Annotated in this window: 48 protein-coding genes and 1 other RNA gene (2 of these 49 only partly in view); 30 read left to right on the forward strand and 19 right to left on the reverse strand. The window is 37.8% G+C overall.

The window, feature by feature from the left end:
- The 3 genes from hisB to ALPR1_RS12775 form a co-directional block, all read left to right on the forward strand.
- Positions 1-637, forward strand: partial view of a bifunctional histidinol-phosphatase/imidazoleglycerol-phosphate dehydratase HisB gene (gene hisB / locus ALPR1_RS12765; RefSeq protein WP_008201234.1) — the 3' portion only. It extends 461 nt beyond the left edge of the window; only the last 637 of its 1,098 coding nucleotides appear in the window; its start codon lies beyond the left edge, outside the window; its stop codon occupies positions 635-637.
- A 96-nt stretch (positions 638-733) separates the two neighbouring features.
- The gene (locus ALPR1_RS12770; protein ID WP_008201235.1) at positions 734-1,528 is read left to right on the forward strand and encodes a tetratricopeptide repeat protein; all 795 of its coding nucleotides are present in this window, start codon (positions 734-736) and stop codon (positions 1,526-1,528) included.
- Between the two features lie 338 nt (positions 1,529-1,866).
- Positions 1,867-2,619 (forward strand): polyprenol monophosphomannose synthase, encoded by a 753-nt coding sequence (locus ALPR1_RS12775; RefSeq protein ID WP_008201236.1) that lies wholly within the window; start codon positions 1,867-1,869, stop codon positions 2,617-2,619.
- On the opposite strand, the gene ALPR1_RS12780 is transcribed toward ALPR1_RS12775, so the two are convergent.
- The gene (locus tag ALPR1_RS12780; RefSeq protein ID WP_008201237.1) at positions 2,597-3,814 is read right to left on the reverse strand and encodes an ABC transporter permease; all 1,218 of its coding nucleotides are present in this window, start codon (positions 3,812-3,814) and stop codon (positions 2,597-2,599) included. The two genes, ALPR1_RS12775 and ALPR1_RS12780, sit on opposite strands and share 23 nt — an antisense overlap.
- Before the next feature lie 99 nt (positions 3,815-3,913).
- On the opposite strand from ALPR1_RS12780, the gene ALPR1_RS12785 reads away from it, so the two are divergent.
- The 7 genes from ALPR1_RS12785 (at position 3,914) to ALPR1_RS12815 (ending at position 11,051) form a co-directional block, all read left to right on the forward strand.
- Complete coding sequence (locus ALPR1_RS12785; protein WP_237701539.1) at positions 3,914-5,044, forward strand: exo-beta-N-acetylmuramidase NamZ family protein; 1,131 nt, start codon at positions 3,914-3,916, stop codon at positions 5,042-5,044.
- A 43-nt stretch (positions 5,045-5,087) separates the two neighbouring features.
- Positions 5,088-6,017 carry a methionyl-tRNA formyltransferase gene (gene fmt, locus ALPR1_RS12790; RefSeq protein WP_008201240.1) on the forward strand — a complete coding sequence of 310 codons (930 nt, stop codon included), beginning with the start codon at positions 5,088-5,090 and terminating at the stop codon, positions 6,015-6,017.
- 78 nt (positions 6,018-6,095) lie between these two features.
- Positions 6,096-7,031, forward strand: a complete 936-nt coding sequence (locus ALPR1_RS12795; protein ID WP_008201242.1) for a DUF4412 domain-containing protein — start codon at positions 6,096-6,098, stop codon at positions 7,029-7,031.
- Positions 7,032-7,102: 71 nt separating this feature from the next.
- Positions 7,103-7,603 (forward strand): dihydrofolate reductase, encoded by a 501-nt coding sequence (locus tag ALPR1_RS12800; RefSeq protein WP_008201244.1) that lies wholly within the window; start codon positions 7,103-7,105, stop codon positions 7,601-7,603.
- Between the two features lie 3 nt (positions 7,604-7,606).
- Positions 7,607-8,392 (forward strand): SDR family oxidoreductase, encoded by a 786-nt coding sequence (locus tag ALPR1_RS12805; RefSeq protein ID WP_008201246.1) that lies wholly within the window; start codon positions 7,607-7,609, stop codon positions 8,390-8,392.
- 15 nt (positions 8,393-8,407) lie between these two features.
- On the forward strand, positions 8,408-9,658 hold the full coding sequence (locus ALPR1_RS12810) for a competence/damage-inducible protein A (RefSeq protein ID WP_008201248.1): 1,251 nt from the start codon (positions 8,408-8,410) through the stop codon (positions 9,656-9,658).
- A gap of 94 nt (positions 9,659-9,752) precedes the next feature.
- On the forward strand, positions 9,753-11,051 hold the full coding sequence (locus ALPR1_RS12815; RefSeq protein WP_008201250.1) for a dihydrolipoamide acetyltransferase family protein: 1,299 nt from the start codon (positions 9,753-9,755) through the stop codon (positions 11,049-11,051).
- 33 nt (positions 11,052-11,084) lie between these two features.
- On the opposite strand, the gene ALPR1_RS12820 is transcribed toward ALPR1_RS12815, so the two are convergent.
- From ALPR1_RS12820 to ALPR1_RS12840, 5 genes are read right to left on the reverse strand one after another with little or no spacing between them, the layout of a single operon-like run.
- Entirely contained in the window at positions 11,085-13,937 is a 2,853-nt protein-coding gene (locus tag ALPR1_RS12820; RefSeq protein WP_040302812.1) for a PAS domain-containing sensor histidine kinase, read from the reverse strand.
- On the reverse strand, positions 13,927-14,943 hold the full coding sequence (locus ALPR1_RS12825) for a PDC sensor domain-containing protein (protein ID WP_008201255.1): 1,017 nt from the start codon (positions 14,941-14,943) through the stop codon (positions 13,927-13,929). The genes ALPR1_RS12820 and ALPR1_RS12825 overlap by 11 nt, the downstream gene beginning before the upstream one ends.
- A 25-nt stretch (positions 14,944-14,968) precedes the next feature.
- Complete coding sequence (locus tag ALPR1_RS12830) at positions 14,969-15,208, reverse strand: hypothetical protein (protein WP_008201256.1); 240 nt, start codon at positions 15,206-15,208, stop codon at positions 14,969-14,971.
- Entirely contained in the window at positions 15,205-15,621 is a 417-nt protein-coding gene (locus tag ALPR1_RS12835; RefSeq protein ID WP_008201257.1) for an OsmC family protein, read from the reverse strand. The genes ALPR1_RS12830 and ALPR1_RS12835 overlap by 4 nt, the downstream gene beginning before the upstream one ends.
- Before the next feature lie 36 nt (positions 15,622-15,657).
- Positions 15,658-19,035 (reverse strand): methylmalonyl-CoA mutase family protein, encoded by a 3,378-nt coding sequence (locus ALPR1_RS12840; RefSeq protein WP_008201258.1) that lies wholly within the window; start codon positions 19,033-19,035, stop codon positions 15,658-15,660.
- A 239-nt stretch (positions 19,036-19,274) separates the two neighbouring features.
- On the opposite strand from ALPR1_RS12840, the gene ALPR1_RS12845 reads away from it, so the two are divergent.
- The 3 genes from ALPR1_RS12845 to ALPR1_RS12855 all read left to right on the forward strand — a co-directional run bounded on the left by ALPR1_RS12845 (position 19,275) and on the right by ALPR1_RS12855 (position 22,856).
- Positions 19,275-20,570 carry an acetyl-CoA hydrolase/transferase family protein gene (locus ALPR1_RS12845; protein WP_008201259.1) on the forward strand — a complete coding sequence of 432 codons (1,296 nt, stop codon included), beginning with the start codon at positions 19,275-19,277 and terminating at the stop codon, positions 20,568-20,570.
- Positions 20,571-20,633: 63 nt separating this feature from the next.
- Positions 20,634-21,980, forward strand: a complete 1,347-nt coding sequence (locus tag ALPR1_RS12850; RefSeq protein WP_083796165.1) for a sugar porter family MFS transporter — start codon at positions 20,634-20,636, stop codon at positions 21,978-21,980.
- Between the two features lie 3 nt (positions 21,981-21,983).
- A complete protein-coding gene (locus ALPR1_RS12855; protein WP_008201261.1) occupies positions 21,984-22,856 on the forward strand; it encodes a carbohydrate kinase family protein in 873 nt (290 codons plus the stop codon).
- A gap of 162 nt (positions 22,857-23,018) precedes the next feature.
- Here ALPR1_RS12855 and ALPR1_RS12860 read toward each other — a convergent pair whose 3' ends face one another.
- The 5 genes from ALPR1_RS12860 to rsmA all read right to left on the reverse strand — a co-directional run bounded on the left by ALPR1_RS12860 (position 23,019) and on the right by rsmA (position 27,168).
- A complete protein-coding gene (locus tag ALPR1_RS12860) occupies positions 23,019-23,411 on the reverse strand; it encodes an HIT family protein (protein ID WP_008201262.1) in 393 nt (130 codons plus the stop codon).
- A gap of 42 nt (positions 23,412-23,453) precedes the next feature.
- On the reverse strand, positions 23,454-23,927 hold the full coding sequence (gene greA / locus ALPR1_RS12865; RefSeq protein WP_008201263.1) for a transcription elongation factor GreA: 474 nt from the start codon (positions 23,925-23,927) through the stop codon (positions 23,454-23,456).
- 162 nt (positions 23,928-24,089) lie between these two features.
- Entirely contained in the window at positions 24,090-25,019 is a 930-nt protein-coding gene (locus ALPR1_RS12870; RefSeq protein ID WP_008201264.1) for a 2-hydroxyacid dehydrogenase, read from the reverse strand.
- A 9-nt stretch (positions 25,020-25,028) separates the two neighbouring features.
- Positions 25,029-26,396, reverse strand: a complete 1,368-nt coding sequence (mgtE, locus tag ALPR1_RS12875) for a magnesium transporter (protein ID WP_008201266.1) — start codon at positions 26,394-26,396, stop codon at positions 25,029-25,031.
- Complete coding sequence (gene rsmA, locus ALPR1_RS12880) at positions 26,383-27,168, reverse strand: 16S rRNA (adenine(1518)-N(6)/adenine(1519)-N(6))-dimethyltransferase RsmA (RefSeq protein ID WP_008201268.1); 786 nt, start codon at positions 27,166-27,168, stop codon at positions 26,383-26,385. The genes mgtE and rsmA overlap by 14 nt, the downstream gene beginning before the upstream one ends.
- 118 nt (positions 27,169-27,286) lie before the next feature.
- On the opposite strand from rsmA, the gene pdxA reads away from it, so the two are divergent.
- The 7 genes from pdxA to accC all read left to right on the forward strand — a co-directional run bounded on the left by pdxA (position 27,287) and on the right by accC (position 32,945).
- Positions 27,287-28,303, forward strand: coding sequence for a 4-hydroxythreonine-4-phosphate dehydrogenase PdxA (pdxA, locus tag ALPR1_RS12885; protein WP_008201270.1), 1,017 nt, complete (start codon positions 27,287-27,289; stop codon positions 28,301-28,303).
- A gap of 114 nt (positions 28,304-28,417) precedes the next feature.
- The gene (locus ALPR1_RS12890; RefSeq protein WP_008201272.1) at positions 28,418-28,984 is read left to right on the forward strand and encodes a YceD family protein; all 567 of its coding nucleotides are present in this window, start codon (positions 28,418-28,420) and stop codon (positions 28,982-28,984) included.
- Between the two features lie 18 nt (positions 28,985-29,002).
- A complete protein-coding gene (rpmF, locus tag ALPR1_RS12895) occupies positions 29,003-29,194 on the forward strand; it encodes a 50S ribosomal protein L32 (RefSeq protein WP_008201274.1) in 192 nt (63 codons plus the stop codon).
- 230 nt (positions 29,195-29,424) lie between these two features.
- A complete protein-coding gene (locus ALPR1_RS12900; RefSeq protein WP_008201276.1) occupies positions 29,425-30,423 on the forward strand; it encodes a beta-ketoacyl-ACP synthase III in 999 nt (332 codons plus the stop codon).
- Between the two features lie 24 nt (positions 30,424-30,447).
- The gene (gene efp, locus ALPR1_RS12905) at positions 30,448-31,011 is read left to right on the forward strand and encodes an elongation factor P (protein ID WP_008201278.1); all 564 of its coding nucleotides are present in this window, start codon (positions 30,448-30,450) and stop codon (positions 31,009-31,011) included.
- Positions 31,012-31,102: 91 nt separating this feature from the next.
- The gene (accB, locus tag ALPR1_RS12910) at positions 31,103-31,573 is read left to right on the forward strand and encodes an acetyl-CoA carboxylase biotin carboxyl carrier protein (protein WP_008201279.1); all 471 of its coding nucleotides are present in this window, start codon (positions 31,103-31,105) and stop codon (positions 31,571-31,573) included.
- A 22-nt stretch (positions 31,574-31,595) separates the two neighbouring features.
- Positions 31,596-32,945 carry an acetyl-CoA carboxylase biotin carboxylase subunit gene (gene accC / locus ALPR1_RS12915; RefSeq protein WP_008201281.1) on the forward strand — a complete coding sequence of 450 codons (1,350 nt, stop codon included), beginning with the start codon at positions 31,596-31,598 and terminating at the stop codon, positions 32,943-32,945.
- 805 nt (positions 32,946-33,750) lie between these two features.
- Here the strand turns inward: accC and ALPR1_RS12925 are convergent.
- Positions 33,751-34,272: a hypothetical protein gene (locus ALPR1_RS12925; protein ID WP_008201285.1), complete on the reverse strand. Its 522-nt coding sequence runs from the start codon at positions 34,270-34,272 to the stop codon at positions 33,751-33,753.
- A 341-nt stretch (positions 34,273-34,613) separates the two neighbouring features.
- On the opposite strand from ALPR1_RS12925, the gene ALPR1_RS12930 reads away from it, so the two are divergent.
- Genes ALPR1_RS12930 through ALPR1_RS12940 form a run of 3 tightly spaced genes read left to right on the forward strand, consistent with a single transcriptional unit; the run spans position 34,614 to position 40,513 of the window.
- Positions 34,614-36,926 carry a PSD1 and planctomycete cytochrome C domain-containing protein gene (locus ALPR1_RS12930; RefSeq protein WP_008201287.1) on the forward strand — a complete coding sequence of 771 codons (2,313 nt, stop codon included), beginning with the start codon at positions 34,614-34,616 and terminating at the stop codon, positions 36,924-36,926.
- Between the two features lies 1 nt (position 36,927).
- A complete protein-coding gene (locus ALPR1_RS12935; RefSeq protein WP_008201289.1) occupies positions 36,928-38,382 on the forward strand; it encodes a DUF1501 domain-containing protein in 1,455 nt (484 codons plus the stop codon).
- Positions 38,383-38,389: 7 nt separating this feature from the next.
- Positions 38,390-40,513: a c-type cytochrome domain-containing protein gene (locus tag ALPR1_RS12940; RefSeq protein ID WP_008201290.1), complete on the forward strand. Its 2,124-nt coding sequence runs from the start codon at positions 38,390-38,392 to the stop codon at positions 40,511-40,513.
- 77 nt (positions 40,514-40,590) lie between these two features.
- On the opposite strand, the gene ALPR1_RS12945 is transcribed toward ALPR1_RS12940, so the two are convergent.
- Positions 40,591-41,865, reverse strand: a complete 1,275-nt coding sequence (locus ALPR1_RS12945) for a S8 family serine peptidase (RefSeq protein ID WP_008201291.1) — start codon at positions 41,863-41,865, stop codon at positions 40,591-40,593.
- 288 nt (positions 41,866-42,153) lie between these two features.
- Here ALPR1_RS12945 and ALPR1_RS12950 point away from each other — a divergent pair, with 288 nt between their 5' ends.
- Entirely contained in the window at positions 42,154-44,352 is a 2,199-nt protein-coding gene (locus ALPR1_RS12950; protein WP_008201293.1) for a tetratricopeptide repeat protein, read from the forward strand.
- Between the two features lie 110 nt (positions 44,353-44,462).
- Here ALPR1_RS12950 and ALPR1_RS12955 read toward each other — a convergent pair whose 3' ends face one another.
- Both ALPR1_RS12955 and ALPR1_RS12960 read right to left on the reverse strand, forming a co-directional pair.
- A complete protein-coding gene (locus ALPR1_RS12955; protein WP_040302816.1) occupies positions 44,463-45,848 on the reverse strand; it encodes a S8 family peptidase in 1,386 nt (461 codons plus the stop codon).
- Between the two features lie 142 nt (positions 45,849-45,990).
- The gene (locus ALPR1_RS12960) at positions 45,991-46,869 is read right to left on the reverse strand and encodes a PPK2 family polyphosphate kinase (RefSeq protein ID WP_008201297.1); all 879 of its coding nucleotides are present in this window, start codon (positions 46,867-46,869) and stop codon (positions 45,991-45,993) included.
- A 123-nt stretch (positions 46,870-46,992) separates the two neighbouring features.
- Here ALPR1_RS12960 and ALPR1_RS12965 point away from each other — a divergent pair, with 123 nt between their 5' ends.
- From ALPR1_RS12965 to ALPR1_RS12975, 3 genes are all read left to right on the forward strand, one after another.
- The gene (locus ALPR1_RS12965) at positions 46,993-48,138 is read left to right on the forward strand and encodes an acyltransferase family protein (RefSeq protein WP_008201299.1); all 1,146 of its coding nucleotides are present in this window, start codon (positions 46,993-46,995) and stop codon (positions 48,136-48,138) included.
- Positions 48,139-48,613: 475 nt separating this feature from the next.
- Positions 48,614-49,171 (forward strand): DUF5655 domain-containing protein, encoded by a 558-nt coding sequence (locus ALPR1_RS12970; RefSeq protein ID WP_008201302.1) that lies wholly within the window; start codon positions 48,614-48,616, stop codon positions 49,169-49,171.
- Between the two features lie 97 nt (positions 49,172-49,268).
- Positions 49,269-51,554, forward strand: coding sequence for a S9 family peptidase (locus ALPR1_RS12975; protein ID WP_008201304.1), 2,286 nt, complete (start codon positions 49,269-49,271; stop codon positions 51,552-51,554).
- Between the two features lie 57 nt (positions 51,555-51,611).
- On the opposite strand, the gene ALPR1_RS12980 is transcribed toward ALPR1_RS12975, so the two are convergent.
- Together ALPR1_RS12980 and ALPR1_RS12985 are read right to left on the reverse strand one after the other, a co-directional pair.
- The gene (locus ALPR1_RS12980) at positions 51,612-52,175 is read right to left on the reverse strand and encodes a DUF3109 family protein (RefSeq protein ID WP_008201306.1); all 564 of its coding nucleotides are present in this window, start codon (positions 52,173-52,175) and stop codon (positions 51,612-51,614) included.
- Positions 52,176-52,225: 50 nt separating this feature from the next.
- Positions 52,226-52,699, reverse strand: coding sequence for a DUF4442 domain-containing protein (locus ALPR1_RS12985; protein ID WP_008201308.1), 474 nt, complete (start codon positions 52,697-52,699; stop codon positions 52,226-52,228).
- Positions 52,700-52,915: 216 nt separating this feature from the next.
- On the opposite strand from ALPR1_RS12985, the gene rnpB reads away from it, so the two are divergent.
- Positions 52,916-53,343, forward strand: an RNA gene (rnpB, locus tag ALPR1_RS20470) — RNase P RNA component class A.
- A gap of 17 nt (positions 53,344-53,360) precedes the next feature.
- A complete protein-coding gene (locus ALPR1_RS12990) occupies positions 53,361-54,518 on the forward strand; it encodes a sigma-54-dependent transcriptional regulator (protein WP_008201311.1) in 1,158 nt (385 codons plus the stop codon).
- A gap of 185 nt (positions 54,519-54,703) precedes the next feature.
- On the opposite strand, the gene ALPR1_RS12995 is transcribed toward ALPR1_RS12990, so the two are convergent.
- Positions 54,704-55,699: a LuxE/PaaK family acyltransferase gene (locus ALPR1_RS12995; RefSeq protein WP_008201314.1), complete on the reverse strand. Its 996-nt coding sequence runs from the start codon at positions 55,697-55,699 to the stop codon at positions 54,704-54,706.
- 67 nt (positions 55,700-55,766) lie between these two features.
- Here ALPR1_RS12995 and ALPR1_RS13000 point away from each other — a divergent pair, with 67 nt between their 5' ends.
- Positions 55,767-56,438 (forward strand): hypothetical protein, encoded by a 672-nt coding sequence (locus ALPR1_RS13000; RefSeq protein WP_008201316.1) that lies wholly within the window; start codon positions 55,767-55,769, stop codon positions 56,436-56,438.
- Positions 56,439-56,494: 56 nt separating this feature from the next.
- Here the strand turns inward: ALPR1_RS13000 and ALPR1_RS13005 are convergent, their stop codons facing one another.
- Positions 56,495-57,671, reverse strand: partial view of an alpha-ketoacid dehydrogenase subunit alpha/beta gene (locus ALPR1_RS13005; protein ID WP_008201318.1) — the 3' portion only. The gene runs 1,238 nt beyond the window's last position; 1,177 of the gene's 2,415 nt are visible here — the last part of the coding sequence; its start codon lies off the right edge, out of view; it ends in the stop codon at positions 56,495-56,497.

Raw genomic sequence — 57,671 nt, forward strand, 5'->3', positions numbered from 1 at the left:
GGCTACTTTCTGCAGTACTGATTGGGATGAAATTTTCAATTTCTTAAAGATGCCTCCACGTCAGGCAGAGGTGAAAAGAAAAACCTCTGAGACTGATATATTCATCAAGCTTAATCTGGATGGAAGTGGCAACTGTGATATAAAAACAGGATTACATTTCTTCGACCATATGCTCGAGCAATTAGGAAAGCATGGGAGTACGGACTTGGAAATCAAGGTAAACGGTGATTTACATATTGACGAACATCATACCATTGAGGACACAGCTATTGCATTAGGAGAAGCTTACCTCAAAGCATTGAGTGACAAAAAGGGCATTTATAGGTATGGCTTTTTATTACCAATGGATGATGTTTTGGCTCAAGTAGCTATTGACTTTGGAGGAAGGCCATGGATTGTTTGGGATGCCGAATTCAAAAGAGAAAAAGTTGGTGATATGCCCACAGAAATGTTTTATCACTTCTTTAAATCATTCTCAGACTCTTCCAAGTGCAATTTGAATATTAAGGCTGAAGGCACCAATGAGCACCATAAAATTGAAGCTATCTTTAAAGGATTGGCTCGAGCCATAAAAATGGCAGTTCAAATAGATACCAAAAACATCAATCAATTGCCGAGCACGAAAGGCATGCTATAGGTAGCCAATTTTAACACCTGAAAATTAACACCTTAGGATTAGGAAAAATTCACATAAATAATTTTTCCTAATCCTATTTTTTTGTTTCTTTTAGTTATGAAACGACTTTTACATATATTAACTATTTCGATAGTAGTTTTATTCTCTGCCTGTTCTTCAGATATCCAAAGCATTGAAGCTTTATATGAAAATCAAGAATATGAGGAAGCACTAGATGAACTTAATTCCTACCTGTTTTTCCATGTCACAGACTTAAAGGCTTACCACATGAGAGCCAGGTGTTATGAGGAGCTCGGAGAAATAGGAAAGTCAATCAAAGATTATGAAAGAATCATAGCCCTTGATGAAGATTATGCCCAAGCTTATGCAGGCTTAGGAAAGCTTTATTTTGAGATGAAAGACTATGAAAGAGCTGAAACCTATGTTTTAAGAGCTGCTTCCATGGAGCCAGAGGATTTTGACATCCTTTTTCTTTTGGGGAGGACACGCCTGATGACTGGCAAATATGAATCCGCTGAGAGCTTCCTTAAAAAAGCGAAAGAAATCAACCCTAAGTTTGCTAAGATCTATTATTACGAAGGAATGTCAAGAGCTATGAGAGGGGATGTATTGGGTTGTGCGGCATCATTTAATTCCTACGTTCGATATGAGCCTGACCAAATCGTCGGTCGCTATAACAGAGGCTTCGCTTATATGAAGGCAGGGTATCTTTTATATGCACTGGAAGACTTTGAGGAGGTTCTAAAAAAGAAGCCAAACCATGTAGAAGCCTTAGCCAAAAAAGGATATGTCTTGGCCATGATGGGAAACCCTGAAGGTTGTCAAATTTTACAAGAGGCAGCAAATAAAGGGAGTATTTACGCCCAAGACCAAAGAGAAGTCTGTATCTAGTTTATTTTAAACTTTTCTGCTTCATAGTAATTTGAATTGACTTATTCTCCCCTACTATTTACCCTAGATTATTCTACATTTTTAAGGCTGTAAAACAATCTGATTTTTCCAAGCCATGTAGTAGTTTCATGCCAAGGCTAGAAAAGAATAAAATCCAAGATTCATTATAGGATTTTATGTCTCTCAACAGAATTAGAATCAGATTTCCTCAGGAAATGGTACTCATTATTGCAATCATCATTGAAAAAATTAAATAAAAAAAAGGGCTGGGTAAAATTAATCCATTCGTAGCTTCAAAAACCAACCTTAAACCTTACTTTTGAGCTTTTACCCAAACAATGAAGCACCGCAAACTCGTCATCATCCCTACCTATAACGAAAAGGAAAACATTCAGGATATGATCACCGCTGTGATGGAATTACCTGGTGAATTTTTCCTGATGGTTATTGACGATGGGTCACCGGACGGCACTGCAGAGATTGTCAAAAAAAATCAAGAGGTTTACTCCGAAAGAATTAACCTTCTCCAAAGACCTGGGAAACTTGGCCTCGGCACCGCCTATTTAGAAGGTTTTCAATGGGCCTTAAAAAATGATTTTGATTTCATTTTTGAGATGGACTGCGACTTTTCTCATAACCCTAATGATTTGATCCGTTTGTACGAAGCTTGCGCTAATAGAGAATTTGATATGGCTATAGGCTCTCGCTACATCACGGGTGTTAATGTGGTCAATTGGCCTATTGGGAGGGTTTTAATGTCTTATTTTGCCAGTGTATATGTCAAATTCATTACTGGCCTACCTATCAAAGATGCGACTGCAGGTTTTAAATGCTACCATAGAAGTGTCCTTGAAGGCATTAATTTAAAGGAAGTGAAATTTATAGGTTATGCCTTCCAAATTGAAATGAAATTCACGGCCTGGAAACTTGGGTTTAAGCTGACTGAGGTTCCGATAATTTTTACAGATCGTACCAAAGGTTTATCCAAAATGAGTTCAGGGATATTTAAAGAAGCTGTTTTTGGCGTGATATGGATGAAAATAAAAAGCATTTTCTCTCCATATAAGCTTAATCAAAGCGGATCGATTTAATAGGGTCAACTCTAGAAATCACCATAACTGGAATCAGCAATACCAAGGCTGTTAGAAAAATTATCCCCAGGTTCAAGTAAATGATTATAGGCCAATTCCATTCAATAGGCACATAAGACATGTAATAACTTGCTGGATCCAATGGGATAAGTTTGAATGTGTCCTGCAATACTCCAAATCCCAACCCAATGGCATTACCTATGACCAAACCTCTGGCCAAAATATTCATGCCATTAAAAAAGAAAATACTTCTGATTTGCTTGTTCCTTGTTCCCATGGCTTTGAGTAAACCAATCATTTGAGTTCTCTCCATTATCAGGATAAAAAGGATTGCTCCCATATTGAAAACAGCAACAAACGAAATCAGTCCAACAAAAACATACACATTGGTGTCCAGTAATGTCAGCCAATCAAAAATCTCCAAAAACTTATCTTTACTGGCGACCAACTTCAAGTCAAAATCCATGACTTTTTCCAGCTGAGGGCTGTAGCTGTCAATTTCTTTACTATCCTCAACAAAAACTTCCAGTCCCCCTACTTGATCTTTGGTCCAGCCATTGAGATTTCTAATGGTCTGCAATTCACCAATGACAATTTTCTCATCAAAGTTTTCTAAATAAGTTTCGAAAATACCGACTACCTCTACTCTCCTAAATCTTGGTGGCTCTTGAACAAAATAGAAAGTCAATTTATCACCAACCTTTACCAAAAGCTTATTGGCAATATTCTTACTCAAGAGCACCTCATTACTTGTTCCTTCCTCAGGAACTCTCAGCATTCGACCTTCCTTAATATATTTTTGAAAAGCGAGCGTATCAAAATCATGGGAAATCCCTTTGACCAAAATACCTTCCACTTCATCTTCCCCTTTAATTAAGGCGGCTTTGTGAGCAAAAGACTGTACTTTCTTCACAAATGGTAACTGGCCGTATTCTTGCGCAAATACACTATTGAGTGAAAAAGGGGCTTCTTCAAAAGCATTACTCATGGTAAATCGCTGGACTTGATAATGACCAGTAAAACCATAAACCTTGTCAGAAACGGTCGTTTGAAATCCCCCTAAGACCATGAAAGAAAGAATGGACACAGCTAGGCCCATAGCTAAACTGCCAACAGCTATTTTATGAATAGTTGCTGAAAAACCACCGGCTCTTTTGAAGCTGATTCTTTTAGCAATGAAATAGGAAAGGTTCAAAGGACTGCTTTAATTTGTTCTAATAGATCGCAAAATAGCATGAACCAAATGATTCTCTCATCCTTTACTAAATTTTTGAGCATTCTACTCTTATTTTTCATGACTATCTCTCCTTTGGCTGCCCAAAATACCGAGATTTTAACAGGGGCTGAACAGCCAAATTTGTATTTGGAAAACCTAACCGGAAAAAAGGTAGGGATAGTAGCTAATCAAACTAGCATCATGCCGAGCAAGCAAAACCAGCATGTAGTTGATTTTCTACTTGAAAAAGGAGTTTCCTTAAAAAAGGTTTTTACTCCTGAGCATGGCTTCAGAGGTGACGCAGATGCAGGGGAAAAGGTAGACAATACAGTAGACCAAAAAACAGGCCTTCCAATTATTTCTATCTATGGTACAAACAGAAAGCCTTCGGCAAGTCAGGTGAAGGATTTGGATATTATTATTTTCGATCTTCAGGATGTTGGGACTCGATTCTATACCTATATCAGCACCATGCACAATATCATGGAAGCAGCTGCTGAAAATAATGTTGAGGTTATGATATTTGATAGACCCAACCCAAACGGAGATTATATAGATGGGCCGGTTTTGAAAAGGGGCTTCGAAAGTTTTGTGGGGATGCACCCGATCCCTGTTGTACATGGGTTGACTGTAGGTGAATTAGCCAAAATGATCAATGGAGAAAAATGGTTGAAGGGAGGAATTACTTGTGACTTACAAGTCATTCCAGTTAAAAACTGGACTCATAGCACTTCTTATTTTTTACCGGTTAAACCTTCTCCCAATTTACCAAACGACCTTTCCGTAAGGCTATACCCAAGTACCTGTTTTTTTGAAGGAACCGTTATTTCTTTAGGTAGAGGTACACATTTCCCTTTTCAGGTTTATGGTTATCCTGATAAAAAATTCGGGGATTTCATCTTTACTCCAGTAAGTATCCCTGGAATGGCAAAATCCCCTAGATATCAGGATCAGGCTTGTTATGGAGTTGATTTAAGACAAAAACCCATGAGTAGCCAGATGACGCTTTCTTACCTTCTAGACGCATTTCATAAATCTGGAAAAGGTGCTGATTTTTTTACAAATTATTTTAATACCCTTGCAGGAACAGACGAACTTAAAAAACAGATTCTAGCTGGTAAAACCGAGACTGAAATCAAAGCGAGCTGGGCTGAGGATTTGGCTCAATACAAAAAACTAAGAGCAGCCTATCTGATTTATCAGGATTAAAAACCGATAAAAATTTAGACAAAGCTGGAAACAATTAATTGACATGAACAAGAACTTGAAAATCATATATATGGGTACTCCGGAATTTGCAGTTCCGGCATTGGAAAACCTTGTAAATCATGGTTGGGATGTGATCGCAGTGATTACAGCACCCGACAAACCAAAAGGCAGAGGCCAAAAAATGATTTTTTCTCCAGTAAAGGAGGCAGCACTTAAACACGACATCAAGGTACTTCAACCTACTAATCTTAAATCACCTGATTTTCAGGAGGAGTTAAAAAGTCTAAAAGCTGACTTACAAATTGTGGTAGCCTTCAGAATGCTGCCTGAATCCGTTTGGAGTATGCCTCCTATGGGTACATTTAATTTACACGCTTCATTGCTTCCAAATTATCGTGGTGCAGCGCCGATCAACTGGGCTATCATCAACGGGGAAAAAGAAACCGGAGTCACTACTTTTTTCTTGAAGCATGAGATCGATACAGGAAGTATTATTTACCAGGAAAAAGTCTCCATTTTAGAAGAAGACGATCTAGGATCAGTTTATTCAAAGTTAATGACTAAAGGGTCCGAATTGGTTTTAAAGACTGTCGAATCCATCGCTAAAGATGAAGTGACCCCACTTCCTCAAGATGAAACCAAAGCAATCCATCATGCCCCAAAAATCTTTAAAGAAACAGGCAAAATTGACTGGAACGATTCAGCAGTAAAAATTCACAACCTGGTTAGAGGACTTTCTCCCTACCCTGCAGCATGGTTCATCTTAGATGACAAAATATGCAAGGTATTCAAAACGAAATATTCAACTGATAAAAGCCCACTTTCTCCAGGGCAATATGAAAGTGACGGTAAAACGTATTTGAAGTTCCAGACTGGCGATGGTGTTTTAGAGCTTATTGAAATACAACTGGAGGGCAAAAAAAGAATGGGAATTGAAGACTTTCTACGTGGGTATAAACTTGCTGGAAATTAACTTAAAAGTTTTTTATCTCTTTGATTTTTAGGATATTGAATTATATTAGTAGGTAACACAATTTTCACCAAATCGATTATGAAAGTTTCTATCAAAACAATCCTATTCTCGCTAGTTCTATTTTTTTCAGCTCAATTAGCCGAGGCCCAGTTTATTAATAAAATTAAGAAAGCTGCTAGTCGCGGTGCCGAAAAAGCAATAGAAAAAAAGGTAGAGAAAGAAGCCAATAAAATGGTTCAAAAGCAGTTGGAAAAGCAGCTGGAAGGCCTTTTTGGTGACGATGAAGATTCAAGTAATCCTGTTTCTATAGACATGAGTTCTATCATGAAAGGGTTAGGAGAAGAAGTGAATACCGCAGATCAATATGAATTTTTTGGCAATGTGATTCTGGAGATGACTTCCACCAACAAGAAAGGTAAAGAGATGGATCCTACCAGAATGAAGTCCTTCCTCGCAAAATCATCAGATTATACTGGAATTGAGATCGTGGACCCAAAAAAGCCTGAGTCGGTTATGACCATGATTTATGATATTCCCAATCAAGCTTCTGTATTGTTAATGGATAATGATGGTGAAAAGAACAGTTTTGCCTATAAACTAGATATTAATGAGGTAGCAGCTGAAGCGATGGAAAATGCTGCAGATCCGATGGAGGACGATGAGTTGCTAATTGAAAAAACAGGTAATACCAAAGACATTTTGGGATATGCATGTGAAGAATATCATGTAAAAAGCAAAGATGGAGAAGGTAAATATTGGGTTACCTCCGAACCTATTGGCGGTTATACTTCTTTTTGGGGTTCGAATAGTCCTTTTGTTTCAGGAAGAAATCAAAGTAGCTATGCAGAGTATTTCAAAGACTTTCCTCAAGGAAACTTTATGGAAATGACATTTACCTCTTCTGATGATGGGTCCACAGTAGAAATGAATGTTATTGAGATAAATGACTCAGAACCAGTCACCTTTTTGGTAAGTGATTATCCTAACGTAATGACTCAAGCAAAACAAAAATAAAGCAAGTCCGATTTTTTATTTTTTAGCGACTTAAAGCATATTATCTTCAAGGGAAAGAAGTGTTTTTTGTTATGTGGATATCTCTGATCGCGGCTGTTGCGAAAAACGGTGTTATTGGAAAAGGAAATGATTTGGTTTGGAAAATCCCAACTGACTTCAAACGGTTTAAAGCAATTACTTCCGGAAACTATATTTTGATGGGAAGGAAGACTTTTGAATCATTGGGTAAACCCTTACCAAATAGAACTCACCTAGTCATTAGTAGAAATAAAAATTATAAAGTGCCAGAAGGACATCACCTATTTGAAAATGTAGAAGATGCCTTTATTTATTGTAACAAATTAGGCATTGAAAAACTCTACGTGATTGGAGGGGGCGAAATTTATAAGCAAACCATTTCCATAGCGGACGAATTACTCATTACAGAAGTAGATGCTACGCCGGTTGGAGACACTTACTTTCCTGAAATCGACAAAAACACATGGAAAATCGTTAGCAAAGAGTCTTTTCCATCAGACGAGATAAACCAACACCCATTTTCCTTTATTAATTACGAAAGAATTAATCCCTAAATCATGAAGAAACCAGTCATTTGGATTACTGGAGCATCTTCAGGAATAGGAGCTGCAACAGCTAAAAAATTCTCAAAAGAAGGTTATGCTATAGTTCTTTCCTCTAGAAAAGAGAAGGAGCTAGAAAAGGTCAAAAGTGAATGTCAATATCCTGAAGATTGTGCCATTCTTCCTTTGGACTTAGCTGAAGCTGATTCCCTTCCTTCTAAAACTGAGCAAGCCATTCAGTTTTTTGGACATATTGACGTCATGTTTCATAACGGCGGCATAAGCCAACGTTCCTTAGCAATGGAGACTGAGATTGAGGTGGATCGGAAAATCATGGAAGTCAATTATTTTGGCACCATCATCCTTACCAAAGCACTTCTCTCCCACTTTAAAGAAAGGAAGTCTGGGCATTTTGCTGTGACCAGTTCATTAGTAGGAATAATAGGTTCTCCTTATCGTTCTTCCTATGCTGCTTCCAAACATGCTCTTCATGGCTATTTTGATTCCGTAAGAGCTGAGCACTTTGCGGATAACGTAGCTGTAACCATGATTTGTCCGGGTTTCATCAAAACCAATGTTTCTGTCAATGCAGTTACTGGGGATGGGAAACCCCTAAATCAAATGGATGATGCACAGGCTAATGGTATGAGTGCGGAAAAGTGTGCAGAGAAGATTTTCAAAGGAATAAAAGGGAGAAAAGAAGAAATTTATATAGGTGGAAAGGAAGTAATGGCCATTTACTTAAAAAGATTCGTTCCAGGAATCTTTTCAAAAATACTTCAAAAAGCCAAAGTTAGATAACACACATATACCTGTATGAGCCCAGTAAAAGCTGAAATCATTGCCATTGGAGATGAATTACTCTATGGCCAAATCATTGACACCAATAGCCATTGGATCAGTCAGGAATTAGATTTAAGAGGCGTTAGGGTTGTCAGGAGAACCACTGTAGGAGATAATAGAGAAGACATCTTAAAAGCCTTTGCAGAAGCTGAAAAACGTGCGGATCTGGTCTTGATCACCGGTGGTCTGGGTCCAACACAAGACGATTTGACCAAACCATTGATGGCAGAGTTCTTTGATTGCCCAATTGTAGAAAATCCAGAGGCTGTAGCAGCAGTTACCGAGTTTTTCAAGAAAAGAGGGCGAGAAATCACACCATTGAATATTCTACAAGGTCATCTTCCCGCATGTTGTATCTACGTTCCAAATGTGGTTGGAACAGCTCCAGGAATGTGGTTTGAAGAAAAGAATACTTATTGGATGTCTATGCCGGGAGTACCCCATGAGATGAAAAAGCTCATGAATGATTTTGTACTTCCTAAACTGCCTGAGATTTTCTCCCTACCCGTTATAGTTCACCAAGTGATAAAAACAGTAGGCATAGGTGAAAGTTGGCTTGCAGATCTAATTAGGGATTGGGAAAACGCATTACCAGATCATATCCGCTTGGCTTATTTACCTTCCTTGGGTCATGTCAAATTGAGACTCACTGGTTTTGGTTCCGATACAGAAAAATTGAACCAAGAGATTCAGGATCAGATCAATTTAGTCCTACCCCAAATTGATCAGTATGTCTATGGATATAATGAAGAAACCCTTGAAACTGCGATTGGCAAGCTTTTGAAGAAAAGTAATAAAACCCTAGCTTTGGCTGAAAGCTGTACCGGAGGATATATTTCACATCTTGTGACCAGTGTACCAGGTAGTAGTTCCTATTTCCAGGGGGCCGTCGTACCTTACCACAACCAGTTTAAACAAGAGGTAATAGAAGTAAAAAAAGAGACTCTGGAAAAGCATGGAGCTGTGAGTGAAGAAACGGTCATTGAAATGTCTCAAGGAGTTAAAAAGCTCTTTCAGTCAGATTTCGGACTGGCGAGCAGCGGGATCGCTGGTCCAGATGGAGGAACAGAAACAAAACCTGTTGGTACTATATGGATTGCATGCGCCGGTGATGGGTTTGTAGAAACTAAAAAACTACAACTCACTCAAGACAGGATGCTCAATATCCAATTGACAGCAGTAGCGGTGTTAAACTTATTTAGAATTTGTTTTTCAAAGAATTAGCAAATAAAGTTTTTTATTAAAGACTTGTATTGATAGTTATTAAAATTTAATTTTAAAAGCTGAAAATTAACCCAATATAATTATTTAGACAGTTATGGCAAGTGTAGAAATGCTAATGCCCAAAATGGGCGAAAGTATCATAGAAGGCACCATTCTGGGTTGGCTAAAAAAAGAAGGTGAAACTATAGAGCAGGATGAATCGGTATTAGAAGTAGCCACTGACAAAGTGGATACAGAAGTCCCGGCAACCCATCCTGGAGTATTGAAAAAAATTCTTGCCAAAGAGGGAGATGTTGTTGCTGTAGGAGCCCCTATTGCAATCATCGAAACAGAGAATGAGGTAGAAACACCAAATTCCCCTGTTGCTTCAGAATCCAAAGAAGAAAAAGAAGAATTAATCGCTGCAGCGCCAGCCAATACAGATACTTTAATTTCAACTGAAAAATCGTTTTCCAATGAATCAGTTGAGGATGACAGATTCTACTCACCTCTTGTCCAAAGCATAGCAAAAGAGGAAAATATATCTAAATCTGAGCTTTCGAAAATCCCTGGCACTGGCAAAGATGGAAGAGTCACCAAACAGGATATGCTGGCCTATTTAGATAAGAGAACCGGTAGCACTCAGAAAGAAGAAAGCCCTATCCCCTCTATTTCGGAACCGAAAGCGCAAGTCAGCATTTCGGCATCAGATGAAATCATAGAAATGGATAGAATGCGCAAAATGATTGCGCAAAGAATGGTCGACTCTAAAAAGACTTCAGCTCATGTAACCTCATTTGTAGAGGCTGATATGACAAACATTGTGCTTTGGAGAGAAAAGAATAAGCAGGCTTACCGAGAGAAATTTGGTGAGTCAATCACATATACTCCATTCTTTATTGAGGCCATTGCCAAAGCAATTCGTGATTTTCCGATGATTAACATTTCTATCGATGGAGATAAAATCATCAAGAAAAAAGACATCAATATTGGAATGGCGGTTGCCCTACCTAGTGGAAACCTTATTGTTCCTGTAATTAGGAAAGCTGACCAGTTAAACCTAGTTGGGATTTCTAAGCAGGTAAATGATTTGGCAAACCGCGCCAGAAACAACAAACTAAATGCAGATGATTTAAGCGGTGGTACTTACACCGTTTCCAATGTTGGATCCTTTGGTAATGTAATGGGGACCCCAATCATCATGCAACCACAAGTCGCAATTATGGCGGTAGGAGCGATTGTAAAGAAACCAGCTGTAGTAGAAACTCCTACAGGTGATGTGATCGCAGTTCGACATAAAATGTTCTTATCACACTCCTATGACCACAGGGTGGTAGATGGATCCTTGGGAGGAATGTTTGTGAAAAGAGTAGCCGATTATCTTGAGGAATTTGACTTAAAAACTTCCCTATAAAAATTAAAACCGGAATTTAAATTCCGGTTTTTTTTATGTCTGTTGCTTTTGCTTTTTCTTATAAATCAACTCCAACATTTGCGCTAAAGATACAAGTCGAATGGGCTTGGTCAAATAATCATCCATCCCAGAATCCAAGGCTTTCTTTTGATCCTCATCAAAGACATTTGCTGATAAACCCACAATAAATAACTTTTCCATACCAGGAGTTTCTCGGATTTTCTTGGTTGCTTCCAAGCCATTCATCACGGGCATTTGCACATCCATCAATATCAAATCAAAGTCCCCTTTTATTGCCATTTCTAAGGCATTGAGGCCATTTCTAGCAATTTCAAAATCATACTCCAATTGCTCTAACATAAGTTTCATCAATTGAAGATTCAGGTCATTATCCTCAGCAAGTAAAATTTTAAGAGGATAATCCTTCCCTAATCCAAACCAGTTGAGTCTCTCATCGGAACTTTTCTGTACTTTTTCTTCTTGGGCTTTCAAGTCCTTTTTAAGCAATACAGAAAATGAAAATTCTGATCCTTCCCCTACAGTGCTGTTAATATTCAATTCTCCACCCATGAGTTCGACAATTTTCTTTGCAATTGCCAACCCAAGTCCTGTTCCCTGATAACTTCTTGTACTCGAGCTTTCCACCTGAAAGAAGGGGTCTGTCAGGGAAGGAATGTGTTTCTCGGGAATCCCAATTCCACTGTCTTTCACTTGAATTTTTAAATAATGCAGTTCATTTTCAATCTGCTCCGCATCCATAGAAACGGTAACTTGACCATTTTGAGGAGTGAATTTCAAAGCATTCCCCACTAGGTTCAAAATCACCTGATTAATTCTATCAAAATCTGTCTCAAAAAGGCCATAGGCAGCTTTTCCAATATCCGTTTTCAGGGTGATAGATTTTTCTTGGGCCAAGCCATAGAAAATTTGAATTTGCTTTTCGAGCTCTTCTGCCGGATTTCCTAAGGTTGGATTCAAGTCCATCTTTCCAGCCTCAATTTTAGAGTAGTCCAGAATATCTTTGATGATACTTAAAAGAGAACTTCCGGAATTTTTTATTATTTCCAGGTATTGGCTTTGTTCTTCATCTAAATTAGTATGATCTAAGAGGTCTATGATACCCAACAAACCATTCATTGGAGTTCGGATTTCGTGACTCATATTCGCCAAAAATTCAGACTTCGCTCTGCTGGCTTCATCTGCAGCCTTCATTGCCTCAATCAACCCTTTCTCCCACACTTTTTGATTCGTCACATCCTTCGCAAGTGACATCATCCTATTTTCATCCAGAGGGAAATATCTGATCTCGAAATATTTTGCACCTGAAGGAAGATTTAATCGTCTATCTACGGTTTGAATTTCCCCATATTTTCTAGCTAACTGAAATGCATGGATCGTTTCGTCCCTCTGATCCGGAGGAAGTAAAACAGATATATTTTTTCCTAAACTACTCTTATCCCAACCAGGGATTTGCTCCTTCACATGCGAATCAATAACATTTCCATCATTGTCGTAAATAAAAATAACATCGGGAATATTTTCCATTACCACTCTCAAGCGGTTCTCACTCTGGATCAATTTTTGGCTTGATTCAAATTGGGAGGTGATATCAGTACAAATACCCAGGCCTCCATTAAATTTCCCATTTTTATGAAAAATTAATTTCTCAAATACTTTGACCCTGATTTCTTTTCCGTCAGGTCTGACAAAATCATATTCAAACTCAATATGAGACTTGGAAGAACCTAATACCTCATAAACCTTTTCTCTGATTTTTACTACATCTGCTTGTTGACTATCAGGTGCAAAGGCATCTAAAAAAATGCTTTTAGGTATGCCCAAAATCTCTTCTACCTCATCACTTACTCTGGTTATCTTTCCAGCACTATTATGAAAATAAACAAAGCCTTTCAACTCCTTCAATAGGATATTTTGCTGATCAAACAATTCAGAGATTTCTTTCGAATTGTTTTCTAAAACCTTTTGGGAGGCAAGATTATTCCTCAGGGAAACAATAAAAAAGACAATGGTCCCAAGAAGGAGTAAAATCAAGACAAAAAACAGCAATATGTAGGTGTTATAGATCCCTGATGTAACCTCTTCGGTCTCTATAAAAAACAGTAGGGAAGCATTAACCAAAATATCTCCAAAGTCAAAAGGGTATTGTACTAAAACCCCTTCCATTCCTCCTTGTTGGGATTGCCAACTTAACTCGTAAGTTCCTTTCAACCCATAATTGATATCACTTTGGATTTTTTGTAAATCTTGTTCAGTAAAACTTATGTTTTCCCGTTTTCCATCTGGATTAAGATTAGTTAACTCACCGTCAATGAATAGAAATTTTCCTCCATTTGCATTCAAGTAGTAATCGGCTACAAATTCACTAGTGAATGCTTCTAAGTTTAGTCGAAAAATTATTTGAAAACCATTTTGGCTCTCGAGGCTTAGAGTTCTAAAATTATTTTTCCTACTTTTTATTTCCCCTTCGTAGGGTTTTCGGATAAAATCATTTCGATCTGTCATGGTAAAATAAACAGCCGAGTCCGGAAATTGAACCCATAGAGTATCGATCAATCTAGGGTAGTTATTGACCACCTTACGAGTTGCTGTAGTTAAATCCTGCCTATAGTCTTCTACATCAAGATCTTCGTCAATCAAAAAGTATAATATCCCATTGGCATCATCCTCAAATTTATTCATCTCACCTTCCAATGTCCTGGCTGCAAGTTCGGTTTGCTTACTCAAAAAAACCTTTCTGGAAGCGAGCTGAGCATCCGAAATCGCGAAATAAAAGCTTATTCCCAAAGCTATTACAAGTAAAACCAGAAATATCCCTAGTGCTGTAGTCAATAAAAAACTTAACTTATTTGTTGACTTATTGCTCATCAAGAGATGGGTTAATTTCTATTAGGTACCAATCAGTAAAACTAAAACTTGCAGCAATAGCAGCGGTAAGATTATTTTCATTTCTAAACACAAACTTTTCTTCTCTTTTCATTAAAAATGCCTGAGCCATTTCTCTCACCTGTAAACTTTTACTTCTAAAAAGATTGTAATCTGAAATTCTAAAATTATCGGTTTTAATGGTTTCCCGGTATATATGATTTTTTAGTGGAGGGAGACTCAGTGCTTCAATAGACGAAGAATTTCCTGACACAATATCGCCTTTCCCATTGATTATCAAAAAATTACCATTCTCATTCTCCAAAAATCTTCTCAAAATCTCATCCACTGTTACATCGATACCCAAAACTGCAAAAAGCTTATCCCCATCATATACAGGCATGATCAAAGAAAGAATCCATCCCTTACCAGCTGGATCTACATACACTTCAGGAATCCATACTACACCTTTCGAAGGGTTATTTTCTTCATCTGCTTTATAATAAAAATTATAATTATGTAAGTCGATATCTGAATTCATCAGATTTTGAGCATCATAAGGAGGATAAACCCTTGAGACTTGCATAGCCGAATTTGTGTAAACCTGGGCGATTATACTATGCCTCTTACAAACAGTTCTGAATGCTGAATCCAGCCCATTTGTAAAATAAATTTCCTCAAGAGATTTCTCTGGATCTGGTGATTTTGTAGATAAAATCAACTTGCTCAATAGGCTATTTTCCTCGGGAATATTATTAGAGAAGGATCCAACGATCTGGTATTTATCTTTGTCGGCAGTTAATAAAAGTGAGTCCCTATTTTCCAGAATAGTCTGGTAATACGATTCTAGCAATTTTATCTCCTCGGTTAAAACTGCAAACTCCCCTTCCATATCCACTATAAGCTCTTTTAAGTGCTTATTATCGGGGAGGTCCTCTTCACTTAATTCATTTTTACACGAAAAAAAAAGACTGCTGACAGATAAAAAAATGAATACACGTTTTATCATGAGGAAATGAGGAATAAGTGGGAATTTATAAAATTTCCATTTGCCCACGAAGGCTTTTACCCATTTCTTGAAACCTCAATTTCACTTTTTCAAAAAACTCGCCGTCCCAAAAACTTTCCAAGTCACTCTCTTCCAAAATATCGAGTTCACTGATTTTGAAAGTTTGTTCCATCGGTCCTAGTTCGTATTTCAATATGTATTTGTTATTCCAGGAGAAAACCGAAACTCTGATTTCCTCCTGGATAAACTCTTTTACAACTCTCATTCAGGTTTTTTGACAAGGTAAGAATAAGTGATTTTTGGATTTAGTGAAGAAGCCACAGAACAGTATTTATCTACGGACAAGGCTACAACTTTGCCAAACTCGACTTCATTAGCGTCTGGAGACACCAATGTAAATGACAGGTGAATATCAGTATAAAAAGCTGGCACCCCATCATTTCTAATACCTTCCACATCTACTGTAAAAGAATCCACAGTTTTCCTCTTTTTCTTCATCATCAAAACTGCATCCACAGCCGCACAACTTCCTAGAGCGGATAGCAATAAATCCATAGGAGACTGGGCAGATTTTTCAGGCGCATCGTACATGTCGATTTGCACCACATTTCCTTGTGGGTTGACTGCTTCATACTCATAGTCCGCTTTCATGCGAACAGTCACATTTCTCTTTGACATATTCTATAAATTTAAGTAGTGAAGTAAATTCACTTTTTACATATTCCTTCTGTATTGTCCTCCAACCTCATACAATGCATGTGTAATCTCACCTAATGAGCAATGCTTACTTGCTTCCATCAATTCAGAGAAAATATTACCATTTTCCACTGCTATTTTTTTAAGGTTTTGAAGGTGAGTTGAAACAAGCTCTGGATCAAATTGGTTTAAATTTTTCAAGGTTTGAATTTGGGACTCTTTCTCTTCTTCAGTAGCTCGGATCACTTCTCCTGGAGTTACTGTAGGCGACCCCTCAGAGGACAGGAAAGTGTTTACTCCTATAATCGGATATTCACCCGTATGCTTCAACATTTCGTAATGCATGCTTTCCTCCTGAATCTTCCCTCTCTGGTACATGGTCTCCATGGCTCCTAAGACTCCTCCTCTCTCTGTGATCCTATCAAATTCCAGATAAATTGCCTCCTCTACTAAATCTGTTAGCTCTTCTATGATAAATGCTCCTTGCAAAGGATTTTCATTTTTAGATAGCCCCAACTCCTTATTAATAATTAATTGTATCGCCATTGCTCTTCTTACCGAAGCTTCTGTAGGAGTGGTAATCGCTTCATCATAGGCATTGGTATGCAAGGAATTACAATTATCATAAATCGCATATAATGCTTGCAAGGTGGTACGAATATCATTGAAATCGATCTCCTGTGCATGAAGTGAACGTCCAGAGGTTTGAATATGATACTTCAGCATCTGAGACCTTTCATTGGCGCCATATTTCAACTTCATTGCTTTTGCCCAGATTCTTCTAGCTACCCTACCGATGACGGCATATTCTGGGTCAATTCCATTGGAGAAAAAGAAACTAAGGTTGGGAGCAAATTTATTGATATCCATCCCTCGGCTCACATAATACTCTACATAGGTAAAACCGTTTGATAAAGTCAATGCCAATTGCGTAATCGGGTTTGCCCCGGCTTCGGCGATATGATATCCTGAGATGGAAACAGAATAGAAATTCCTAATTCCATGATCAATAAAGTAATCTTGCACATCTCCCATAAGTCGCAAAGAAAACTCCGTGGAAAAGATACAAGTGTTTTGAGCTTGATCCTCTTTTAAAATATCAGCCTGTACTGTCCCTCTAACTCTGGAAACAGTCTCTGCTTTTATCTTTTCGTATACCTCTTTTGGTAAAACCTGATCACCAGAAACTCCAAGAAGCATCAATCCTAACCCATCATTTCCAGCTGGAATTTTACCGTTATAAACTGGTCTTGGAATGCCTTTACCTTTAAAAATACGCTCAATTTTAGCGTCAACTTCTTTTTCAAGGCCTTGCTCTTTGATATAAACCTCACATTGTTGGTCAATCGCTGCATTCATAAAAAATGCAGTCATGGTAGCCGCTGGGCCATTAATCGTCATGGATACCGAAGTCAAAGGATCCACAAGGTTAAATCCAGAATACAGTTTTTTGGCATCGTCAAGACAACAAACATTCACTCCTGAATTACCGATTTTTCCATAAATATCAGGTCTGTAATCAGGATCTTCACCATACAAAGTAACAGAGTCAAATGCTGTAGAAAGTCGCTTTGCTGGCATATCCTGAGACACATAATGAAAACGCTTGTTAGTGCGCTCAGGACTTCCTTCTCCAGCAAACATCCGGGTAGGATCCTCTCCTTCCCTTTTGAATGGAAAAACACCAGCTGTATAAGGGAATTTACCGGGAACATTTTCTCGAAGTCCCCATTTCAACAAATCTCCCCATGCTTCATATTTAGGTAAAGCTATTTTTGGGATTTTGGTTTCGGACAAAGAGTTATGATAAGTTTTTACTTTGATCTCCTTGTCCCTGACTTTAAAAACATAAAAATCCTCGCTATATCTAGCTACTTCTTCAGGCCATTCCTCAATCCATTTTTTATTCTTTGGATCAAGTTCCAACTCCACTTGTTCGTAAACTCCCGCCAATTCCTTCAACAGCCTATCCTGATCGTTGACTTCTAAGCTTTGAACTGCTTCCATGGACTTTTTAATGCTGTAAAGCTTCTGAGCAATGTCTTTTTGCTCTTCAACCCAAACATCATAGTTCCTATTGGTTTCAGCAATCTCAGACAGATACCGCGTTCTGGAAGGTGGGATGATATATATTTTTTCAGAAGTACCTCCTGTGAGTTCAAAGCTACTCTTCCACTCTTCATGAGTTTCACCAACTTTAGATATTAAAGCCCTGTAGAGATGGTTCATCCCTGGGTCATTAAACTGTGAGGCAATGGTACCATATACCGGAATCTCCTCATCAGGAGTCTCCCACAAAAGGTGATTTCTCTTAAACTGCTTTTTGACATCCCTTAAAGCATCTTGAGCCCCGCGCTTATCAAATTTGTTTAAAGCGATCACATCAGCAAAATCAAGCATGTCGATTTTCTCCAATTGGGATGCTGCACCATATTCTGGCGTCATGACATAAAGAGATAAATCCGAGTGTTCAATAATTTCAGTGTCAGATTGACCAATTCCGGAAGTCTCCAAAATAACCATATCAAACCCTGCTGCTTTCACTGTATCAACTGCATCTTGAACGTATTTTGAAAGGGCAAGATTGGATTGCCGAGTAGCCAATGATCGCATAAATACTCTTGGATGATGAATGGAATTCATTCGAATCCTATCCCCCAACAAGGCACCTCCTGTTTTCCTTTTTGACGGGTCTACAGAAATAATTGCTAAAGACTTATCTTCGAAATCAATTAAAAACCTACGGACAAGCTCATCAACCAATGAGGATTTACCAGCTCCTCCTGTTCCTGTAATTCCAAGAACTGGAATCGTGGATTTTTTACTTTTTTCTCTGACTTCATTCAATAAATCCGTTGACTGATCAGGATAATTTTCAAATGCAGAAATAGCTCTAGCAATAAATCCTTTATTCTCTTTATTTAAAGTGAAGCCTTCTTGAAACTCATCTCCAATAGAATAATCTGCCTGACTTACTAAGTCATTGATCATTCCCTGCAAGCCCATAGAGCGACCATCATCAGGTGAATAGATTCTACTAATACCATAATCATGAAGTTCTTTAATCTCCTCAGTCAAAATGGTACCTCCACCACCTCCAAAAATTTTGATATGACCTGCTCCCTTTTCATGAAGCAAATCATACATGTATTTAAAAAACTCCACATGCCCACCTTGGTAAGAAGTAATGGCAATTGCCTGAACATCTTCTTGAATCGCACAATCAACAATCTCCTGAACCGATCTATTATGTCCCAAATGAATCACCTCACATCCAGTAGATTGAATAATTCTACGCATGATATTGATAGCAGCATCGTGCCCATCAAAAAGTGAGGCGGCTGTAACAATTCTAATATGATTTTTGGGTTTATAAGTCTCCTTTATTTGGGTCATATGAAAGGTTTGTTTTTTTGCGTTGGCTTCAATTATTCCAGAATTACAGGAATAAAATGTTCAATTTTTCCTAACTGCGAATATACGGAAAATCACCTGAGAAGACCTTGGATTAAGCTCATCTAAACAAAATATTCTTTGGTCGCAATTGATCACTTACAGAAGACCAGATGATTTTAATCAGGAAATTTTGCGATCTTAAAGGATACTTTTGTAGCAATCTAAATCAAAATATTTTTATGCCGATTTCCTATACTTCAGCAGAAAATGCAGTTTCCCTGATCAAAAGTCATCAACGGGTTTTTATTCATGGAAGTGCTGCTACTCCAACCCGGCTGCTTCATGCTTTGGCAGCAAAAAAAGATGAACTAAGAAATGTAGAACTAGTCGCAATTACCACTTTGGGAGAAATGCCACTCGTTCAGCCAGATTGCAAAGAATCTTTCTACATGAATTCACTTTTTGTTTCTGAGAATGTCAGAAAAGCGGTCAATTCAGATCATGGAGGCTATGTCCCGATTTTTTTAAGTGAAATCGGCCATTTATTCAGAAATAAAATCCTAGATATAGATGTGGCATTGATCCATGTTTCCGAACCTGACGCACATGGTTTCTGCACGCTCGGCACCTCTGTGGACGTAGCAAAACCTGCGATAGAAACGGCTAGAATTATCATTGCCCAAGTCAATAAAAGAATGCCGAGAACGCATGGCGATGGTCATATTCACATTTCTAAATTTTCAGCCGCCATCCAGGTGGACGATCCTTTGCCAGAAATTGATTACTCAAAAAAAATCACAGATCTTGAAATACAGATTGGTCATCATATCTCATCTATCATCGAAGATAGATCGACTTTGCAGATGGGAATCGGAGCAATTCCAGATGCTGTTCTGAGCTCATTGAAGCATCACAAAGATTTGGGAGTACATACAGAAATGTTTTCTAATGGAATTCTTGATTTAATGAAGTCTGGTGCTGTAACCAATGCTTACAAGAAAAAACATCCGGGTAAAATTGTCTCTTCTTTTGCTGCAGGTACGAGAGAACTTTACGATGCAGTTCACGACAATCCAGAATTTTCATTTCATGAAGCTGCCTATGTGAATGACACTGCCGTCATTCGAAAAAACCCAAAAGTCATCTCAATTAACAGTTGTGTGGAAATGGACCTTACCGGTCAAGTCTGTGCCGATTCTATAGGAAGCTATCACTATTCCGGTGTAGGCGGACAAATGGATTTTATGAGAGGAGCGGCTTTGTCCGTAGGAGGTAAACCCATCATGGCATTGCCTTCCCAAACAAAAAAAGGAGCTTCTAAAATTGTCCCATTTTTAAAAGAAGGTGCTGGTGTTGTGACTACAAGAGCACATATGCAATACGTGGTGACAGAAAATGGAATTGCAAACCTATATGGTAAAAACCTAAGACAAAGAGCCTACGAACTCATGAGAATTGCTCATCCAGATCATCAGGAAGAATTGGAAAAAGCGATTGTAGATAGATTTGGCAGCTATATCTATCCATTTCGATAAAAATCACTTATTGACTGAGATTCAGTTTTTATTTAATTGGCTTCTCTATAGATTAGGGTTTCAATGACCCGAAATACTATGTCTTCAAAAAATTACGCATTCTTTGTGTCTATCACAGCTGCCCTTGGTGGCTTTCTTTTTGGCTTTGACACAGCCGTTATTTCTGGTGCAGAAAGAGCTATCCAGGAGGTTTGGGAACTGTCAGACTGGATGCATGGACTTGCCATTGCCTCTGCCTTATATGGAACAGTAATAGGGGCTCTCTTTGGCGGTATTCCGGCAGACAAATTCGGAAGGAAGAAAAGCCTCTTATGGATTGGTTTATTTTACTTGATTTCTGCTCTGGGATCTGGATTAGCTTGGGATGTAACCTCCTTCACTTTATTTAGATTTTTAGGCGGATTAGGAGTTGGAGCTTCTTCTGTAGTAGCTCCGATGTACATTTCAGAAATTGCTCCAGCCAAAAACAGAGGTCTATTAGTTGCCCTTTACCAATTCAATATTGTATTCGGAATTGTAATTGCCTATATATCCAATTACTTGATTGGCACAGCAGGACTCCTGGAAGACTGGAGATGGATGCTTGCTGCAGAGGGTGTTCCTGCATTGATATATAGCGCCATGATTTTCAGAATTCCCGAAAGTCCAAGATGGCTAATCGGAAAATTTAATGATCAAGTCCAAGCTAGGGAGATTCTTACCCGAACAGACCCTGACGGAGTAGATGAAGCAATAAAATTAGCCATAGAGGAGGAGCAAAAAATAAAACAGAAAGGTAGTTTTTCTGCTTTGTTTAAAAAGCGATTTATGCCGACAACCACCATGGCAATCTTGATTGCCTTTTTCAATCAGGTATCGGGTATTAATGCCATTATTTATTTCGCTCCCCGAGTTTTTGAAATGGCCGGAATATCCACTGAATCGGCCTTGATATCCACCATTGGAATCGGGATCGTCAATTTATTAGCAACCTTCCTGGGACTGTATTTAATAGATAAAATTGGCAGAAAAAAATTGATGTTTATTGGCTCCTTGGGCTACATCGTCTTTTTATCATTAATGGCTTATAATTTCCTAGGCCCGGGAATTTCATCAACTTGGCTTCCTATTTTCGTATTTGGATTTATTACCTCTCATGCAGTGGGACAGGGTTCAGTAATCTGGGTATTTATCTCAGAAATGTTCCCTAACGACCTGCGCGCTTATGGGCAATCAGTAGGTTCATTTACCCACTGGATTTTGGCTGCCATTATTGCCAACGTCTTTCCTTTCTTCGCTAATCAATTTGGCCCGGGTTATATCTTTACATTCTTTGCTTTTATGATGGTTTGTCAGTTGCTATGGGTTATTTTTAAAATGCCAGAGACTAAAGGCAGATCTTTAGAAGAAATACATCAAAACATTCATTAATCTATGAAAAAGAAAGTGGTCATTTTTGGAGAAATGCTTTGGGATTGCTTACCAAGTGGGCCAGTTCCTGGTGGTGCCCCAATGAATGTCGCGTTAAATTTGCATCAGTTGGGCTTAGATTCTCATTTAATTTCGGCTGTGGGAAATGACCTCGATGGGGAAAAATTATTGAGCTTTCTCAAAGAGTTTGAGCTTCCCCTTAGCCTAATCCAAGTTAATGAAGAGCATGAAACCTCTAAAGTACTCGTAGATGACTCAGATCCTGAGAACATGAAATACGATATCGTCTCTCCAGTTGCCTGGGATTACATCCAGTGGAAAGAGGGAATGGAATTAGAAGTCCAGGATACGGATGCTTTTGTTTTTGGCACTTTGGGAGTTAGAAACCCAGAAAGCCTGATGACTTTACTTAAACTATTGCATAAAGATTCTATCCGACTCTTTGATGCTAATTTAAGACCACCTTATTACGACTTTGAAATCATTGAAACACTTTTGGGCTTTACCGATATTTTGAAATTGAATGAAGATGAAGTAGAAATCTTTGCAGATTACTTCAATGTAAAGCCTGATATGATTTCGATTTGCAAGTATTTAGACCAGCATTTTCCTATGGACCTGATCTGCATCACAAAAGGGGCTAAAGGTGCGATGATCTATAAAAAAGGTCAAATCATTGAACACCCAGGCTATTCCGTTAAAGTGCAGGATACGATTGGTGCCGGAGATGCTTTTTTAAGTGGATTTATTAAAATGTATTTGGAAGGAAAGGATTTGGAGGATTCACTTGACTTTGCATGCAAGCTGGGAGCTTTTCTTGCAACCCAAAAAGGAGGAACTCCTAAATACAATATTCAGGATATTGAAAAAATATAATTGAGATTGTTTCAAAAATGCTAATTGTGACATTACAGCCCTATCTGGCGGTAGGCAGGAGATCAAAATCTAGTTTTCTTGGACACATCAGTTCTTCACTCCTTATACTCATCGTGATCGCTCAGACCGATAAATGGTAGTCATTTGAGATAGCCCTTGACTTCAAAAACCTTTTCGGATCTTATCAGCGATTTCAGCCAATTCCTCAGAAGACAATTTCAATTTTGGTCTCGTAAAATTGATATCATCCATGGTTCTTAAAGGAACCAAATGAACATGGACGTGCGGAACTTCAAGCCCAATCACAGCCACTCCTACTCGAGTACACTTAATGGTTTTATCGATAGCTTTAGCAACCTTCTGCGCAAACACATGAAGTCCAGAAAGCACTTCTGGTTTCAGGTCAAAAATGTAATCTACCTCTTCTTTCGGAACCACAAGAACATGCCCCTTGACTAAAGGCATGATATCCAAAAAGGCAATATAATTTTCATCCTCAGCTATAATTTGAGCGGGAATTTCTCGGTTGATAATTTTGGTGAAAATTGAAGCCATTTTTCTTTAAATAAATAATCCCGGGAATACCGGGATTAGGAGTTAATAACTAATTTCTAAAATTTCAAATTGCAGTGCTCCTGCAGGTGCATTGATTTCAGCAACCTCTCCGACTTTCTTACCTACAAGTCCTTTTCCGAATGGAGAACCTAAGGAAATCTTTCCAGCTTTTAAGTCAGCTTCTTCTTCAGAAACCAATGTATAACTAACAGTCATGCCATTCTTGACATTCTTGATTTTTACAGTACTTAGAATACCTACTTTTGAAGTATCCATTTGGGAATTGTCAAATACACGGGCATTTCCAACCACCGCTTCAAGCTTCGCAATTTTTAATTCCAAATGACCCTGAGCATCTTTTGCAGCATCGTATTCTGCATTCTCACTCAAGTCACCTTTATCTCTTGCTTCAGCAATCTGCTTGGCGATATCAGACCGCCCCTTGGTTTTTAATTCCTGAAGCTCATCTTTCAATCTCTTCAGGCCTTCTTCTGTATAATATTGTACTTTTCCCATATTTTTTTCTCAATTAGAAAGGCACCAAAAACAAAGTAACGGTCGCTTTCCGGGACCGTTACTTTACCAGATGTCTTTATTTGATGCTCAAAGATAATAAACCCTTTGATACAAAACAATTGCTTTAAAGGCTCAAAAACGCCAATTTCTGTTTTTCAAGCCCTATTTAAATGCTCTATTTATTTTCTTAACTAGTACCTGATTAATCTTTTCATAGGACTCAAAAGTCCAACCCGCAACATGTGGACTAAGGATAACGTTTTCTCTCCTTGAAAGTTTTTCAAATTCTGCTTTTTGCTCATCTGTGTACTTCTGAAATTTTTCATTTTCCAATACATCCAATACAGCACCTCTTAAAATCCCAGCGTCCAAAGCCTGATTTAAAGCCTTAAAACTGATCACTTCTCCCCTTGCTGTATTGATTAACCAAATGGGTTTAGCAAAACTTTTCAACTCATCTAAAGTCAAAAAATCCCGGGTTTCATCAGTCAAAGGAACATGCACACTCAGAACATCAACTTTTTCTTTCAGTTTGGTCCAACTTACTTCTTTTACTCGCTTATTTCCGAAATCAACCTTGTACTTATCATAAGCATAAATCTTCACTCCAAAACCTTGAAGTCTTTTTGCAAAAGACTTACCCATGTTTCCATAACCCAAAATACCTACAGATTTATCTTTCAACTCGAAACCCCTATTTCCTTCTCTGTCCCACACTCCTGTTCTTACTTCCTGATCAGCTTTAATTACGTGATTAAACAAGGATAAAAGCATTCCCAAAGAATGCTCTGCTACCGCATCACGGTTCCCTTTAGCTGCATGAAATAATTTGATGCCTCTAGCAACCAAAAAGTCTAGATCTATCTGATCCAATCCAGCCCCAGCCCTTGCGATAAACTTAAGCTTGACTGCTTTCTCCAGAAGTTCTTTATCCATGGGAGTTTTGGACCTGATAATTAACCCTTCATACTCAGCAACCTGATCTAAAATCTGTTTTCTCGTAATTTTTGGAGCATAGTTTACTTGATGCCCTTTTCTTTCAAGCAAGGGCACAATGCTTTCATGCATTTTATCGATTATCAGAATATTCATCAATGAATTTTAAATGTGTAATAATGAAATAGCCACCAAGAAATAAACAGCTAGGCCGAGTAAATCATTTGCAGTGGTGATAAATGGACCCGAGGCTAAAGCTGGGTTGATTCCTATTTTATCCAAAATGATCGGCGTAATAGTCCCCATAAAAGATGAGAGAAGAACAACGGAAAAGAGTGCGATAGAAACTACTAGTCCAAAGGACACTTCATTTTTATAAAACAGCACCACTACCGCAAAAACAAATACCGCCAAAATCAACCCATTGATAACGGCTACAGACAGTACTTTGATAAACCTTTTTATGATGGAATCATCAAATGCAGATTTAGTTGCTAATGATTGTACTACCAAAGAAGAAGATTGAATCCCTACATTTCCACCTGTGGCAGTAATTAAGGGAATAAAGAATGCCAATGCAGTTACTTTATTCAATCCCTCTTCAAAAAAACCAATAAAACCTGCTCCAAGCAAACCTCCTATGATCCCAATCAAGAGCCATGGCAACCTTGCTTTCGTCAGTTTGATCACACTATCATATTCATCCACCGTATCCGAAATACCTGTCATAGCTTGAATATCTTCCTCTGCCTCTTCTCGAATTACATCCAAAATATCATCGACAGTAATTCTACCTACTAGCTTATTCTTAACATTCACAACAGGTACGGCTTCCAGGTCATATCTTCGCATTATTTCTGCCACTTCCTCCTGATCCATATGGGTAGGAACGGCCATCACCTCGTCTTCATAGATATCTTCTATTTTAGTGTTTTCAGAAGCCAGGACTATTCTTTTCAAAGAAACCCTCCCCATTAATTGTTGCTTGTTATCTACCACATAAATAGAAAAGATCTTGTCAACATTTTCTGCCTGACGTCTAATCTCATTGATCGTCTGAACGACATTCCAGTTTTTATTGGCTTTGATATATTCCTTCGCCATGATACCACCAGCGGTATCTTCTTCATAGCGAAGTAATTCTAATATTTGCTCTGATTTTTGGCGGTCCGTAAAATAGCCTATGACCTCTTCTCGCTCTCTGAGTGGAAGTAAATTAAGCATATCGGCACCATCATCGGAGTCCATACACTCGATTAGACTTGCTATCTCTGGAACCTCCAATTCTCTAAATACTCGAGTAGCCGTATCCTCATCCAGCTCAATTAGAATATCAGAGGAAAACTGATTTTCTAACAGTCGCAAGACATAGATAGACTCAGACATGGAAAGCTCGTCAAGAATGGCAGCAACGTCAGCAACATTGGCACTCTCTAAGGACTCTTTAATAAAGTCATTATTCTCCTCTTCAATCCCCTGTCTGAGGCTTTCCAGATATTCCTTCGAAAGTTCAAATTGCTTAATGATTTCCACGAGAGATTTCTATTTGTTGAGCTATAAAAACAAAATCAGCGACATCCAATTGCTCGGCTCGCTTATCCATCAAAGGGTGCTCCTTCAGTTGTTCTGGGAGCTGAAAGGACTTAAGAGAGTTTCTTAAAGTCTTTCTGCGGTTACCAAACCCACCTTTGACTACCTGGAAAAACAATTTTTCATTACAGTCCAGGCTTTTGACTTCATTCCTAACTAAACGAATGACGCCAGAGTTCACTTTGGGTGGAGGGTCAAAAACCTCAGGGGGCACAGAAAACAAATATTCTATATCATAAAAGGCTTGTAAAAGCACAGAAAGTATTCCGTAATCCTTATTCCCTTTAGGAGAAGCAATCCTTTTAGCTACTTCCTTTTGAAGCATACAAACAACCTCAGTAACCTTATCTCTTTCTTCTAAAACTTTAAAAAAAATTTGACTTGAAATATTATATGGGAAATTTCCAGCAATGGCATATGGCTCAGAAATATCATTACTCAGATTATATTTCAAATAATCTCCTTCAATAATACGGTCTTTAAGACTTGGATATTTCTTATTCAGGTAGGCAATTGACTCTTTATCAATGTCAATCAGATAAAGTTCCAAAGGGTTTTTAAGTAAATAATCTGTCAGCACACCCATACCAGGGCCGATCTCCAATACTTTCTTTACTCCACCATGCCCTTTGACCGCCAGAGCTATCCGCTCCGCAATACTTAAATCGGTCAAAAAGTGTTGGCCAAGATGTTTTTTGGCTCTTACTTTTTCCATCGGTTAGCTCTGATAAATTTTTATAAATTGCAGCCATAAAAATACGAGAATATTCTAAAAGGAAACAGTTACACTCCTTGCTGAAATTCACGGAATCAATTACAATGGCCAAAACCATATGAATAACAGAAAAAAGAAGCCCATCATTGGGATCAGTATCGGAGACATCAACGGAGTAGGCATTGAGGTGTTGCTCAAAGCTTTATCTGACAACAGAAGTTTCAAATCCTTTACTCCTTTGATTTACGGACATGGGAAAGCCGTTTCTTTTTATAAAAAGACACTGAACGCAGATAATTTTAATTTTGTGCAAATAAGGTCATTGGATGAAGTTCAGCATAAGCGCGTCAATGTCATCAATGTCATGGAAGACTGTCCGGATGTTATCCCAGGGGTAGAAACTCAAGAAGCCGGTAAAATGGCTTTGGAAGCTCTAGCTCAATCTGTTGAGGATCTGAAAGCGGGCAATATTCAAGCTTTAGTCACAGCTCCAGTCAATAAAAACAATATCAATACGGAGGAACTTCCGTTTATAGGACATACCGAATACATTACGCAAGCCGTCAATGCCAAAGACAGTTTAATGTTAATGGTTTCTGATCAGTTGAGAGTTGGATTGGTTACAGGACACATTCCTTTGGCAAAAGTATCCGAGACAGTTACCAAAGAAAGAATAATCCGTAAAGCAAATCTATTATTGGCAAGTCTTGAAAAAGACTTTGGCATTAATAAACCAAAAATCGCTATTCTGGGATTAAACCCTCATGCTGGTGAAGATGGCTTATTGGGTAAAGAAGAAGAAGATATTATAAAGCCGGCTATCAAGGAACTGAAAGATCAAAACAAAATGGTTTTCGGACCTTATCCTTCCGATGGCTTTTTTGGTATGATGCATCAGACTAAATTTGACGGAATACTTGCCATGTATCATGATCAGGGATTAATTCCTTTTAAATCCATCGCTTTCAGCTCCGGAGTTAATTTCACAGCGGGTTTACCGATTATTAGGACATCTCCTGACCATGGAACAGCGTATAATATTGCTGGAAAAAATCTTGCTGATGAGGGCTCTATCCGTGCTGCGATCTTCCTGGCATCGGACATTATTGCTCAGCATGAGCCTGATGAAGAGTAGTTTTGTAAAAAACTTGGTAGGAAAACCGCAATTCACCAAATAATATTTTACAAACTATTTTATCCTATTTAAATAATTCCCTAAATTTGCGGTCTTAAATCGAGAGGAGGAATCGTGAAATTCTGGAAAACCTTTGATATAGAGGTAATTAAGTTCGTTGAAGGAAAACACGAAATTGACTTCGAAATAAGTGATTCGTTTTTTCAACATTTTGAAGACAATCATTTAGTCGAAAAAGGCAACATGACCATAAGGGTCATGATGAAAAAAGGCGCCAATTTGATAGAATTGGATTTCCACATAAAAGGTATTGTTACACTCACCTGCGACAGAAGTCTTGAAGAGTACGATCAACCTTTGGAATTCCATGAGAGCATGCTCTACAAATATGGTTCTGAAGAAAAAGAAATCAATGAAGACGTGATCATGATCACAAGGGATACACCCTCGATCAATGTAGCGCAATTGATATATGAGTTTATTTTACTCAACCTACCTTCAAAAAAAATTCATCCTGATTACCGTAATGAATTGGATGAGGAAGATTATGAAGGGGAAGGAAGTCTTGTTTATATAGATGATCAAGATTTCGAGGATGAAGAGTTAGATGAAGACTCAGTAGAAAGTACTGACATTGATCCCAGATGGGCATCATTGAAAAATTTAAAAAACAAGGAATAATCATAAACCACACATAAAATGGCACATCCAAAACGAAAAATTTCGAAAACCAGAAGAGATAAAAGAAGAACTCACTATAAATTGGAAGCTCCAGGTTTGGCAAAATGCCCTACCACGGGTGAAATGCACCTACCACACAGAGCATTCTGGTTAGACGGTAAATTGTACTACAAAGGACAAGTTATCATCGAGAAAGAAGTTCTTGCTTAAGCAAAAATATTTGATTCTAAAGAAATCCATTCTTAATAAAGAATGGATTTTTTGTTTTATAGGAATTCAATTCCCTGTCTTTCAGTATATTGAATTCTAATGCATGGATTTATTTTGGTGGTCAGGGACAATTGTAATATTTTTGGCCCTACCCAATGAAATTTTACCTACCATTCAACCCATTTTAAGAAGTTAAAATATTTGGGGCTTCTTACTATAACCAAAAAATAATGGACAAAATCAGAGCTATGGTAACAGGCGTTCAGGGATACGTTCCTGAGTACCGATTGACCAATAAAGAACTTGAAACTCTGGTAGATACCAACGACGAGTGGATTTACACAAGAACAGGAATCAAAGAAAGAAGAATCCTTAAAGGAGAAAACCAAGGGACTTCTGTTATGGGCGTGGAAGCTATCAATGGCTTATTGGCCAAAACTGGCACTGACCCTATGGACGTTGATTTAATTATTTGTGCTACGGTAACTCCGGACATGCCCTTCCCTGCAACTGCTAACATCATAGCGGATAAGGTGGGTGCAAAAAACAGCTTTAGTTTCGATATCTCTGCCGCATGTTCAGGCTTTCTTTATGCCCTTCAGATAGGAAGCCAGTTTATTCAGACTGGTCAGCATAAAAAAGTAATTATAGTAGGAGCTGATAAAATGTCTTCTATCGTCAATTATGAGGATAGAACCACCTGTATTCTTTTTGGAGATGGTGCTGGAGCAGTGATGCTTGAGCCTACAACCGAGGAATTTGGGATCATGGATGCTTTATTACATTCTGACGGATCAGGAGCTCCCTACCTAAATATGAAAGCTGGAGGAAGTATGAAACCAGCCACTCACGAAACGGTAGATGCTAGAGAGCATTTCGCTGCACAAGAGGGATCCACTGTGTTTAAGTTTGCTGTAACCAATATGGCAGAAGTCAGTGCGGAGGTAATGGAAAGAAACAAGTTGACCAGTGAAGATGTTGCTTGGTTAGTTCCTCATCAAGCAAACAAGCGAATCATAAGCGCTACAGCAAGCAGAATGGGAATAGGTCATGATAAGGTCATGATGAACATCGAAAAGTACGGTAACACCACAGCTGCTACCTTGCCTTTATGTCTTTGGGACTATGAAAAGCAATTGAAAAAAGGTGATAATTTAATCCTTGCCGCTTTTGGAGGAGGATTTACTTGGGGTTCGATCTACCTGAAGTGGGGATATGATCCAAAATAATTAGATTTATAATAAAATACTCATATGGCAAGCACTGCAGATTTTAAAAATGGCCTTTGTCTAGTGATGAATAACGATATTTATTCTATCGTAGAATTTCAGCACGTGAAACCTGGGAAAGGTCCAGCATTTGTAAGAACCAAATTAAAAGGAATTACCTCAGGAAAAACTCTTGACAAAACCTTCACTGCCGGTGAAAAAGTAGAAACTGCTCGAGTGGAAAAACGTCCACATCAATTTCTATATAAAGATGACTTGGGATACCATTTTATGGATACCAGCACATTTGAGCAGATGTCAATTGAAGAAAAATTGATTGAAAGACCAGATTTGTTAAAAGATGGTCAAATGGCAGACATATTGGTGCATGATGAGACGGAAACACCACTTGCAGTGGAACTACCACCATTTGTGGAACTGATGATCACCTATACAGAACCAGGTATCAAAGGTGACACTGCTACCAACGCACTAAAACCTGCGACAGTAGAAACTGGAGCAACGGTAATGGTTCCTCTATTTGTGGAACAAGATATTATGATCAAAGTAGATACCCGAGATGGGTCCTATTCCGAAAGAGTAAAATAATTAACTTAGCTGAAATCAATTAAAACTGATTCGGCTTTTTTTGTTTAAACCCAATAGAACGCCTTCGGGCAATTTATTTAAACACAAGACTATGAAACCAAAAGAGATTCAAGAGTTGATCGATTATATCTCAAATTCAGGACTAGCTGAAGTCAAAATAAAAACTGAAGAATTTGAGTTGTCCATTAAAAAATATGCTGATTCCGGCAACGTAAAAATGGTTGAATCTGCACCGGCACCTGTAGCCGCTCCGGCACCTGCTCCTGCTCCGGCACCTGCAGCCGCTGAAGCACCAGCTCCAGCTGCAACTCCATCAAACTTGATCGAAATCAAGTCTCCAATGATTGGTACATTCTACATGACGCCAAATCCAGATTCTCCAGCATTTGTCACTGAGGGAGATACAATCAAGCCTGGACAAACAGTTTGTATTATTGAAGCCATGAAACTTTTCAATGAAATCGAATCTGAAGTTTCAGGAAAAATTGTGAAAATCCTAGTTACTAACTCTACTCCTGTAGAGTATGACCAGCCATTGTTCCTTGTAGACCCTGCAGGATAATTTTTCACTAAAAAATACGATCGTGTTTAATAAAATACTTATAGCCAACAGAGGAGAGATTGCTTTAAGAGTAATTCGTACCTGCAAGGAGATGGGAATCAAAACTGTATCGGTTTATTCTACTGCAGACAAAGACAGCCTTCATGTAAGATTTGCTGATGAGGCAGTTTGTATAGGCCCCGCTCCTAGCAAGGACTCTTATCTTAATATTCCTAGAATTATTGCAGCAGCTGAAATCACCAATGCAGATGCGATTCATCCTGGATATGGATTCCTTTCTGAAAATGCGGAGTTCTCTAGAATCTGTGAAGAATACGGCATCAAATTCATCGGAGCCAGTCCTGAAATGATTGGTAAAATGGGTGATAAGGCAACTGCAAAAGCGACCATGCGTGCAGCAGGAGTTCCTACAGTTCCAGGTTCCGAAGGTCTTTTAGATTCTATCGAGCAGGGAGTGAAATTAGCTAATGAAATGGGCTACCCTGTGATCTTAAAAGCAACTGCTGGTGGTGGTGGACGCGGGATGAGAATTGTCAAAGAGGAAAGCGGATTTAAAAAAGCTTGGGATGATGCAAGAATGGAATCTGGTGCAGCTTTCGGAAACGATGGCTTGTACTTGGAGAAATTCGTTGAAGAGCCAAGACATATAGAAATTCAGATTATTGGAGATAAACATGGTAAAGCATGTCACTTATCCGAAAGAGATTGTTCTATTCAAAGAAGACATCAGAAACTCGTTGAAGAAACTCCATCTCCATTTATCACAGATGAATTGAGAAAAGCAATGGGTGAAGCAGCTATTAAAGGTGCTGAGGCCATTGGGTATGAAGGAGCTGGAACTATCGAATTTTTGGTAGACAAAAATCGCAACTTCTACTTTATGGAGATGAATACGCGTATTCAGGTAGAGCATCCAATTACTGAGGAAGTTACAGATTTTGATCTCATAAAAGAACAAATCAAAGTCGCTTCGGGAGACACTATTTCTGGCAAAAATTACTATCCAAAGCTTTATGCCATGGAGTGTCGAATCAATGCTGAAGATCCAAGTCATGGTTTCAGACCAAGTCCTGGCAAAATTCAGAACCTACATATTCCAGGAGGTAGAGGAGTTCGAGTAGACTCACATGTCTATGCAGGATACGTGATCCCTCCTAATTACGACTCCATGATCGCTAAGCTAATTGTTAGCGGTCAGTCGCGAGAAGAAGTTATAGTTAGAATGAAGCGTGCTTTGGAGGAATTTGTGATCGATGGAATCAAAACCACCATTCCTTTCCACATTGCCTTATTGGAAGATCCTGAATTTAAAGCAGGTAATTTCACCACTAAATTCCTGGAGACTTTTGATTTCTCAGTTATAAAAAAATAATCCAACCTAATACCATTTTAAAAGCTGCTCCTATGAGCAGCTTTTTTGTTTTCTAAAAACAAAAAGGAATTGGAATAACAAAACTTAAAATCCACTTCTCCTTTTCTACATAGATTATTAGAAAACTTCCAAATAGAATTCACAATTATTCATACTCAACAGATAATAAAAAATTACTCCATCTGCCCAATTGGTGTTTTTTTATTCAAAAATCACAGAAAACTAAAATTGAAGGTTAATAGTTCGAGAAGCCCAAAAAACACCAAGGGAATTGCTATAACTGTTCCAATCGAAAGTAAAGTATTCTTTCTTTTTACTTTTAGAATATGAACTTGAGATAGTGGAATTCCTGTATCAATAGGAACTTTAATTCTTTTGTTATTTTTCTGTAAAAACTGACCTTTTATAGAATCGTTTTGGACCATGGAATAGACGATATCATAACTTAAGCTGTCCTTAGTTTTGATATATAACTTATCCCCTTCCACCAGTCGGGATAGTTGTCTTGTTTCAAAAGATATTGATCTTTCTTCTTTCGGTAGCGGGGGCTTAGTCCAATCTACTTTTTGGTAGACCTTGCAAGAAGAAAAAAGGAATACAGATAAGAATATTACAAACCGAAAAAACTTTTGAACCAGCATCATTGAACTAGATTAAAACCAATTATTATAGAAATTCAATTCCAATATTTTAATAATTTAGGTGCATCAGGATCCCACAATCACTTCCCTTCAAAGATTACTAGCATTTTAAAAATCCAAGTGTTCAATTAGATTGAATTTAGCGTTTGAAGTAAGCATATTTTTCATTCTTGCGGTTTGTTACTTAGCGAGACGCCATTTTTAAAGTCTTTCATCTTTTCAGCACTTCCATCAATTCTGTATAAAGCAGATTTATTAAATTCAGAAACGATTGCTCCCACAATGGTACCTCCTAACCCAAAAACAGGTCCAACCATAAGTATCATATCCCCTTTACTAATATTAAACAACCCACCCTGATCTGGATCGTATGTCAAAGCAACAAGTGTAGAACCCACCACCATTCCAGCAGCAGCTCCAATTAACATGGAATGACCAGTAGACCTTTTGGTTATGATATAGGAAATATCTTTCAACGAGACTTGCACCGTATCCGAACCCTTCAAGATATTTAATTCTAGGTAATCCGGAGAAACGCTGAGAAATCTTCCCTTGTCAATCTTTTTCTTTTGGGAGTTAAAAATCCTAATAAATGGTTCTTTCAAATCATCATTTGATTGAATTTCATCCTGAGAGAAAACTGGAATTGACCAGAATAATAGAATAAATATCAGTATCTTCTTCATTTCTATTTGTTTAAGAAAAATTCATCTATAAAATCAACTCACTAGTCTAAAGTAAATGTGGTCTCAACTAGATCATCAATTTCCTACTTTCATTTGTATTCCCTGAATCAATTAAACAATAATACAGAATTTAATTTTGTTTAAATCAATTAATAACCATCAAAATTTCTTAATTAATAAGAATAGAGAACTTTTAATTTGCAAAAAATACTAATGATCAATTATCATTGAAGAATTACCATTCTACTTCTCACTCCTATACACTTAATTACTTTTTTTTCATAATTAGAAAATACTTTTATAAAAATTTTTTATAACTTAAGCCCATTAAACTACCCCAAATGACCATTAAAAAGTTGAAAATTCTCGCATTGCTGCCCCTTATAGCCTTTATATTTTCCTGTCAGGAAAATAAAATGAGCGGTACATCTTTGTCAGAAATTGATCAAGTCAGTTATAACTTTCATATTCGACCTATCTTATCAGATAAATGCTTTGCATGTCATGGACCAGACGCCAATAAAAGAGAAGCTGATTTAAGACTAGATACTGAGGAAGGCGCTTTCAAAGCCCTCAAGGAATCGCCTGGGAAATTTGCTTTGGTTTCTGGAAAACCTGAAGAATCAGAGTTATTTCATAGAATTACAAGTGAAGATCCCGGCGAATTAATGCCTCCCACTGAATCTAATCTCGTTCTCAGTGACACTGAAATTGGGCTTATAAAAAAATGGATCGAGCAAGGGGCAGAATATGAGCCTCACTGGGCTTTTACCAAAGCAGAAAAACCTGAGCTACCAAGTGAAAACGAGTGGGCAGTTAATGAAATTGATCGGTTTGTTTATCAAAAAATGGTTGAAAAAGGCTTAGAGCCTAACCCAAAAGCAGACCCTCAGGAATTGATTAAGCGAGCAAGCCTAGACATAACAGGCCTTCCTCCTAGCCCAGAAATTTTAGATCAATATTCGGACCTTTCAAATGATGCCTACCAAAACTTGTTAGATGGTTTGCTGGCAGATCCATCTTTCGGGGAAAAATTAGGGGTTTTGTGGATGGATATATCAAGATACGCAGATAGTTATGGTTATCAGGACGATAATATTCGATCCCAATGGCCTTACCGAGATTGGGTAATACATGCCTTTAATGAAAACATGCCTTACGATCAATTTATCACCTATCAATTGGCAGGTGATTTATTGCCCAATGCCACTAAAGAACAAATTTTGGCAACTGCCTTCAACAGAAATCATAAATACACAGAAGAAGGTGGAGTAATTGACGAGGAATATAGAATCGAGTATGTGTTAGACAAAACCAACACCTTTAGCAAAGGGGTTTTGGGGATCACGATGGAGTGTGCACAATGTCATGACCATAAATATGATCCTTTTTCCCAAAAGGACTATTATGAGCTCTTTGCCTTTTTCAACAATACCCCAGAGAAGGGTTATGAAGGTGATGTATCAGTCTCAAAACCCGCCAAAACACCTATTTTATGGGTGGATCAGGAGGACCTTTCGGGGATTATGAGTTTCATCAATTACCAAGACACCTCCAAACTTTCAGTTTCTGTGATGGGAGAACTGGAAGGAGAAGAAAAAAGGACCACCTATATTTTAGACCGAGGTGTATATGATGCCCCTTCAGAACCAGTATCAGTGTCCACTCCAGGTTCCATTATGGAATTTGAAGAGGATTTAGAAAAGAACCGGTTAGGCTTAGCTAAATGGACAACTGATAGAGAAAATCCATTGACAGCAAGAGTTTTTGTCAACTTGATTTGGCAGGAAATCTTTGGTACCGGGATCGTAAAATCCGCTGGTGATTTTGGGATGCAAGGTGATTTACCAAGTCATCCAGAATTACTAGACTGGCTAGCTGTTGATTTCATGGAAAATGGCTGGGATATCAAAAGATTACTCAAGCAAATTTTAAGCTCTGCGACCTACCAACAATCAGCTCAAATCAGTAAGCAGCAACTGGCTATTGATCCTGAAAACATCTACTTATCTCGAGCTCCAAGATTAAGGCTTACCGCAGAAAATATTCAAGATCTAGTTTTGGCTAGTAGCGGACTTTTACATCAAGAAATTGGTGGCCCCAGTGTTAAGCCCTACCAACCTGAAGGGGTTTGGGAAGCTGCCTCCTCCGGTAGAGGTGAGTTGGCTACCTATGTTCAGGATACTGGCAACAGCCTTTACAGGCGAGGAATCTATAATTTCATCAAGCTAACAGTCCCTCCTCCGAAAGCAATCATTTTTGATTCTAGTAACCGTGATAGATGCGAAATTGGTAGAGGTAGAACTAACACCCCATTACAGGCCTTAGTAATGCTTAATGATCCTATGGTTTTAGAGGCTTCTAGAGTTTTAGCCGCTAAGCTAGATGATGAGTATAATAATGACTCAGAAGCCATAAAAATGGCATTTAAAAGGATTTTATGCCGAGATATAAAACCTGAAGAGGAAGAAATATTAGAAAGCTACTTTGAGGATCAACTCGAGCGTTTTCAAAATCATCAGGAAGAAATAAATCCAACGCTAGAAGTTGGCGAATATCCTATTGACCCAAAAGACAAGACAGCAAGGACTGCTGCTCTGATGCAGGTAATAGTGAGTTTGTATAATTTGGAAGAAACGATTACCAAGATTTAAGATGGAAAAAGAAATATTAGAGCATGGATTAAACTTCAATCGAAGGAAATTCCTTTCCCGATTGAGTTTAGGAGTGGGAAGCGTTGCTTTGGGCTCTTTGTTAATTCCAGATTTATTTAAAGGTGGAAGCCCGGACGAAGAAGCAATTATGGCTGCATTGCCACATTTTGCCCCTAAAGCAAAAAGGGTGATTTACTTATTTCAAAATGGCGCACCTAGCCAGTTAGAGTCTTTTGATTACAAACCTCTTTTGAATAAGAACATGGGAGAAGAACTTCCGGAATCGATTCGAAAAGGGCAAAGACTCACCGGAATGACAGCAGGACAATCATCTTTTCCATTAGTTGGCTCCTATTACGGTTTTAATCAATATGGTCAATCCAGAGCATGGATATCTGATCTTTTTCCACATACAGCTAGTGTTGTCGATGACATATGCATTGTAAAATCAATGCATACAGAAGCGATCAATCATGATCCAGCGCTTACCTTTTTCCAAACTGGAGCACAAGTTGGGAATAGACCGAGTATGGGCTCTTGGTTGAGCTATGGATTAGGCAGCGAAAACAGTAACCTACCTGCTTTCTGTGTTCTTTTAAGTAGAGGACGGGGCAATGGTCAAGGAGTTTACTCCAAACTTTGGAGCAATGGATTTTTAGATGCTACTCATCAGGGAGTTCAGTTTTCTAATTCAGAAGACCCAGTTCTATATCTAAAAGATCCTGAATCCATGTCTAGATCAGAGCGCCGTAAAATGTTGGATCAAATTGCGGAAATGAATGATCTGAGATACAAGGAATTTAATGACCCACAAATCAGCGCAAAAGTTCAGCAATATGAAATGGCTTTTAGAATGCAGACTGCTGTTCCAGAGATGACAGATGTTTCCAAAGAGCCAGATAGCATTATCAAAATGTATGGTCCTGATTGCTTGGTTCCAGGAACCTATGCCGCAAATTGCCTATTAGCAAGAAAGCTTTCAGAAAGCGGAGTTCGCTTTGTCCAGTTATATCATCAAGGTTGGGATCAGCATGGAAACCTTCCAAATGAAATGAAATTACAAGCGGAAGATGTAGATCAGGCTTCTGCAGCCTTAATCAAAGACTTAAAGCAAAGAGGACTGTTAGATGAAACTTTGGTCATATGGGGAGGAGAATTTGGTCGAACCAACTATTGTCAAGGTAAAATCCAGGTAGATAATTATGGTCGAGATCACCACCCTCGTGCGTTTTCCATTTGGATGGCCGGAGGCGGCGTAAAGTCGGGTATGGTCTATGGAGAAACTGATGACTTTGGATATAATATCGCAGAAAACCCAGTTCATGTACATGATTTTCAAGCTACCATGCTACACCTGATGGGAATAGATCATGAGAGGTTAACCTATAAACATCTAGGAAGAAGATATAGACTAACAGATGTTTCGGGGAAGGTAGTCAAAGACCTAATCGCTTGAGAAGAAAATGTTAAAAAAATCTATTCTTCAACAGATCCTTGAAAATACACTCTTTGTATGGCTGGGATTGACATTCATTTTAGCGATTGCTGGTAACAGCCTAGTCCTACCAGAATGGCTTCAAGTGATAGGAAGATCCCATCCACTCCTACTCCATTTTCCTATTGTTTTGATATTAATGGGGATTTTCTTCTTCTGGTTACCAGGTATTAAATCAGAAGTAAAAGAAGTTGGAACCTTTAGTTTATTGATAGGCAGTAATTTCGCAGGTATAACAGTCATTGCAGGGCTATTTCTTGCAAAAGAAGGATATGAAGGTTCAGAATTATCCTGGCATCAATGGTTAGGGATTCTAGTTTTTGTCTTATCCACCTTGTTGTACTTTTTCAGAAATAATTCACAGTCATTTATTAAGCCAACCAGTATTGCGTTAGGCGCATTAGTAATATTCACAGGTCATTTTGGAGCAAATTTGACTCATGGAAATGACTTCTTATTAGCACCGATCCAATCAAAAAACCCACCACAAGTTCAGCTTGCCGAAGCACAAGTTTTCAGAGATATGGTTCAGCCTATTTTTAAGGCTAAATGTCAAAGCTGTCACAAGGATGGTAAAATGAAAGGGGAATTGAGGCTGGATATTTTAGAAGGAATCAAAAAAGGAGGAGAGTCAGGCCCTTTTATTACTGCCGGAGATACGGAGAACTCTTTGCTATTCCAACGAATACATTTACCTCTTGAACATGAAGATCATATGCCTCCCGAAAACAAGGAACAGCTTACCGAGGAAGAAATTGAGATCCTCTCAGCATGGGTTAAAGGCGGAGCAGATTTTGAACAAAAAGTAACTCAATTGCCTAAGGAAGATAACTTATTTATTTTGGCTTCTGAGAAATTCAGTAATCAAAAAAATTATGATTTTGATGCTGCAGATCCAGATCTTGTGGAGGAGTTAAATAATTTCTATCGGAAGATCAGCCCACTTTATCCTGATTCTCCTGCTTTGGAGGTTTCGTACTTTGGAATCGCTGCTTTCTCCCCTTCTTCCTTAGAGGATCTAAAAAAAATAAGCGAGCAAGTCGTACAAATTAATTTAAATAAAATGCCTCTTGAGAATGTTGACTTTTCATTTCTAGCAGGCTTTCCAAATCTAGAAGAACTTCAACTAAATTTCGGAGATTTAAGTGATGAGCAAATTGAGAGTTTTCCAGAGCTTCCAAGCCTTGAGAGTCTAGCATTATCTGGCAATGCGATTACAGATAAGGTCATCCCCAGACTTCAAGAATTTCCAAATCTGAAGTATTTATTTGTATGGCAAACTAACTTCTCTGATCAAGGAAGGGAGAAGCTAGTAGAAAATCTGAAGGATGTGGAAATTGATTTTGGATTCGAGGATGATGGTCAGATATATAAACTCAACGCACCAAAATTAATTTTCGATAACATCCTATTTCAAGACAGTATGCTCTTGGAAATAAAGCATCCCATAAATACGGTAGAAATTAGGTACACTTTAGACGGATCTACCCCAGATAGTGTTGAAAGCACACTTTATACGAACCCCGTATGGATTAAGAACACCAGCAAAATCGAAGCTAGAGCATTTGCAAATGGTTGGTTGGGAAGTGATACAGAAAAAACCCTGTTATTCAAATCTGGAATTCAACCTCAAAACATTCAATTGCTTACCCAGCCCAGCAAGTCTTATCGAGCACAGGGGAATCGAACCCTAAATGACAAAGTAAAAAGCGTAAGTAATCATACTACCGGAGAATGGTTAGGATACCAAGACAACCCATTGGACTTCAGTTTCTCTTTTGATGAAAATGAGCACCCCAGTAAAATTGTTTTTAGTCTACTTTACCATGAAGGAGCCTATATTTTCCCACCCTCTTTAGTTGAAATTTGGGTAAAAGAAGGTAATGAATGGAAGCAAATCATTAAAGAAAATCCAGAGCAAAGCAAGGATATTAAACTTGCTAGACTAGAAGCTTTGGGCTATGATCTTCCAAAGGGGGACTTTAATGAAGTAAGAGTGAGGCTTAGCCCTTTAACGAGACTTCCAAAATGGCATCCCGGTGCAGGAGAAAAAGGCTGGGTGTTTATAGATGAATTACTCTTAGAAGACTAATCTCTCCACTAGGCTATAAAAATGAAAAGCTCAGCAAAATTGCTGAGCTTTTCATTTAATGAATCAACCCCACTATTTTATTTGGAAGCTTTTTTATAGCTAAGCCCTTCAATATCAACATTTCCAGAAGATTGAATAACCCCATCAGTTGCATGAACTATTCCTGCGAATAGAGCTGCAGCCATTGATGTTCCTGACATGATCTGGTATCTATCATTTGGCCAAGTTGAAAAAATTCTAGATCCAGGAACAAAATAATCGACTCCAGGTCCATAGTTTGAATATTCGTACTTTCCTCCTATTTCACCGCATTCAAAATCCAGAGCTCCGATGGTAAAGATGTTTGGACCATTAATACAGCCAGGTAAATTTCTTCCTGCATTCCCATTATCATTTCCTGCTGACATCACCACAAACATATTCTTTTCAGCAAGAGCATGAATGGCGGAGCTTAATAATGGATTTGAGTTTTCACAATCAGACACGTTAAAACTGCCTAAGCTCATCAGAATCACATCATTTTCCTGTCCATATATTGCGATATAATCCAGAGCTAAAAGAATACTTGCCCAACTTCCATTTCCATTTTGGTCAAACACCTTGATAGGAATAACTTCCGCCCCAGCCGAAACACCAGTCGCCGCTATTCTTCCTGAATTTTTCCCAGCAGCAATTCCTGCAATATGAGTTCCATGCCCAAGGAAATCATCAAATGCTGTTTCATTTTCCACAAAAGAAACGCCTAATTTCCTATTCACATTAAGGCCTCTATGCGACTGATCCACCCCTGTATCTATAATCCAGATACTCTGTGGCTTACGACTCCCATTTGATGAGCCACCTACCAAAGGAATCGCACAACTTCCTTTTAAATCCGAATCATATAACCAATTGCTACTCAACTCTTCAGATTGCATAATAGGTCTTCCTTGCATAATTGGCCTTCCCTGCATGATAGGTCTACCTTGAGTATCTGGATTTGATCTTCCATCATCAACAGGCTCTACATTAACAACATCATCTTTGATGACACTTTCCACATTTGGATCATTTCTCAACCTCTCAGCTTCATCTTCGGTGATATCTAGTAAAAATCCAATTTTCACATCCATGAACTGGCCTTTTACATTGGAAATACCCTTACTTCTTAAAAATTCATTTATTCTTCCTCGCTTAAGATTTCGATTATTTTCATTTATCGAAGCTTGCCGTTCACGGTCGCTATCTTTAACTCTATCTGCTAATACAGCCCTTTCAAATCCGGGTTTCATAGAAACCACATAGGTATTTGTTTGACCAAATAAATTAGTTCCAAATACCAGAAACAAAACCAGTATCAAATAGTTTTTCATGATGTAAAAGTCTATGGGTGAAAAATTGAAATATTTCAAGGTAATTTTACTCTAAAATACATTTTTATTATTGTAAAACACTTTCTATTAGGTATAATTGAAGAGTGCTAGCTATAAATACGTGAACTATATTTGACGAAGAGTGATAAATTTTAGGGTAGTAATAAATTTTGGAATTTTTATTCCTTGCGTTGCATCATGGGATTTTATTAGCTAGGTAAAAATGATTAGATTAATTAAAGTTCGCTTGTCAATCACCGATTTAAATCGCTTTATGATACTTTTTCTATGAGTTCAGGATTAAACAAAAAGCTTTCTGTAGTATTTTTTTCAGATATCGTAGGGTATACGACATTGATGGGAAAAGATGAAGACAAGGCATTTGAACTTATCAAAGAAAATTTACGAATTCACACAGAGGTAACGGCCAAATACCATGGGCAAGTCATCAAGGAGTTGGGAGATGGCATTTTAGCCACATTTGAAACTGCAGAAGAATCATTAAAGGCCAGTTTAGAAATTCAAAAATATTGGATCAAAAACGGGAATATCCAACTGAGAATCGGGCTTCATTGTGGAGAAATTATTTTTGATCATGGGGATGTTTTTGGGGATGCTGTTAACGTCACTGCCAGGATTCAGGGAATAGGCATTCCTTCTTGTATCATTTTCTCTAGACAAATCCTTCAACTATTACCTAAAAACAATTCATTTACTCATAATGAGCTTGGCGTTTTTGATCTAAAAAATGTCGAAAAGGATATTGATCTATTTGCGCTTACTAATCCTCCATGCTCTGCCCCTACTAGAAAAGATTTAATTAAAAATATCAAGTTTCAGGATAAGTCCCCCTGGAAATTCTGGGTTGGTATGGGTGTCACCATTACACTGATTTTATTTTTAATTTATTCATTGGTATGGAATAATTATACCTGGGAAAAGGATAAATCTGTAGCGGTATTGCCATTTGTAAATGTAGATCCAAAGACGCCTCAAGACGTCTATTCAAAAGATATCACTCAGGAGATAATCAGTCAATTAGCAGAGATTAATGATATTAAAGTTATTTCGTACTCTTCAATTGAAAACATTACAAATCCAAATTTAAATTTAGACTCTTTAGCTAAAATACTGGAGGTCAGCACCATCCTTAAAGGGTCCATACAATACCTTGGGGACATGACGAAAGTAAATGTTCAGTTTATAGACGTTGAAGAAAACAAAAACCTATGGACATCTTCATTTACCCGTAGTGGTCAAGATTTATTGAGAATTCAAAGTGTAATCGCAAAAGAGATTTCAAGGGTTTTAGGCATCGCTTTATCTGCCAAAGAGGAAGCAGAAATAGGAAAAGTTCTTACTTCTAGCCCAGAGGCTTATGAATGGTATTTAAAAGCAAAAGAGAAATATTCAGAATATAATCCTGAGAGTTATAAAGTTGCTATTGAATACTTTAAGAAAGCAAAAGAAATCGACCCTAACTTCACCTTAGCCTATGCAGGTCTAGCAGATACCTATTCACAACTTTCTATGTTTGATTCAAGTAATGCTGTTAGTGAAAAGGGGCTTTTAATTGATTCAAATTCAGCAGAACTTTATAAGACGAGGGGCAATACTTATTACTATTTGGGACAATTAGAAAATGCAAAAAAATCATTTGAGATAGCAATTTCTATAAAACCTAATTATAGTGAAGCGATTGGGAATTTAGCTACTGTTAATATGATTCAAGGCCATTTAGCGGAGGCACTTTTACTTCAACAAAAATCAACCAAGCTAAAACCTACTAGCTTTATTCCATTTCAAATTTCAGGATGGATTTATAGAATATTAAACCATTATGATTTGGCTTTAAACTGGCTTGAAAAAGCTAATTCAATAAAATTTGATCCAGTTACTTCAGAACAAATTGCTTACTTATATTTAGAGCAAGGCAATAGGGAAAAAGCCTTTGAGAGTATTAACCTTATTCTCAAGGACTCGATTCATGATTTGGATTTTGTTTATTCAACTGTAGGGTTGATTTCATTTTGGAGTGGGGAGATTGAAAAATCGGAGGAATATTTTGAAAAAGCCATTTTAGTTAATCCAGAAATTCTAAATGACCCCTATAATTCTGCCTCTATCCCCCTTGCCTTCGCCTATCAAAAATCAAATCAAAACGAAAAAGCTGATAGTCTAATAAATAACGCGATTTCAATTAGGCAGAAAGGGGGCAATGAACCTATCGAAAATGATCCTATTATATTGTTTGATTTAGCTCAGTTAGAAGCACTAAAAAATAACAAAACTAAAGCTCTTGAATATTTAAATCAAGCTGTTGAATTTGGCTTTAGAGATGACTTCCACATAATCAACAATCCAATTTTTGACAATTTTAGAAATGACATGATGTTTAAGAATATTATTAATAATATATCTCAAATGCACATTGAATTAAATAGGAAGCTGAAGTCTTCGGAAATTCAACTAAACACTAATTTATAATTGATCAAAGGGTATTTTTTGAACTAGTAACTCTCAATGAAAACCGAATAGCAAAAATGGCTGAATAAAAATTCAGCCATTTTTTTTCATTTTATAACTGGAAAGAAAGGTTAGTTTCCAATTTTTGCTATGGGATAATCTGGATCAGGATCACCTGGTGATGCACCTCTTTTTATTGATCTCAGTATTCCCACTCCTTGGTCATGGTAAAGGATACCTGAAAACATCGCAGCAGAAATAGAAGTACCTGATACTAAGACATATTCACCATTCAATGCTGTTGTAAATATATTTTCACCTGGTGTCAGAAAATCTACGGAGGGTCTACCATAATCTGAAAAACTAGAATAGAAGTAAGTACCCGAACAAGGGATTTCAACTGATCCAATGGTATAAATATTCGAGCTTATTGGATTTGGATCCGAACTCAATTCAATACAGCCAGGGAAATTAGTTAATGACTCTTTAGAACCATTTCCTGCCGACATGACCACTTTGATATCATTATTTGCAAGCGCCAAGATTAAATCTCGAATTCCTTTGTATTTATTTGAAGTGCAGTCTGAAATTTGAATGTCAGCCCCCCAACTTAGATTCACAATGTCAGATGAATTAGCATTTGTTAATATATAATTAAGAGCAGATACTATTTCAGCTGAGGTGGTATGATCATTTTTATCGAATATTTTTATAGCAACCATTTTTGCATTTGGAAAAACACCATTAACACCATATCCATCTTGGAAAATAGGGTCTGTAGAGGCCGCTCCTCCTATAACTCCTGCCATGAATGTACCATGACCATTTTCGTCATTAAAGGGGTTATTATGGGGATTCAGTGGGGGAACAGTAAAGTCGACTGATAAAGCAATTTCAGGACTTTGAAAATTTAAATCTTGATGACTTATATCTACTCCAGAATCAACAATCCAAACACGATGGCTTTTAGAAGGTAATCCCGGTTGACCTCCACCAATTTCCTCAATCAAAGTGCTAGTCTTTTTCGCTGAATCATATCGCATTTGCTCTTGCATCATCGGCTTTCTAGTTTGCTCTATGAAATCTGACTGCATAATTGGCCTTCGAATCTGTAATTCAAAAACCTCATTCTGGAAATAGTTAGATTCCAGGGAGTTCCTATTTAAATTTTCAATCTGGGAGGAGTTTAAGCCTTGCAGATAGACTGATACATTATAAAATACCCTAATGTGATTTTTATCCACTTGTATGGTGCTATCTATGGAATTAATAATTTGAAGGACTTCGGCCTTTAGAGTTTCTACTTCGTTTTGGCACTTTTCATTTGCAAAACCTTCTTCACAATAAGTATTATTTGATAAAGGAGTGAATCCAGCATCTTCATTAAAAATTAACTCATAATTATAGAGTTGTTCTACACTCGTCTTATTTTGATTGGAATCGCTGATTAGTGGCGTATTTTTAGAACAGGAAAACCACAAAAAACACAATAACAAGGGAAGAAATAACTTTTTCATATCCGTAAAAATTTAAATAACTAAAAATCAATTCTTTAAAAGCTATTTAAATTAAAAAATTCCACGGTTATAAAAAAATAATCCAATTTATTTTTGTACTATTTTAATTTATTAATAGTACTTATCACATGTCTCATGTAGACTATTTATTTTCTAATTCCTTTTTATAAAGAGCTATATTATCTGCAATAGACTTATCCAACTTTGGTTCAACAATATCTTTATATCTCTTCATTTCCTCTAAAATCACTTTTGCCACAAGTACCCTTGCTGTCTCCTTATTATCCGAAGGAATAACATACCAAGGGGCATGAGGCTTTGAGGTTCGATTGATAGCATCTTGATAATAGTCTTGATATTCATCCCAATGCTCGCGCTCCTTGAGGTCTCCAGGAGAAAACTTCCAGTTGTGCTTTTCTTTATTAAGCCTTCTCAAGAGCCGTTGCCTCTGCTCCTCTTTTCCCAAATGAAGGAAAAACTTCAGAACGATTACTCCATTCTGGCTTATATGAGATTCAAAATTATTGATTTGATCAAATCGATTTTCCCAGAAAGCAGGCGTTATATCATCAACAGATTCAATCCCTGGGATATTCTCATTTAGAATATATTCTGGATGAACCCGAGTTACTAAGACATTTTCATAATGAGTTCGGTTAAAAACAGCATACTTCCCTCTCTCTGGAAGTGCCACATAATGTCTCCAAATAAAATCATGCTCTAATTCTCTCTTTGAAGGTGTTTTAAAACTATGCACTACTACTCCTCTTGGATTAAACTCCTTAAAAACTTCACGAATAAGACTATCTTTTCCTGCGGTATCCATCCCCTGAAGGCATATTAAAACCGAATATTTATTATGGGCATACATGGTATCTTGATGCTCACTCAATTCCTCACGATACTCATTCAGCTTCTTGGATTTCTTTTTCTCAGAAGTTTCTAAATCCAGAAATGTTGGAGTAGTTTTTAAGTCAATAGGATTACTGACCTTCAAATTTTCAATATCGACATGTCTCATAATAAAAACTTTATTCAATAAAAATTTAGCTTAAAAGCATAAACCAAGATAATATTTTAAATTGAAGCCTGAAGACTTCTTCTAAATTTTGATTTTATAAAAAGCCACCCACTCTATTTAGAAATGACATTAACCCCAAAAACAGATTTATTAAAAAACAGGTATTTAGCATTAGATGTATTGAGAGGATTGACCATCGCTTTTATGATAGTAGTAAATTCTGCTGGCGACTGGTCCAACCTATATGCCCCATTGGCACATGCTAAATGGCACGGATTCACTCCCACAGACCTCGTGTTCCCCACCTTTCTATTCGTAGTTGGTAATGCCATGAGTTTTTCCATGAAAAAACTTCAAGAAATGCCAACTTCTGCTTTTTTTAAAAAAGTAGGAAAAAGAACTTTACTCATCTTTCTTATAGGCTGGTTACTCAATGCCTTCCCTTTTTATGACATATCTGAGACCGGAAACTTTAGCCTTATTAACATTACTGAAGTAAGACTGTTTGGTGTACTACAAAGAATTGCTCTATGCTATTTCTTTGCCGCTATCATCCTTTATATTGGAGGTGTAAGGTTAGGATGGATTTTTAGTGGCATAGCCCTATTAACCTATTGGGGAATCATGTATGTTTTTGGTGACAGCTCAGACCCCTATGGCCTAACAGGTAATGCTGCCATCAAACTAGATTTAAGCCTAATCGGTGTGGATAGAATGTATGGAGGTGAAGGAATTCCATTTGATCCAGAAGGTCTACTAAGCACCCTTCCATCCATCGTAAATGTAATAGCTGGATACATCATAGGTAAAATGGTTCAGAAGTATGGAAACACCCTAGAAAGTATTAAAAAGCTACTTATTGGTGCTGTAGTTTTAATTGTCTTGGCCTATATCTGGGACATTGTATTTCCTATTAACAAAAAGATATGGACTAGCTCCTATGTTCTACTTACCGTAGGAATAGATATGGTGCTTCTGGCTTTATTGGTTTATATCATCGAATTACAAAAAGTAAAAAACTGGACGTACTTCTTTGAAGTCTTTGGCAGAAACCCACTCATACTTTATGTTGCTTCTGGTATAGTCATTTCCCTTCTGAGTATGATACCTGTAGGTGAAACTACCTTGCGTGGGGTGATTTATCAAAACATTTTCACCAGTTGGTTAAATCCTAAAAATGCATCATTTTTCTTTGCCTTTACTTACATGCTAGTGATTTGGTTGATAGGTCTTTGGATGGACAAAAGAAAAATCTACATCAAGGTTTAATTCTAAAACACAGCAATTCAACTAACTCCATCAATCATTTGTAAAAAATCCCTGTTTGGTAATAAACAGGGATTTTTTTTGACCTTAAAATTGGAGTTTGGCGTTTTAGATATCGATGATTATCGATAAAAAAGAGTAATCATTGCTCCTATAAAACCCAAAGGGTTTCTTGACATGGTGGATGTTACAGGACATCCTGAGTTTATCTTAAAATCAGTCTTACCTAAACCCATGTTAAATTCTTAAGGTGTGGCTCCCAATTTTAGCAGATGCAATAATCGAATTACAGGAGATAATATTAATGTTTTGATCGATCATTTTTTAGTGAGTCAAGTGCTTCAAATTATTGGCAGAAAAACATGGAATCCTTATCTTGAAAAAGATAAAGTACTCATCCAAGACATCAGAATCCTACTTATATATGGTTCTGATTACTTCACAATCTATCTAAAATAAACTTTTAAAAGCTCTCAATATGGATCAGGCAGCAAAAACCATGATTGAAAATCTTCATAAAAAAACAGGGAAAAGTCTCGATGAATGGATCTCCATTGTGAAAAAAGAAAATTTTGCTAAGCATGGTGAGATCCTCAAATATTTAAAGACCAATCATGACTTTACCCATGGTTTTGCCAACCTTGTTGCTCTTAAAACTCTAAAATCTGATGCTGGATCAGTAAATGAAACAGATGAATTAATAACAAAACAATACAAAGGAAAAGAACATTTCCTCCCTTTATTCGAAAAGCTTAAGAAAGAAATAAGTGCGTTTGGCAAGGATGTGGAATTTGCTCCCAAAAACTCTTATGTCAGTGTCAGAAGAAAAAAGCAGTTTGCCTTACTTGTGCCAGCGACAAAGACACGATATGAAGTAGGTATCAATTTGAAAGGTCAAGAGCCGAAGGGGATACTTGAACTTGATACAAAATCCAGTGGAATGGTAAGCCATAGAGTAATGATTATCAATCCTGAAGAGCAATACTCCAAAGAACTCATCAATTGGCTAAAAAAAGCTTACGAAGCTGCTGGCTAAACTTACCATTTACAAAAAAAACGCAAAATTGATCAATAACTGAGGTGTTTATTTCCTATTTCAGAGATACCTTGGAAGTCAATTGACTTTCAAAAGCATGAAAAAATACGATCAGCCATCCCCCTATTATATCACCTTATTTTTTGTTTTTATCTTCTCATTATTTGGGAATTTATCTCAAGCTCAAATTACTGAAGACACCTATCACAGAGCTGAGTATTTTCTGAGCAATAACATTCAAAAAGAAGTTTATCACCTCTCGGTCAATCCAAACTGGCTGGAAGGAAAAACTAAGTTTTGGCACCAAACATACACGGAGGATGGCAAGCGTTTTTTTGTGACAGATATCTTGAAAAAGACTACCAAAGAAGCTTTTGACCATGATGAACTGGCAAGTCTTCTAAGTGAAAAAACTGATGGGGATATAGCTGCTAAAAATTTGCCTTTCAATCGAATCCAAATCAAAGAGAATGGGGAAATCAGTTTTGAGTGGAAAAACCAAAGCTGGACTTATTCGGAAGGGAACTTAGAATCGAAAAGAGCTTCTGATCGACCCAATAGGGATTATTCTGTTTCTCCCGATAGAAAGTGGAAAGCTTATGTAAAAAACTTTAATCTGTTTGTTGAGAATCTTGAAACCGGAGAAGAAAGTCAATTGAGTTTCGATGGAAAAAAAGATTACGAATACGCTTCTAATTGGGGTTGGTCTGATATGATTTATGGCGAAAATGGGGAGAGACCTGCTCATTTTAGAGTCAACTGGTCACCAGATTCAAAGAAAATTCAAACCCAAATTGTGGATTTGAGGCTAGCTGAGAAAATGTTGCTATTGGATAATAGTCAGGATGATAAATTTCGTCCACAACTCCAGGGCTATTACCGTGGGTCTCCAGGAGATACTACTGTAGTCACCTATATACCTATACTTGTTGATTTAGAAACAAAGAAACTCACCAAATTCAGTGAGTTAGCCCTACCCCATTTTATAGGAATGTATTTTAATTGGGATCGTGATAGTGAGCATATTTTTGGCACTTATTTACATCGTGGATTCAAAGCTTTCGACCTTTTAGAAATCGATGCTCAAACTACAGAAATCCGCAAAGTATATTCGGAAAGCTCCCCTACTCATGTGAACAACAATAATATTTTTAGGAGACTGGATAATGGTTCCTTTATTCTAGGCACTGAAAAGTCAGGCTGGAATCAATTGTACCTAATGAATTGGAAGTCCGGGGATTTGATCAATCGAATCACAGATGGAGAATATGTCGTGAAGAACCTACTTTATATAGATGAAGACAATGAGGTGATTTACTTTGAAGCAAATGGCAAGGAAGAAGGCGTAAACCCCTATTATTCTTTTGTTTATAAAGTTAATTTCGATGGATCAGAGCTTACCCTCTTGACGCCGGAAAACTCTTTTCATGATGTTTCTTATTCTCCAGGGAGTGATTACTTCGTAGACAATTATTCTACGGTTGCTGAACCGACCAACTCGGTTGTCAGAGAATTGAAAACAGGAAAAATTGTCCATGAAATTTCTAAAGCTGACATTTCAAATCTATTAGAAAGAGGATATCAAAGCCCAAAACAATTTACCGCAACTGCCAAAGATGGAAAAACCACCATTTATGGGATATATTATGTGCCTACCAACTTCTCCTCTAAAAAGAAATACCCTATAGTAGATTACACATACACCGGCCCCCATATTGACATTACTCCAAAGACCTTTAGCGGTGGTTTGGTGGGATTACAGCAACCCATGGCAGAGTTAGGTTTTGTGGTAGTCACAGTGGATGGATTAGGCACACATGGTAGAGGAAAAGCATTTAACGATGTTTCCTATAAAAACCTAGGTGATGGAACTACTGACCATGTATTGGCAATTAAAGAACTCGCTTCTCAGCATAAGTTTATGGATGTAGATAAAGTTGGAATTTTTGGTCACTCTGCTGGAGGTTATGATGCAGCAAGAGCCATCTTATTACATCCTGACTTTTATAAAGTAGCCGTTGCTTCTGCAGGTGACCATGACCATCGAATGGAAAAAGCTTGGTGGCCAGAAATGTACATGGGATATCCTGTAGGAGACTTCTATCATCAGCAATCTAATATCACCAATGCAGCAAACCTGAAGGGTCATTTGTTACTGGCTCATGGAGGAATAGACGAAAACGTAAACCCTTCGGCAACTTTCAAATTTGCAGAAGCTCTAATCAATGCAGGGAAGGACTTTGATCTATTCATCTGGCCAAGCCGAAATCATAGTTTTGGCAGGACAAATGGAGATTATTTTACAAAAAAACGCTGGGACTATTTTATTGAACACTTAATGGGAGAAGAACCCATTAGGCATTACAAAATAAAAACTGATTGATATTAAAGGGAAAAAAGAGAGGGGTTTGGAACTACATCCAAACCCCTCTCTTTTTAATCAACCTTCAATCTCCTTGAGCAAGTCTTCATACCAAGCCTCTCCATATTTCCGGATCAAGGCATCTTTTAGAAATTTATAAATCGGCACTTTTAAAGAAGATCCTAATTGGCAAGCCGGATCACAGATATGCCAGCGATCGTAATTCAAGGCATCAAATTCATCATATTTCGTCACTCTAATAGGGTACATATGACAGCTGATCGGTTTTTTCCAACTGATTTTACCATCTAGGTAAGCTTGTTCTATTCCACATTTTAGTATCCCTCTATCATCATACAAGGCATATGCACACTCTCTATTGTCTCCTATCGTAGGAGTTCCTTTATCTCCATCCTTATCTATCACCCAAGTACCCTGTTCTTTGATAGCTTGCCTTCCTTCTTCCGAAATATAGTCTTTGACAATGGGATAAATATCCTCGATTATTTTCGTTTCTTCTTCCTCTAAGGGAGCTCCAGCATCTCCTTCCACACAACAGGCACCTTTACAAGCCTCCAAATCACAAACAAAAAAGTTCTCTTTGATATCATCAGAAAGAACCGCATTTCCTACTAAAATCATAACCGGGTCAAATTTGAATCCAAATGTAAGCAAAGTGTTTCAAAAGGAATTTATGTTCTGGCTTTTTGAAAATCCTTTCTCTTCACATACACCCCTTTCTTAAGACTCGCTATCACATTTCCTGCTTCATCTTTGACTTCGCATGGAAACTCAACCACATGCTTTCCGTCCTTATTTGCAAGCTCTTTCACTCCTTGGATTTCGTCTTGACTTAGTGAAAACGTTGCGTAAACAACTCCTTTTCCAGGTTTTACAAAATCGATGGAAGCATACTTATCCCAAACGATATAATCTTCTCCCAAATTTGCGATTAAAATAAACATGAAAAACGGATCACACATGGAGTAAAGTGAGCCTCCAAAGGCAGTTCCAATCAAATTTCTATTAAACCAAGTCACCTTCAATCTCACTTTAAAAAACTTAAAATCATCAGAGTGCTCTACAACCTTTATCCCAGAGAAAAGAAAAGGTGGATACCAATTCACTAACCTGATTAACCTTTTAAATTTTTTATCACGACTCATAATTAAAATTTAACCGAATTATTTAAGACTATCCTTACTGTATAGAAAATATTTATACAGAAGACTATATATCAACCACTTAGTAAGCAGATCAAACTAAATCAACGCTTCAAAATTTTTTTAGGCTTCAAAAAATGCCTGAAGCAATTCACATTTCCTGAAAACCATTTTTAAAATAACTGAAACCTATCTGGAATAAAATTCCGTTCTTTACTTCGTGCAAGTCGTCTTGCCGTCCCGTACTTGAAAATTCAATTTCGATTGGATGTATTAGAGTTGCGGGGAGGAAAGTCCGGGCAACATAGAGCACCATACTTCCTAACGGGAAGGGGGCTAACTGGTGACGGTTAGTTTACAGACAGTGCCACAGAAAACAAACCACCTATTGGTTTTTAACCAGTGGGAAAGGGTGAAAAGGTGGGGTAAGAGCCCACCGCCCCGTCAGTGATGCCGGGGGCATGGCAAACCTTATGGGTTGAAAGATCAAATAGGTTCCGCTTTGGATTAAATTCCAAAAAAAGTTGCTCGCTTTTATGCGGAATGGGTAGATCGATGGATCCCGATTGTGAAGTCGGGACTAGATAAATGGCAGGAGCCCTGAATTTTTCAGGGAACAGAACCCGGCTTATAGACTTGCACTTTTTTCTATTAAATTCGAGACATGTCAAAGATTTTAATCATTGATGACGAAAAAGTCATCCGAGCTACATTACGTGAGATTCTAGAGTATGAAAAATTTGATGTTACAGAAGCCCAAGATGGTGCTGAAGGACTCAGTAAATTAACCGAGGAGGATTTTGATCTGGTACTTTGTGATGTCAAAATGCCAAAAATGGATGGGATTGAGGTTTTAGAAAAAGCCAAAGCCTTGGTAAAATCACCTCAGTTTATCATGATTTCTGCTCATGGCAGTATCGAAACTGCTGTCGAAGCCACAAAAAAAGGAGCCTTTGACTTCATCCCAAAGCCACCTGATCTCAATAGATTACTTTTGACCGTCAGAAATGCGCTAGAGAAGAAAAACTTAATTACTGAGACCAAAGTCTTAAAGAAAAAGCTTTCTAAAAAGCTGGACATGGTTGGTGATTCACCTGCAATAAAGCATGTGAAAGAAACCATTGAAAAAGTTGCTCCCACAGACGCTCGTGTGCTAATCACAGGCCCAAATGGAACGGGAAAGGAATTGGTTGCGCATTGGGTTCACGCAAAAAGTAACAGATCTTCCAACCCTTTTGTGGCAGTAAACTGTGCTGCGATCCCTTCAGAACTTATTGAAAGCGAATTATTTGGTCATGAAAAAGGGGCATTTACTTCGGCGCATAAACAACGTCAAGGAAAATTTGAACAAGCTCAAGGAGGCACACTATTCTTAGATGAAATTGGTGACATGTCCCTTTCAGCTCAATCAAAAGTCCTTCGAGCTTTACAGGAAAATTTGATCAATCGAGTCGGAAGCGACAAAAACATCAAAGTGGATGTTAGAGTACTTGCGGCTACTAATAAAGATTTGAAATCCGAAATTAAGGAAAACAATTTCAGAGAGGATTTGTATCACCGGTTAAGCGTGATTTTGATTCAGGTACCTGCATTAAAAGAAAGAAAAGAAGATATCCCTCTATTGGTCGACAAGTTTTTAGAAGATATCGCTGCTGAAAACGGATCACCCAAAAAGACGATCTCCACGGCCGCAATTAAAAAGCTTCAGGAGTTTCCCTGGACAGGAAATATTCGTGAATTAAGAAATGTAATTGAACGTCTGGTAATTCTAGGAGAACCAGAAATCAGTATTGAGGATATAAAAAAATATGCTGACTATTAAGGTCAGCATTATTTTTAACTATTCGGTTTTTCAGTAGTTGGAGCTTTTGCGTAAGCTGGACATGGTTTACTGGAAGCACATGCTCCTAATGCCATGATCCCTACTAATAATGCGATTGTTGCTAATTTTTTCATAGTTCCTGTTTTATACTGACCAAATATGTTGATTAATTCTAAGTATTGCAATTATTGAACCAGAAGGTTACATCCTCTAATTTCACTATTATCAAACCTTCCCAATACCTCCAAACATCCTTCCTCATCAATTCTTCCCAAATCTTGAGTTTCTAAAAAAGCGCAAGAATGAAAATTACCTAAGTCAATGATGTTTATACCACCTTGTCGACGTGAAGACATGGCAAGGGGATCATTGGTATCTCTTAACAAAACGCGAATTGAAGCAGGTAAAGTATATTTCCCCATCCCTTTAGAATAGGCCTGTGACATCATTTCAGTCATACCATATTCAGAATGAATAAAGTCTAATCCAAAAAATGGCTTCAAGATCGCATGAACCTCCTCTCGAATCATTTCTTTCCTTCTTCCTTTCATCCCTCCTGTTTCCATCACTATCAAGTTATCCATTTTTGGAAATTCTCTCCCTGACTCTGCTAAATCAAGTAAGGCAAAAGTTACTCCTAGCAAAAGTACTTTTTTGGAGTCTCCCGCCAACTCCTTCATTTTAGCTATCAATTCCTCCTGGTTGTACAGATAAAACCCAGAATGAGACGAATGACTTTGGTTGATAAAATGCTCGGCCATACTCACAAGGCTGCTACCCTTTCTTTCCAAATAAGCTGGTAGAAGTGCTAACACATGGAATTGATCTAATGGACCATAAGAGGATTCGAAAATCCTCTGAGCATGGTTTAAATACCATTTTTCAGACCAAATGTAATGCTTACTCGTGATCATACCGGTGGTCCCACTACTTGAGTAGTATCCATTATATTGGTTTGAGTCTCCACTGATGACCTCAAAATCCTTGAAAAAACGAATTGGCAAAAACGGAATATCTTCCAGTTGTTTCACTTGAGAGACATCCACTTGACGCGCATCAACGTATTTTTTATAAATTTGATTTTCCGATGCCTGAAATCGAAAAAGCTCAAGCGCTAGGGATTCAAAATCCTTGAATTTTAAATCCTTTATGCGTTCTGAAAAACTTTTAAAATCCTGCATCGTTTTATATTTTGCATAGTCCTAACGGAACTATTCACCTTGAAGGATGTAAATTTACTTTCACCCTATGCGATTCAAAAACTATTCAGGAATATTCTTTTTAGCAGCAGCAAGTTTTTCATGTGTCAACGCACCTGACAACTTCCCTACTACTCCTGAAATCAAATTTTCAAATATTGAATTTGTAGAGACAGCTGGACCAGATTCTCTAATTGTTTCTATAGATTTCAAAGACGCTGAAGGAGATTTGGGCTTAGGCGCCACAGAATTTGACCCTCCTTATAACCCTGTTGAATATCAACGCAACAGTGTAGGAGAATTGATTAATTACAGCAACAGGCCTTCAAACGCTCCAGACTACAATCCAATTGACTGGATCATCGACCCCATCGTCAATAATGCGGTCGTAAATGATACCATTTGGGTGGTACAAAACCCTAATCAATATAATATCTTCATTAACTTTTATATCAAGAGAAATGGGCAATTTACGGAGTTTAAATGGCAAGATCCTCCCTATTTCACTACTTTTAATGGACGTTTTCCAAAAATCTTAAATAACGAAAATAGTCAAGCGATTGAAGGAAACATTAAATATAGTATGCTCTCTTCAGGATGGAATTCTATTTTTAGAAATGACACGATAAAAGTTGAGGTCAGAATTCAAGACCGTCAACTCAATGCCAGCAACATGGTATCGAGCCCTGAAGTCACCTTGCAAAGCATAAGAAAAGACTAAAACAAAACCCCTTTCTTCAGGAAAGGGGTTTTGTTTTTTCTTAAGTTACTTAGTAATCAGAATGTTGGAAATGTTTTAGGATCTACCTCATTCATTACAGCATAAACTTTTTCTACTACATCTTCAATGCTTGGTTTAGAGAAGTAATCTCCATCTGAAGAATAAGCTGGACGATGAGCTTTAGCTGCCAAAGTCAATGGTTCTGAATCCAGGAACTTAAACAAATCCTGCTCTTCTATCACTTGCTGCATCATGAAGGCAGAAGCGGCACCAGGCACATCCTCATCTGCAAAGATCACTCGATTGGTTTTCTTGATGGACTCACCGATGATTCCATAAGTATCGAATGGCAATAAGGTTTGTGCATCGATTACCTCCACATCAATTCCCAACTCAAACAATTCTTCTGCTGCTGTCATAACGATTCTGCACATAGAACCATAGGTGACAACCGTCAAATCTTTTCCTTCTCTCAATACTTCTGGCTTGCCTATCGGCACGGTATACTCCCCAATATTATTTGGAAGCTTTTCTTTCAACCTATATCCGTTCAGACTTTCCACCATAATAGCGGGTTCGTCCGACTTCAATAGTGTCGCGTACATTCCTGCTGCTTGGGTCATATCTCTTGGGACACAAACTACCATTCCTCTTAGCGAGGACAAAATCATTCCCATAGGTGAACCTGAGTGCCAAACGCCCTCTAGCCTATGCCCTCTTGTACGAATAATCAATGGCGCTTTTTGACCACCTTTTGTTCTATATTGTAAACAAGCCAAATCATCTGATAGCATTTGTAAACCATAGAGCATATAATCCAAATATTGGATTTCAGCAATCGGTCTTAGGCCTCTTAAGGCACTTCCTATTCCCTGCCCAACAATAGTAGCTTCACGAATTCCCGTATCCGAAACTCTTAAATCACCATACTTGGCCTGTAATCCAGAAAACGCCTGATTTACATCTCCAATCATACCCACATCTTCCCCAAAGGCAAAGAATTCAGGATATTTATCAAGTGCATAATCAAAAAATGACTGTAACACTTCTCTGCCATCCACTAATGGCGAATTTTCATCATACTCAGGTTTAACTTCCTGAATATTACCTACCCTCCATTCTGATTGGCTATAAAGGTGACTGTTATATCGATCGTGGTTGATTTCCTTTTGTCCATCGTACCAATCTTTAAGAGCTGTTTTAGATGCTCCCTGATCATAGCGTAAGGCTAAT

The sequence above is a fragment of the Algoriphagus machipongonensis genome, from assembly GCF_000166275.1.
GTDB classification, from domain to species: domain Bacteria; phylum Bacteroidota; class Bacteroidia; order Cytophagales; family Cyclobacteriaceae; genus Algoriphagus; species Algoriphagus machipongonensis.

Coding starts and splice junctions, on each gene's coding strand:
- greA (WP_008201263.1), bottom strand. CDS start 23,927: ATGGGAAAAGTACAATATTATACAGAAGAAGGCCTGAAGAGATTGAAA.
- ALPR1_RS12945 (WP_008201291.1), bottom strand. CDS start 41,865: ATGAAAAACTATTTGATACTGGTTTTGTTTCTGGTATTTGGAACTAAT.
- efp (WP_008201278.1), top strand. CDS start 30,448: ATGGCAAGCACTGCAGATTTTAAAAATGGCCTTTGTCTAGTGATGAAT.
- ALPR1_RS12835 (WP_008201257.1), bottom strand. CDS start 15,621: ATGTCAAAGAGAAATGTGACTGTTCGCATGAAAGCGGACTATGAGTAT.
- ALPR1_RS12840 (WP_008201258.1), bottom strand. CDS start 19,035: ATGACCCAAATAAAGGAGACTTATAAACCCAAAAATCATATTAGAATT.
- ALPR1_RS12985 (WP_008201308.1), bottom strand. CDS start 52,699: ATGAGTCGTGATAAAAAATTTAAAAGGTTAATCAGGTTAGTGAATTGG.
- ALPR1_RS12785 (WP_237701539.1), top strand. CDS start 3,914: ATGACTATCTCTCCTTTGGCTGCCCAAAATACCGAGATTTTAACAGGG.
- ALPR1_RS12775 (WP_008201236.1), top strand. CDS start 1,867: ATGAAGCACCGCAAACTCGTCATCATCCCTACCTATAACGAAAAGGAA.
- ALPR1_RS12935 (WP_008201289.1), top strand. CDS start 36,928: ATGGAAAAAGAAATATTAGAGCATGGATTAAACTTCAATCGAAGGAAA.
- ALPR1_RS12965 (WP_008201299.1), top strand. CDS start 46,993: ATGACATTAACCCCAAAAACAGATTTATTAAAAAACAGGTATTTAGCA.
- ALPR1_RS12960 (WP_008201297.1), bottom strand. CDS start 46,869: ATGAGACATGTCGATATTGAAAATTTGAAGGTCAGTAATCCTATTGAC.
- ALPR1_RS12810 (WP_008201248.1), top strand. CDS start 8,408: ATGAGCCCAGTAAAAGCTGAAATCATTGCCATTGGAGATGAATTACTC.
- ALPR1_RS12930 (WP_008201287.1), top strand. CDS start 34,614: ATGACCATTAAAAAGTTGAAAATTCTCGCATTGCTGCCCCTTATAGCC.
- ALPR1_RS12805 (WP_008201246.1), top strand. CDS start 7,607: ATGAAGAAACCAGTCATTTGGATTACTGGAGCATCTTCAGGAATAGGA.
- ALPR1_RS12820 (WP_040302812.1), bottom strand. CDS start 13,937: ATGAGCAATAAGTCAACAAATAAGTTAAGTTTTTTATTGACTACAGCA.
- ALPR1_RS13000 (WP_008201316.1), top strand. CDS start 55,767: ATGCGATTCAAAAACTATTCAGGAATATTCTTTTTAGCAGCAGCAAGT.
- ALPR1_RS12830 (WP_008201256.1), bottom strand. CDS start 15,208: ATGAGAGTTGTAAAAGAGTTTATCCAGGAGGAAATCAGAGTTTCGGTT.
- ALPR1_RS12980 (WP_008201306.1), bottom strand. CDS start 52,175: ATGATTTTAGTAGGAAATGCGGTTCTTTCTGATGATATCAAAGAGAAC.
- ALPR1_RS12795 (WP_008201242.1), top strand. CDS start 6,096: ATGAAAGTTTCTATCAAAACAATCCTATTCTCGCTAGTTCTATTTTTT.
- ALPR1_RS12800 (WP_008201244.1), top strand. CDS start 7,103: ATGTGGATATCTCTGATCGCGGCTGTTGCGAAAAACGGTGTTATTGGA.
- rsmA (WP_008201268.1), bottom strand. CDS start 27,168: ATGGAAAAAGTAAGAGCCAAAAAACATCTTGGCCAACACTTTTTGACC.
- ALPR1_RS12815 (WP_008201250.1), top strand. CDS start 9,753: ATGGCAAGTGTAGAAATGCTAATGCCCAAAATGGGCGAAAGTATCATA.
- ALPR1_RS12940 (WP_008201290.1), top strand. CDS start 38,390: ATGTTAAAAAAATCTATTCTTCAACAGATCCTTGAAAATACACTCTTT.
- fmt (WP_008201240.1), top strand. CDS start 5,088: ATGAACAAGAACTTGAAAATCATATATATGGGTACTCCGGAATTTGCA.
- ALPR1_RS12925 (WP_008201285.1), bottom strand. CDS start 34,272: ATGAAGAAGATACTGATATTTATTCTATTATTCTGGTCAATTCCAGTT.
- accB (WP_008201279.1), top strand. CDS start 31,103: ATGAAACCAAAAGAGATTCAAGAGTTGATCGATTATATCTCAAATTCA.
- ALPR1_RS12850 (WP_083796165.1), top strand. CDS start 20,634: ATGACCCGAAATACTATGTCTTCAAAAAATTACGCATTCTTTGTGTCT.
- ALPR1_RS12845 (WP_008201259.1), top strand. CDS start 19,275: ATGCCGATTTCCTATACTTCAGCAGAAAATGCAGTTTCCCTGATCAAA.
- ALPR1_RS12855 (WP_008201261.1), top strand. CDS start 21,984: ATGAAAAAGAAAGTGGTCATTTTTGGAGAAATGCTTTGGGATTGCTTA.
- ALPR1_RS12860 (WP_008201262.1), bottom strand. CDS start 23,411: ATGGCTTCAATTTTCACCAAAATTATCAACCGAGAAATTCCCGCTCAA.
- ALPR1_RS12975 (WP_008201304.1), top strand. CDS start 49,269: ATGAAAAAATACGATCAGCCATCCCCCTATTATATCACCTTATTTTTT.
- ALPR1_RS12900 (WP_008201276.1), top strand. CDS start 29,425: ATGGACAAAATCAGAGCTATGGTAACAGGCGTTCAGGGATACGTTCCT.
- ALPR1_RS12990 (WP_008201311.1), top strand. CDS start 53,361: ATGTCAAAGATTTTAATCATTGATGACGAAAAAGTCATCCGAGCTACA.
- ALPR1_RS12970 (WP_008201302.1), top strand. CDS start 48,614: ATGGATCAGGCAGCAAAAACCATGATTGAAAATCTTCATAAAAAAACA.
- ALPR1_RS12955 (WP_040302816.1), bottom strand. CDS start 45,848: ATGAAAAAGTTATTTCTTCCCTTGTTATTGTGTTTTTTGTGGTTTTCC.
- ALPR1_RS12825 (WP_008201255.1), bottom strand. CDS start 14,943: ATGATAAAACGTGTATTCATTTTTTTATCTGTCAGCAGTCTTTTTTTT.
- ALPR1_RS12950 (WP_008201293.1), top strand. CDS start 42,154: ATGAGTTCAGGATTAAACAAAAAGCTTTCTGTAGTATTTTTTTCAGAT.
- rpmF (WP_008201274.1), top strand. CDS start 29,003: ATGGCACATCCAAAACGAAAAATTTCGAAAACCAGAAGAGATAAAAGA.
- ALPR1_RS12770 (WP_008201235.1), top strand. CDS start 734: ATGAAACGACTTTTACATATATTAACTATTTCGATAGTAGTTTTATTC.
- pdxA (WP_008201270.1), top strand. CDS start 27,287: ATGAATAACAGAAAAAAGAAGCCCATCATTGGGATCAGTATCGGAGAC.
- ALPR1_RS12870 (WP_008201264.1), bottom strand. CDS start 25,019: ATGAATATTCTGATAATCGATAAAATGCATGAAAGCATTGTGCCCTTG.
- ALPR1_RS12995 (WP_008201314.1), bottom strand. CDS start 55,699: ATGCAGGATTTTAAAAGTTTTTCAGAACGCATAAAGGATTTAAAATTC.